This window comes from Shewanella sp. KT0246, assembly GCF_019654955.1.
GTDB classification, from domain to species: domain Bacteria; phylum Pseudomonadota; class Gammaproteobacteria; order Enterobacterales; family Shewanellaceae; genus Shewanella; species Shewanella goraebulensis.
Genome location: NZ_BPEV01000019.1, coordinates 57,672 through 108,940, shown reverse-complemented (window position 1 = coordinate 108,940; position 51,269 = coordinate 57,672). Strand labels below are relative to the sequence as shown.

Sequence of the window (51,269 nt, the reverse complement as noted above, 5' to 3'; positions counted from 1 at the left end):
TACATATTGCTATGAACACTCATCGTTACATTGATAATAATTTTGATTGCCACCTAAGTGACAATTTCGATTAACTCAACACCTGTGAGTGTCCACACAGATTACTTGATAAATTGTTAAAGAGCGTTAGCGCATCTCGGTAAGCCCGAGTGGCTAGGGATGCGTATTTTACGCAATTCCCGTTTCGCGTCAAGTCATTTTTAAACTAATTTAAAAACTCTTTTCAGCGTCACTTTACAGTGAACCGATTTAGCGTGTACACCATGCTACTGCGTGGTTTGCCGTGTCAGTGGATGCGCATTATAGGCAGATTCTGAAACACCGCAAGGGCTTTTTATAATAAATAGAATCGACAGGAGATCTTTTGCTCAGATCGCTTTATTTTTGACTGCTATGGGTATTTTTGAAGCGATTTTATTCTACTTTAATATAGTGCTACGGAGTTTTTATTGTGTTTTGAGCTCATTTTTTCATCATAGTATGGTGAAAGCGCTAATAATTCATTACCATAGCAATGCTTTTTAACAGTTATTTATCATTTTTCATTTTTATTAGAGATAAACTTATGCAGAAGTCATTTGTTATTACCTTAGTTGTGGCGCTAATTGGCGCAGTCATCATTTACGCTCTTTCTAACAATGTTCAACTTGTTGTGTCTTTTATTGCAGGTGTAATGTTAGCTAGTCTTATTTTCACTTTCGCACCTTCTTCATCTGCTGCAGGTTCAAATGAACCTTATGTCGGCCCAACAATGACTTTATATGTTGGTAACCTTCCGTATCGTGTTCACGAAGGTGAAGTAAAATCACTTTTTGGTGAGTATGGTCCAGTAAATTCAGTGCGTTTAGTTCGTGACAGAAAAACAGGTCGTCGTAAGGGTTTCGGTTTCGTAGAAATGTCAGAAGCTGGTGCAAAGAAAGCGATGAACAAATTGAATGATTACAGCTTCCAAGAGCGTACCTTAAAAGTACGTGAAGCCAAATCTCAAGAATCAGATCCAGCGGATCAAAATAAAGAAAGTTAGTAAGACCCTATTAGTTGGCTGCGGTAATGCACTCTAACTGTGTAAACCCGTAGTCAGCTAATGTCATTTTAAGCCCTTCATCAACCCCTTTTGTAAAACCTGCTTTCAACTTCCCTTTCGCTATATCATTATCTTTTATCAGTGACATGACTCTAGTGGCAATTGCATCACCAGAATCCAGTAATTGCACAGGATGAGTTAATGCTCGCTTGATTTCTTGCTGTAATAGCGGGAAGTGAGTGCAGCCCAATACCAGTGTATCTATATTGCTGTTATTAATAGGGGATAGTATCTCTGCGATTTGACCAAAATTGATATCTTGTTTTTTTGCCTTAGTTTCTGCGATTAACACCAACTCCGATGAACCTATCAAAGTGACTTCACAGCCACCAGCAAAAGACTTGATCAAATCTTGTGTGTACTGTCTTGTAACAGTACCAGGTGTTGCCAGTAAACCAATATGTCGAGTCTTTGATATTAGCGCTGCAGGCTTAATTGCAGGTACGACACCTACAACAGGAATAGATAATTGATTTCTTAGTTCTGGTAATACTAATGTACTTGCACTATTACACGCTACTACTACTACAGAAGCCTTAATTTTTTCTACCTGATTTATGATTAACGCAACACAGCCTCTAATCAACTCTTGCTCTTCGAGATCGCCATACGGGAGGCGGGCATTATCAAACAAATAGTAAATATCATGGTTGGGTAATCGACTGTGAATATGCTCAAACACAGATAAGCCACCAATGCCTGAATCAAAAATGAGTATAGGACCGACCAAGATATTCTCCGATAAGAGTATTTATTAATAGGAATTCAAGGATATTTTGCTTTAATCAACCAAGAACACGCCAATCCGCTGGACATCAGCGGTGTGTAGTATAATATTTGCGCCCTTAATTTACAGCCTATGGTGGAACAAAATGAATTTAGCTGCAATGGATCCTAAAAACTATGATGCGCAACTCGAAGAAAAGCGTATCAAGCTTGAACAGACCTTTGCCGAGTTTACTCCGCCTAGTTTAGAGGTTTTTGCTTCGGAACCTGCAAATTACCGCATGCGTGCAGAATTTCGAGTTTGGCATGACGGTGATGACTTATTCTATTACATGTTTGATAAAGCACTGAATGAAAAAGTGCGTTGCGAACAATATCTTCCTGCTGGCAAACTTATTAATGAAGTGATGACAGCCTTAATGGAAGAGCTTCGTCCAAATAATGACTTGCGCTTTAAGCTTTTCCAAGTTGATTTTTTATCAACCCTTAGCGGTGAAATTCTAGTATCTCTGCTTTACCACCGTCAACTTAATGATGAGTGGCGCGAACAAGCTGAGCAAATGAAACAACGTTTATCTGAAAAATTTAACGTTAACTTTATCGGCCGTGCGCGTAAGCAAAAAATCGACTTAGATAAAGACTTCGTGGTTGAAACGCTAACTGTAGATGGCAACGAACTTAAGTATAAGCAAATAGAAAACAGCTTTACTCAGCCAAACGCCAAAGTTTCAGTCAAAATGCTTGAATGGGCGATATCTGCCACTAAAAACAGTACTGGCGACTTACTAGAGCTGTACTGCGGTAATGGTAATTTCACCATAGCTCTCGCACCTAACTTTGATCGTGTACTCGCCACTGAACTGGCTAAACCGTCTGTGGATGCTGCACAGTACAATATTGCAATCAACAACATTGAAAACCTGCAAATCATTCGTATGTCAGCTGAAGACTTCAGTGATGCAATGGCTAAAAAGAGAACTTACCGCCGTTTGGAAGGTATCGATTTAGACAGTTATGACTGTAATACTATTTTTGTTGACCCACCACGTGCAGGTATTGATGATGATACATTATCATTAATGCAAAACTACGATCGCATTCTATATATCTCTTGTAACCCTGACACGTTAAAAGACAACTTAGCAACACTAAGCCAGACTCACGAAATTACTCGTTTCGCTTTATTTGATCAGTTCCCTTATACCCACCATATGGAGTCGGGTGTGTTGCTTGAACGTAAAGCAAAAGTCTAAGAGCTCGAACCTAGTCTAGTAAAGTCCTAAGATCAAAAAGGCGGTGTTGTGATATCACAACACCGCCTTTTATGTTTCTAGAATAAACAAATTCTATAAATTATTTGGTTTCTACTTTATGTTGCAGTGCTTCAGCACCTTTAGCCACCATACGTAATTGCAGCACTAAATGGTCGGCTAACACTTTTCTATCTGCACGTTTCATATCTAATGCCGATGCACCAGCATTAAACACTAAGGTCACCAAAGCTTCTGCCTGAACCCTTGCTAACATAGGCGTTCGACCAGCAGTGGCTTCAGTATAATGTGACAGCTCGGAAATAAAGTGTTCAATTTCTCTAGCAACTGCAGCGCGAAAAGCAGCTGACGTACCTGAACGCTCGTGTAATAGAATACGAAACACGTTTGGGTTTGATTCCAGCACTTCGACAAAAGTATCCACAGAGATACGAATAACACTACCACCAGCTTCAGCACGTTGACGGCCTTTACGCATCATTTGTCTTAGTGTTAACCCGCCTTCATCAACCATAGTAAGACCTAATTCGTTCATGTCTTTAAAATGGCGATAAAAAGATGTCGGTGCAATCCCTGCTTCCCGTGCTACCTCACGTAAACTTAAACTTGAAAAACTACGCTCAGCACTGAGTTGATTAAAAGCGGCATCTACCAATGCACGACGGGTTTTTTCTTTCTGTAATGCTCTTACACCCATGTATAGAATCCATTTAGTAAATGTTAGTGCACAGATAATACCGTTTTTAACCAAGAAACACAGCCCTTCAAAGCTTGACCATGGAATGAGGGTAAGTTAAATTAGCGTACAACTGTACGCCCAATAAGTTTTTTGGATTATTTTAATGAAAAAACCACCGATTATTTGGTTAAATACATCTCTATTTGCACTCACCTTATTGGGTGCTATCACGCTTGTTCCTTGGCGTGGAATGACCCATGGTTTTGAGGCTATTGAATGGATAGCCTTTGTAGTGCTCGCTTTTGCCAGTGGTTTATCAATTACCGCTGGTTACCATAGACTATGGTCACATAAAGCATATAAAGCTCATCCTGTTATGCGTTTCTTATTTGCGCTTGGTGGAGCACTTGCCTTGCAAAATAGTGCATTGCATTGGTCATCCGATCATCGTATTCACCACAAGCATGTGGACAATAACGACAAAGACCCTTATTCAGCCAAAAAAGGCTTCTGGTACAGCCATATTGGTTGGATGTTACGTGAATATCAAGCCAGCCGTTACCATGATTACAACAACGTTCGCGACTTGCAAAAAGATGCCATCGTAATGTGGCAGCATAAGCACTATCTCGCATTAGTGGTATTGATGAACATTGGTTTACCTGCGTTTTTAGGCTGGTTAAACGATGATATCATTTCAATGGTACTGATGGCAGGACTACTTCGCCTTGTTGTTGTGCATCACTGCACCTTCTTTATTAACTCTCTTGCCCATATCTGGGGGAGCCAGCCATACACCAATAAAAATACCGCCCGTGATAATGGTGTGATTGCTTTATTAACCTATGGCGAGGGCTATCATAACTTCCACCATATTTTTGAAAATGATTACCGTAATGGCATTAAATGGTGGCATTACGACCCAACCAAATGGCTAATAAAGTCGATGCATTGGGTAGGATTAGCATCAGATTTACGCGTTGTACCACAAGAACGTATTGAAAGTGCAAAATTACAGATGCAGTTATTAAGAGCTCAAGACAAAGTTGCTCACTTGCCTAACTGTGATGAAATTATTGCTAACTTTCAAGCTGAATACGATCTAATGAAGCAACATCTTGTTGAGTACTATCAAGCAAAGAAGAGCTTGATTGAAGCTAAGCGCAAACAACTTAGCTATCAGCAACTCAGTTTACAAGTTGAAGAGTTAAAAGCACGCCTGTTAGCTCAAAAGAAAAATTGGAATAACATTACAGCGGCTTATTAAAACAAGTGATTGTGATTAATGTGAAACGGCTACCTTGCAAGGTAGCCGTTTGTGTTTATGATGGATAATCGACTTTCCAAACAGGTTATTCATTTCATGGCAGAAACCGATATTAAACTTACCGAATACAGTCATGGCGCAGGCTGCGGTTGTAAGATTTCGCCTCAAGTGCTCAGCACCATTCTAGCCAGTGATATTCCAGCCTTTACCGATCCCAATTTACTTGTAGGTAATCAATCCCGTGATGACGCAGCGGTATACCAATTAAACTCTGAAACCGGCATTATCAGCACCACTGACTTTTTCATGCCGATTGTTGATGATCCTTTTACCTTTGGACGGATTGCAGCAACCAATGCTATAAGCGACATCTACGCCATGGGTGGTACACCTATTATGGCAATTGCGATCCTGGGTTGGCCTGTGAATATCTTGTCTGCTGAAGTGGCTCAAAAAGTCATTGAAGGTGGACGACAAGCCTGTGCTGATGCAGGCATTATGCTAGCAGGTGGTCACAGCATTGATGCACCAGAACCCATTTTTGGTTTAGCAGTAACCGGTCAAATACCATTGGCTAAGCTTAAGCGAAATGATCAAGCGCAGGCTGGAGATAAACTCTATCTCACAAAGCCTATTGGTATAGGAATATTAACTACTGCTCAAAAACAGAAAAAGCTCGCGGATGAAGATAGCCACATTGCCATCAACGCTATGTGCCAACTTAATAAAATAGGCCAGAACATTTCCAACATTGAAGGCATTAATGCATTAACTGACGTAACAGGTTTTGGGTTAGCAGGTCATTTAATCGAAGTCTGCCAAGGAGCCAACTTAGCAGCGACATTATCGTTTGATAAAATTCCATTATTGGATAGCGCAGAACACTATCTCAACTTAGGTTGCATTCCAGGTGGAACCCAGCGCAATTTTGACAGCTACAAACAACATTTAGGCCTGCTAACAGATAAACAAAAAGCCATTTTATGCGACCCGCAAACTAGTGGTGGCTTATTAATATCGGTATCGCCAAGTGCTGAACAGCAACTTGTTGATTGTCTAAATGAGCAAAATATAAAACCAGTTTGCATTGGTCAGTTATCAACAACAAGTGAAAACCTATCGTTACCATTGGTGGCGTTAAACTAATGACCACCAATCTGATTAAAAGCAGTGATTACCGACGCCTATTTCTAGATGATGTGCCTTTACTGGATGTGCGTGCACCGATTGAATTTAACAAAGGGGCATTTTCTCAATCAACCAATATAGGGTTAATGACTGATGAGGAGCGTAAACAAGTCGGCACTTGCTATAAGCAGCAGGGGCAAACTGCAGCCATCAACTTAGGTCATGAACTAGTTAATGGCACAGCTAAGCAACAACGTATAGACGCTTGGCAGCAATACATACAACTTCATCCACAAGCTTATCTGTATTGTTTTCGTGGTGGGCTGCGTTCTAAACTGACTCAGCAATGGATTAAAGAAGCAGGTATCGATATTCCCTTCATTGAAGGTGGATATAAAGCTATGCGCCAATATCTACTTCAGACCATTGAAGCTGCGACGATTGAGCAGCCATTATTGATCCTCAGTGGTATAACTGGCAGCGGTAAAACCGATCTATTAATACAACGTAATGAGGCAATCGACTTAGAAGGCTTGGCCAATCATCGTGGTTCTAGTTTCGGTAAGAATATTGACCCTCAGCCGACTCAAATTAACTTTGAAAACAACTTAGCGGTTCAGTTACTCAAGCAACAAGAGTTATCAAGCAAGTTTACGTTATTAGAAGATGAAAGTTATTTAATTGGTCGCTCTGCTATTCCACAAGATTTTTATCAAACGATGCAGCGTAGCCCAATAATCGTTTTAGAAGAAGATTTTGATAAGCGACTAACTCGATTACACAAAGCCTATGTCGTCGATAAATCCACAGCCTATATTCATCGCTTTGGAACAGAGCAAGGTAAACAAGCCTTTAGTGAATATTTACTTAATAGTATCAACTGTATTAAAAAGCGTTTGGGCGGTAAAACACATGCAGAGCTCACGGTATTAATTGAGCAAGCCATCAATAGTCAGTTTAATAGAAACGACTTATCTGCTCACTTCGATTGGATAGCAGCCTTACTTAGTCATTACTACGACCCAATGTATCAATACCAACTTAGCAAAAAACAACAACGGGTTATTTTCACTGGCGATCATCAGGCTATAAATGAATGGCTATCAAGTAACTGTTCAAAATAAAAAAGCGCACTCAACGTAAGTGCGCTATTTAATAAAGCTAGTATTACCGCTAGATAAACCTAAAGGCTATTCTCAGCCGCTTGTTTCTCAAATATTTCACTAACACTTTTATGTAAGCCATGACGTCCTAGTGCAACACCATCAACAGCTTCAGCAATATTCACTTCTACTTTTGACCAGAAACGTTTCGGACGAGTGGTCAGTGCGTGCCCACCCTTATGGCTAAAATAAGACCCCCACAGGCCACTTAATGCCATAGGGATGACAGTAACAGGGTCACGCTTTAATATACGCTCAATCCCAGGTCTAAACTCAGCAATATCACCATCGACTGATAATCTGCCCTCAGGAAAAATACACACAAGCTCATCATTGTTCAGTGCGTGATGAATTTGCTCAAAAGCTTGCTCATAGGTTTGCTCACATTGCTTAGGCGAACAAATAGGAATAACGCCCGCATGACGAAACAAATACTTAAGCAAAGGGATTTCACTAATAGACTTATCCATAACAAAGCGAATTGGTCTTGTTGAAGCGCCCATAATAATCAATGCATCGACATAACTGACATGATTACACACAATCACCCCAGCACCTTGAGCGGGGATCCGCTCTCGGCCATTTACCTTTACCCGATACATGAAGTGACTTAATAAGTAACTGATAAAGCGCTGCGCAAATTCAGGTACTTGCGAGTACACATACACTGCTACCACGGTATTCATTGCAGCCAACAACAAGAACAAATCAGGGATACTCCATTCAAGCACCCCAAGTAATATTATCGATAGAATTGCCGCCACCACCATAAACAAAGCATTAATAATATTGTTAGCTGCAATCGCTTGAGCACATTCATCCTTTGCTGCGCGGGATTGAATAAAGGCGTATAGCGGCACAATGAATAAACCACCACTGAGACCAACCATAAATAAGTCGGCCATCACTCGAAAATGCTGCGGATCGCTAATAAAACTGCTGAAGCCATAAACAAAACTTAAATCTGCTGATGCAGGTGGAATAGCAAAAATTAAATCGACGCCAAATACCGTTAAACCTAGAACACCGAAAGGTAAAACACCTAACTCAACATGACCATATGACACGCGCTCACAAATCCACGAACCTACCGCAATACCAATAGAAAATAGTGCTAATAATAAAGACACCACAGTAGCATCGGCATGTAAGTGTAATTTGGCAAAGTTAGGAAACTGCGTTAGGTATGTCGCACCTAAAAACCAAAACCAGCTGATAGCTAGAATAGCCATCCAAATACCCGGTGTTTTTCTAACTTTAGCAATACTGCGCCACGTACCAGAAAACGGAGTGAAACGAATCTTGTCAATTTTTCCTTGAGGCGGCAACGCAGGTATCGCACGACTCGACAGGTAACCAATTGCCGACAACGTCACTACAATCGTCGCAGCGCCAACTAAACTGTGGTCACTTGCTACGATCAATCCGGCAGATAATGTGCCGACTAAAATTGAGATAAAGGTCCCCATTTCTACCCAAGCATTACCAGTGACTAGCTCACTCTCTTTAAGTGTTTGCGGTAATAACGAATATTTTACTGGGCCAAAATAAGCAGACTGACTACCCATCATAAATAACAGCAATAACATCACTAAGTAGCTCTGGGATAAAATTGCGACTGCTGCGCAGGACATAATAATCAGTTCAAGTAATTTTAGCCTGCGGATCAGCATTGCTTTATCCATGTTATCGGCAACCATTCCTGCATGAGCTGAAAACAAAAAGAACGGCAGAATAAATACTCCAGCTGCGAGGTTTACAAACATGTTCACGCTAATCGGTAGTTCACTGACTTGGCTATAAGTCACTAGCAGTAGTAATACATTTTTATAGATATTGTCGTTCAATGCCCCTAAGCACTGAGTGACGAAATAAGGTAAAAATCGCTTAGTTAACAACATGAAGAATCCTTTTCTTGTGCCATGCCTAATAAATATCCATGAACATGACTACTGAGCATGGCGGGTAACGCTGCTTGTTCAGTAAATAATTTTCCATCTATAGCAAGACAGGTTAAACCGTGGATCCCGCCCCACAACACTCTACTCATCAAAATAATATCCGCTTGATTGGCTGAAACAAAAAGCAGCTTTAACTGCTCAGCAATTAAATTAAATAGCCTATCAATAGCAAGCTGATGATTTGATGACAGTTCTATTCCTTCAGGCGCAGACAGTTCAAAAACAAGTTTAAAACATGCAGGATGCTCATGAGCAAACTGAAAGTACTGATGCGCCATCAGCTCAATTAACTTTTGAGGCTGAACGTTGTCGATTGAGCTAATTGTGAGTTCACTAGCTGAATGACTATTATTCACCGAAGCAGATAAATAGTGATATAAATTCGTCAGTACTTGTTCTGATACTGATAACAACAATTGTTGATAGCTACCAAAAATATTTATCAAGGTGCTAGGTGCATAACCTATTTGTGCCGCGACCTTACGAAGGCTTAAGCTTTCAAGCTTGGCGGTTTGTAAGTATTCCATTACTGATTTAATGGCCATACCATGAATCTCACCATGGGTATGCTCTTTCCTTCTTGCCATCAGATTGCCCTATTGCATGTTTAAGTGTGTCTAACCTAACAACAAACAAAATAAAAAACAATGTTCACAATAAGTTTATTTTTCGTCAGTAACTCAATATATCCAAAATGGAGATACAAAAAAGCCCTCAACAGAGGGCTTAGTGTTATTAGCGAATTAATCAGCTAATCAATTAATTAGTAAGAATGTCATCCCAGGCTAAACTTGGACTACCTACAACAATAAAGTTAGGGTTTTCTAATGTTTCTCGCTCGTTATAGCTCATTGGCTGCAGGTTAATATCCATCAGTGAGCCTCCAGCTTCTTCTAAAATAATCTGTGCAGCACCAGTATCCCATTCTCCTGTCGGCCCAAGGCGAACATAACAATCAGCTCTTCCTTCTGCCACTAAACAGCTTTTCAAAGCCGCGCCACCTAAAACAACTAACTCACAGCTCTTAGGATGACTTAATAATTTCAGTACCGATTGAGGATCTTGTCGACGACTTACCGCCAACTTCAAGCCGGACTCTTCAATATTCTCAATCTGTCTACTGGTAATACGCACTTCATTTTTACTGTCACGCTTATATGCACCTAAACCTGCTATGGCGTAGTAACACACTTTAGTCATTGGCACATATACCACCCCCATTAAAGGTCGGTTGTGTTCAACCAATGCAATAATGACAGAGAAGTCACCACTACCGGCAATAAATTCACCAGTGCCATCTAGCGGATCTACTAGCCAATATCGTTGCCATTCGGCACGCTCAGAAAAAGGGATATCAGCAGCTTCTTCACTCAGAATTGGAATATCAGGGGTCAATGCAGCAAGGCCTGCACAAATGATCTCATTGGCAGCCAGATCTGCAGAAGTCACCGGCGTATTATCTGATTTAATTTCTCGATCAAAATCGCCTTTGACATAAATGTCACGAATTTTTTGACCTGCCTCAATGGCAATTGTGATGACTTGTTCAATAACTTCTTCTGGCTTCATAACGACTCCAATCGCCAAATAATACGCTGAATACTGTCAAGTTAGACCAAATTAAGGCTTTTTTGTAGTTAACTTAGGCTAATATTTTGTTTTTATTTTAATTTATAACGACTATTTTGCTAAAAACTGCTGTGCAAGAAATAATGCACTAACACTTCTCGACTCCGAAAAATCATCATTATCGAGTAAAGTTTGCCATTGTTCTAACGGATAAGGGATAACTTCTATTGGCTCAGGTTCATCGCCTTCAAGCGTGCTTTCATACAAATCTTCTGCGATGAAGATCTGCATTTTACTGGCAAAATAACCCGGGGCTAGACTCAGCTCTTTTAATAAAGTCAGCTTATTACTGGCAAAACCGATTTCTTCTTGAAGTTCACGATTAGCCGCTTCAATGGCTTCTTCCCCAGGGTCAATTAAGCCTTTAGGAAAACCCAGTTCGTAATTATCTGTGCCTGCCGCATACTCTTTGGCTAACAACAACTTGCCTTTATGCACCGGAACAATCATTACCGCACCACGACTGGCACCACTCATTCGTTCGTATTGACGTTCAACACCATTTGAAAACTTAAGGTGAAGTTGTTCAACTTGAAACAAGCGACTTTTCGCAACAATCTCACGATGTAATATTTCAGGCTTTTTGTGCCGAGTTGTCATTAAGACCTCATATATGACGAATTTCGTTAGACAAGTTACAATCTTACTACCCTAGCTATATTCTACAACTGGAATTTTCATGTTTCCTTGGCATAAGATAGACACGGTTTTACTCGATATGGATGGCACTTTGCTTGATTTGCACTTCGATAACCATTTTTGGTTAACTTTAGTGCCACAGCAACTTAGTCAACAAAGACAGATTTCAGTGGCTGAAGCACAGCAACTAGTCGAGCAGTCATACCATAAAGTGGAAGGGACGCTAGATTGGTATTGCATTGACTATTGGCAACAGCAACTTGGATTAGACATTTTAACCCTGCACTACTCCCTTGTTGAGCGGATTCAAATGCGTCAAGACAGTATGCCTTTTTTACAGGCACTTCATCGTGCAGGTAAACAGCGGATCTTATTGACCAACGCACATCCTAAAAGCCTGGAGTTAAAACTCGCCCATACCGATTTAGGTCATGGCTTAGATGCCACCTTCTCAAGTCATGAAACAGGTTACCCTAAAGAACACCCGTTATTTTGGCAGCAGGCGATTAAACAATTTAATTTAGATCCAAGCCGCTGCTTATTTGTTGATGATAATGAGCATATTCTTGAGGCTTCAAAAAAGGCAGGGATTGGTTTTCAGTTGGGTATTTCAAACCCCGATAGCCGAAAGCCCCATAAGGACTTTTTTGACTTCCCAGCCATTCACGATTATCAAATGCTACATCAGGATTTATTGGGTGGTTAACCCCGAAGCTAAGACATACTTTCAACGCTTAAGATCAAAAAAGGGCATGTTATCAACATGCCCTTTTCATTAAATTACAACTTAAGCTGATTCAGTTATAACCCTGGGATCACCCCATTATAATTAATTGGGTAATAGCCTTGGCTATCTTGTTTACCCAAAAATGATAATGCTTGAGTCAAATCTTCTGGTTGTTCTGGTGTTGGCTTAATTTTAGCACTAACTGAAAAACGATTATTCTCGCCAAGAGATGCCGTGCCTTCAATGCCCATCGTGTTCATTGAGTCATCGGTATTCAATTGCACCATGCCATCAATACAACTTAGCCCTAAAGCAATATCGCCAAGTGGATATTCACCAAACTGATTTTTTACATCAATACTATTTAAAAATAGTTTGCCAGAGAGTTGCTCACACCAAGGTTCACCTTGCTCAAGACGCTCAACTATCAAACTCACATCACCACCGACTTTCGTTCTGAATGGTAAGCGAGCATTACCTAATAAAAATTGATTAGGCGCTTCAAAACGTAAATTGTCTGCCGAAATACCTGACAGTGACCAACTAATATCACCTTGGCCACTAACTGCAGTCGCGCGGCTACCTATTTGCAAATCGACATTAGCGGTACCGATGAGTAACGCCCACGGGTTTAAATCCCATTTAACTTGCTCAATCAGGCGGCGATCAATAGATACAAGATCCGCACTGCCTTGCCACAAAGTCCCCGTAACACCACTTATTTTGATGTTATTTGGTAATGGCGCAATGCCCACTACCCAATTTGCAGGAATATAAACCACCATGAAAATAAGGTAGATAAATACGCCAATGATAATTTTCTTAATCAAACTCACTACAATACCTGCTTACTTAGACAGTTGAATACGACGTACTTTGACGAAACCTGCGATATCCGACTCAGATAAATCGACACTTTCCAGTGTTAAGCCTTTCTCTTCTACAAGTTCGTGTAAATAATTTAATAAACTGTCAAACGGTACATCATCCATCCACAATTGAATTTTATCTCCTTGTGGCTGCATACGAGTAATTTCTAACTTATATTGACCCGCTAACTGATTCACAACAGAACTCAAACTACCACTCGATGTAGGTCTTGAGCCTGACTGTTTCAAACCTGCAATTTTATTCGCCGTTTGCTTTACATAGTTTAGCGTTTGTAATTCTGATTGGTGTCTCATCTCAGCATCTTCAGCGGCTTGAGAAATTGGACTCCAAATGCCCCAATATAAAATACCGATAATCACAAACACACCACAACTGGCAACCAATTGTTGCTCACGTAGGGCTAAGCCTTTCCACCAGGTCTGCAAATTTTCCATCTTATTTGCCTCTCAATGTCAGGGTAGTGTTCACTTCATCTTCACCGCTATTAATCGCACCCATGTCTAAGTCATAACGTGCTTCAACTAACTCTTTAAACTTATCGACTTGATCATAAGTCTTAGCAGTCACCTGCATACGAAGTTCGTTACGGTTGGCATCAAAACGCAAAGAGTTAGGTTTTAAATCTGGGACTTGTTCAAATGAACCGCGTAAGCCATCTAGCATTTCAAAAAATGCAGCTCCACCGCCTTGACCTTGCATACTCCGCAGTTGCGAGTCCATTTGACTTCGAATATTGACGATACGATTCACGCTAGGAATAACCCGCTTAAAGATAGCTTCACTTTGTTGTTTAACTTCAGCAGTCTGATTTTCCAATTGATGTATAGTCAGCCCTTTATTAACCAAAGAAAGCACAATCGCGACAGCAGCAATAATCGCGACATTTTTCCAAAGCATTAAATGCTTACTGTATTCCCGCTTAGGTAAATACACACCACTTAATAAGTTAATTGGCGCTTGTAAGATACCTTTAGCTAAAACCATCATAGGTAAATCGAGTGGTTTAGGCTCGACTTCAGCATCCATAAAGACTAAGTCTTCACTGTAGGCTGCAATATTTAAAGGCGCTTCATCTTGTTGCTTTTCAGGCATCAATTGCGGCAACGCAAAGTCTAACCATGTTTTTGGTAAGCTAACGCCACTTCCTTCGCCAGTTCTTAGCAGTAGTTCATCACCCATATCGAGGGCAGCCCAACGGCACTGCTCTAATGGCAAGGCTAAGCAGTCTGGCACAATACGTTTGACCTTAATGCCAGCATCCATCAACCATGACATCCAATCTTGCATTTGCTCATGAGCTACAGCAACAACATTAAGATGCTCTCCCTCTCTTGGGCCAACGACAAAATGCATATCTTCAACATTAGATGCGATAGTTTCTTCCAGCATAAATGGCAAAGCCTTTAATGCTTGGCGCTGATTCTTTTCAGGCAATTCAATTTGCGTCAATGTCATACTAGATGCAGGAACTAAAACATCAACCGGACGGTTGCCGGCACGCTCAGTTAAACTGGTTAAGCTTGCAGCATCACTTAACTCACCTGAGGCAATAATTTCTTGCTCCTGTTCTGACCACACTAGCCAAGAACAAGGGCTTTCTGATGTTTTTCCTAATCGGATAAAAAGCCGTTCAGACACTGTTATTCTCCACAAGCTGCAACAGCTGTATTGCTAATTGCAGCGGGTTGTTTCGCTTATTCATTATTGTTGCCCGCCATATTGACGAGTCAGTACTTCGAAATTGGTACCGCTTCGCTGTAATACGCTGTCCATTCTAAAGGTTGCGTTATCGACTCTAGCTCCAGCTTTCAGTAAAAAGAAATTACTGTCGACGACTATGCTCGATTTCATATTGCTTTCAGTCGCTATGCTAGCAAGGGTATTATTTTCCCAAAACTCAGCAGCGGTTTCGAAACCATCTGCAGGCCTTTGGTTAATTAAACTTTCAGCATCACTTTGGCTGATTTTATTGTCTAACATGCCAACTAATAATGCAGCTTGTTCAACCTCAATGGTATTCACATTGAGCACTTGCTGATTATCACCAGGGATTGCACAAATATACGGTAATAATGTCATGTACACTTGCTGGTTGTATCCCATCACCGCTCTGAGTTCACTGCGATGATTCATCAATGTATTGGCTGTACGATACGGCACATTGCGTGATTCGTACTCAGCATCTTCGGCGCCATAAGGCATTGATGTTGTATCGTCATCAAGATAGTCAATTAAGGTATGGGTCAGTCTTTCTGCGCCAAAATCATCCATACCTAAAGCGACTAGCAAAGCTTTATATTGGCTCGCGGCAAGCGTTAACTTGGGCTGCCCATTTTCTACTTCTGATGATGTCACCGATAAAGCGTTAATGTTAAAACAAGAACGCATATCCATAATTTCACCGCCGATTTCACCATACTCGGCAGGGAAAATAACATCGGCAAGAGCCCAGTATTGTTGAAGATGCACCGTACCGTCGCTATCTTCCATATCTTGTTTTAAGGTCTTTTTCGACAACTCTTCTGCCGACATCGCATACCAATAAGCTTGATCATATTGGGCTAAGTTCAATGTTCGACGCATCGACAGTTGATTACGGCTAGTAATATTAGTCGCGATGATCACGACCAAAGCAACAATAAGCAATACCACTAACAACGCCACCCCGCGCTGCTTGCGAATCCCGGGTAATTGATGTTTCATCATTTGTGATTACCCATCTTCTTTAGCTTCATCTGTTTCGTCGGTATTACCGCTGTCACCACTTCCACCTGAATTGTCTTCATCAGAGCTACTGTTAGTACTGCCGCCTTTTGGTAATAAGAAACGACGTTCAATAGTCCCTAAGCCTTCAATCTCAAGTTCCATCGCAATACCTAGTGGTAACGAAGAAGCATCCACTTTACGCTCCCACTTATCACCGACAAAGAAGGAATATTTAATATCAATCACATCTTCAATAATTAAACTTTTTAATGGTTCAGCACCGACTACTGGTTCAGGATAAGGATAATACCAACGCTCTAATCGGCCATCTTGAACAATATAAGCCACAGACTGTAGGCTGCCTCTGGGCAACATTCCATCAGGATTAAGCCAACCTAAGCGAAAAAACACCAATGCTTCGGTTTCTGAATCCAGCATATTATCACCAGTTTGAAATACTGAACTGGTTCGCTCTCCATCAAGTCCGCGTTGGGTTCTTGCTACGATTTGACCAAGGTCTCGCTCAATTACACCAAATCCCTGTTGCAAAGCTTTTAACCTTACAGAGAACTCTTTAGTGGCTTCATCATTTTTCATTACCGTTGACAGCACAGCATTAGCAGCCAGACCTATCATGGCAAAAATTGCAATTGAAATAAGCATTTCAAGCAAGGTAAAACCTGCTTGTTTACGTTGATTTAGGTCAGCCTGCGTTGTGAACATAACTACTCACTTGGGCAACAGTTCGGTTAAACCGATCTTCATCGCTGACTAAGACTCTAATCATTCTAAAATTGTCGTCGGTGGTTTTAACCACTTCCTGACGCCAATACCAATCTTTTCCCGCGAGCTCTACCTGACCATTTTTAGTGCCAAGTTCTGGGAATGTCTCTATTAATCTCGCTTCAACCATTTGATTACTTGCAACCCACTGGGCTAAGGTGCGCTCTTCCAATATAGGAAGATTAGCCATTTGGTCGCCTATACTTTTTGTGACTGCAACGGCTGCTATTGAAAACACCGCTAATGCAACGATGACTTCAAGCAAGGTCATGCCTTTACTGATCTTCATCGAAGCTTCCTATTGCTAGACGGCCCATGGCATCACCAACCACCAATACTTCAACTTCTTTACCGTTTTGGTCATCGGTTAAAAAGCTCAGTTCGAATGTCGTCATTTCGCCACTTGGGAACAAAAGTATTTGTGGTTCAGGGTTTTTCTTCTTGTCTTCTTTTGACTCATCAATCAATGGCTCATCGAACCATGATTCATCGTCTTCATCTTCTTGAACTAACGGCAAGCCATCGAGCAATAAGCTCAAACTGACGTCTTGTTCCATTTGTTGCGGAGCAAGTTGTCGGTCGCCAGTTAGTGGCTCCCACTTACCGTCTTTGTAGTAGACGAATTCGTACTCATCTTCTTCAACGACAATACCTAAAAATTGACCACTAAGAATGGTTTCTTCGATGACCAATTCGGTAGTTGCAATGAACTTTCTTGCCGTCTTTGTTAACGCTTGCTCAGGTCCCGATGTACCAGAAGTCATTGTGACTGCTGCGGCAGTTAAGCCCATCAGCAATGCCACAAGTAATACTTCTAATAGGGTGAACCCAGCTTGGCGTTTAAAGTTCATGATGCGTTTCAGCTAAACGACCATTACTGGAAGTTTTGAAGATTCCAGTTACCAATATCGTCTTCAGTACCCACTTGACCATCAGGACCCGCACTGAAAATATCAATACGGCCATTTTCACCAGGGCTTAATAGGTAGTAATCATTGCGCCAAGGATCCTGAGGCAAACGTTTTAGGTAACCATCTGGACGGTAGTTACGTGGCTCAGGAGACGATGTTGGTTTTTGCACTAATGCATCTAAACCTTGATCAGTTGTTGGATACACACTGTTATCAAGGCGGTACATGTCTAGCGCATTTTCTAAAGCAACAATGTCTGATACCGCTTTCTGTAAATCAGCTTTATCTTTGTTTCCCATAAGGTTAGGTACAACCATTGACGCTAAAATACCTAGAATCACGATAACAACCATGACTTCTAATAGGGTAAAACCACGTTGTTTACGATTGACTTGCATTGACGACTTCCTCCGGTGCACACCACTTAGTGCGTGACAAAAAATAATATCTACAACTCGTTGCGTTACCCGCTAATCAAGTTATTCAATTCTAAAATAGGTTGTAAAATAGCCATTACAATGAACAGTACGACTGATGCCATGCTCACAACCAGCATAGGCTCAAACACACCTAAGGCAATATTCACATTCGACTCAAATTCACTGTCTTGGTTATCAGCAGCACGTTCTAGCATTTGTTCTAACTGGCCACTTTTTTCACCTGATGCAATCATATAGAGCATCATTGGCGGGAAAAGTTTAGTATTTGTGAGAGCCGCGCCCAAACTCGTACCCTCACGTACTCTTGCTGTTGCATCATCAACGGCTGCACGTACCTTTACATTGAGTAGTACTTCACTTGCGATGCGCATGCCTTCTAGTAACGGCACCGAACTGGCAGATAAGATACTTAAAGTTCGTGCAAATCGAGCAGTATTAATCCCTTTACTTACCTTACCAATCACTGGTGCTTTTAACAGCCAAGTATCAAATAGCATTCTAAAGTTAGGCTTTTTCAGCATTTGCTTAAACAACACAAATGAGGCAAACAAGACACCTAGCACGACTAAACCATATGACTGCACAAAGTCTGACGCAAGAATCAAAAACTGGGTGGTACCGGGTAACTCTTGGCCCATATGTTCAAACTGGCCGACAACTTTTGGTACCACGGCAGCAAGCAAAACAGCAATAACGCCAATCGCAACCACTGTCAGTACGATTGGATAGATCATGGCTTGGGTGAGCTTTGACTTAAGTTGTTGACGACGTTCGGTGTAGTCAGCAAGACGATTTAATACCACTTCTAAATGGCCAGACTTTTCACCCGATGCCACCATTGCACGATATAAATCGTCAAAAACATGGGGATATTCAGCGAGTGAATCAGCGAAACTGTAACCTTCAACAACACGCGAACGTACCGCCATCACTAAGCTTGCAAGCCTGTCCTTTTCACACTGTTGACCGACAGCTTTTAACGACTCTTCAATCGGCAAGCCCGCTGCGACAAGTGTCGCTATCTGGCGAGTGATCAGCGCAAGTTCTGCGACCGAAATACCGCGTTGGAATAATTTTAAACCACCGCTTTTTGCTTTAGCTTCTTTTTCTGCAACAGGTTGCAGCTCAAGTGGCATTAGGCGCTGTTCGCGTAGTTGGCTGCGAGCGTGACGAGCAGTGTCTGCTTCTATGACACCTTTTTGCTGTTTGCCATTGGTATCAAGGGCTTTATATTCAAACGCTGCCATTGATTATTCCTCGCGTGTCACGCGCAGTACTTCTTCTAGGGTTGTAACGCCATCAAGTACTTTACTCATACCATCATGACGAATACTTGGGATTGTTTGACGCACGTATTTTTCAATCGCGAGTTCACCACGACCACCGTGGATCAATTCACGAACATTATCATCAACCACTAACAGTTCATGAATACCGGTACGGCCTCTATAGCCGTTATTACCACATTCTTTACAACCATTAGCGCGGTAAATTACTCGCGTATCATTGGCTGTAACACCAAGTAGTTCACGCTCACGTTCATCAGGTTCATGTGGGATCTTACACTCATTACATAAAGTACGAATAAGACGCTGCGCCAAAACCCCTAATAAACTTGAAGAAACAAGGAAAGGCTCAACACCCATATCTTGTAAACGTGTAATAGCACCTGAGGCGGTGTTGGTATGCAAGGTAGATATTACCAAGTGACCTGTTAACGAGGCTTGAACCGCAATTTGTGCGGTTTCTAAGTCACGGATTTCACCAATCATGACCACATCAGGATCTTGACGTAGAATCGCGCGTAAACCACGAGCAAAGCTCATATCGGCTTTCATGTTCACTTGCGTTTGACCGATACCTTCAAGTTCATACTCAATAGGATCTTCTACAGTCAAAATGTTAGTGTCTTTTGAGTTAATCTCAGTTAAGCCAGCATACAAGGTGGTACTTTTACCAGAACCTGTAGGACCTGTTACCAAGATAATACCGTGAGGCTTACGGATAATGGCATCAAACTGTTCACGGATAGCTAAGGTCATACCCAGCAATTTCAAATCGAGGTTACCGGTATTCTTATCCAGTAGACGCAACACAACACGTTCGCCATGACTTGATGGCATGGTTGATACACGCACATCGACTGCGCGACCTGCAATACGTAATGAAATACGGCCATCTTGAGGAACACGTTTTTCAGCAATATCCAAACGCGCCATCACTTTGATACGTGAAACAAGTAATGAAGACAGTTTACGATTCGGTTTTAAAACCTCTTTGAGTACACCATCAATACGGAAACGAACAATTAGTTGCTTCTCATAAGTCTCGATGTGAATATCAGAGGCTTCTTCTTTAATCGCTTCAGACAATAATGCATTAATTAATTTAATAATTGGTGCATCATCATCGCCTTCTAACAAGTCTTCAGTTTGCGGTAGTTCTTCAGCAAGAGTGAATAAATCCATCTCGTTGCCAATATCTTCCATCAACTGCTGTGCTTCTGAAGAATTGGCTTGGAAAGTTTGCGTTAGCTTTGCTTCAAACTCTTCAACAGGCAACTTACTCAGCACCAACTCTTCACCAGCATAACGACGAACTTCTAGCATCGCATCCAATGGCGTTTCACTGGTGTAATACAATTTTAGCGCGTCAGTTTCTTTAGCCAGAGCCAAATTAAAACGGTGGGAAAAAGCAAAAGGTAAGCGCTCACGACTGTTGGAATGGAAAACCTCATCATTGAGCTCTTCCGCTTCCAAACCTAAATCAGTGGACACTTGTGCCAATTGCTCAGTCATCTCTGCTTCACTCATTGGCATCGTCTTCTTGTTCAGCTTCTGCCGCTTTTTCAACGTCTTCTGCTGGTTGCTTATCTTTATCTTTACTCTCAGTAATGTGTCTTAGTGCTGGATCTGTTTCACGCATCTTAGTTTCTAAGTTTTTACCTTCTTTGTAACGATTAAGCACTTCGTTCACTTCATCAGGTAAATATGCATCTTGATCCCACTCTTCAAGAACAGGTACTTCACTGTCTGGCATTAGGTTAACGCCGCGTTCTTGCTGTTCTATTTGCAGTGCACGGAAGTAGTTATATTTACGCCCTGCAATACCTTCCATCGTAATGCCATCGCGAATAATCGTCGGCTTGATGAAAATCATTAGGTTTTTCTTTTTCACACCACTTGAAGATGACTTAAATAAATGACCAATAATTGGTAAGTCGCCTAGGAATGGAACTTTCTGAACCGACTCTTGAGTCTCTTCACTAATCAAACCACCTAGCACCACAATTTGACCTGAATCAGCCATTACTGTTGTAGTCAGTCGACGTGTAGCAAAGGTTACATCAACGCCCGTTTTACCATTAATGCCAGAGGTTTCTTGTTCAATGGTCAGTTTAACTGCGTTACCTTCGTTAACTTGTGGAACAACTTTTAGCTTCACGCCCACTTCTTTACGTTCAACCGTTTGGAATGGGTTGCTGTTACCATTACTTGAGTTTTGGCTACCAGTTAGAATTGGCACTTCATCACCTACGATGAATGAAGCTTCTTGGTTATCTAACGTTGTGATAGAAGGTGTAGCAAGTACATTTGATTTAGTATCGCTTGATACTGCTTGTACCAATGCGCCGAAGTCACCAGCAGCAATACCCCATGCCATACCATTCACTTTACCTAGCGCTGTAGCTAGTAGCGTGATATCACCATCAGTATCTGGGTTTTCTGTACAAGTACCATTCTCGGTACAAACAGTTGTCCCTTCTTGCCCTTGAGCTTCCCATACACCTGCGCCAATCTCACCAATGGTTGGGCCTAAGTTATTAAACTGGGTACCACCACCTGAAGCCGATGCCCATTGCACACCAAAGCCAACGTCATCACCTTCGGCGACTTCAACAATAATCGCTTCGACTAATACTTGTGCACGACGAATATCGAGCTGATTGACCACACTTTCAATTGTGCGCATTTGATCGGGTTCAGCACTAATCACTAAGGCATTAGTATCAAGATGCGCCATTATATTAATTTCTTTACGGCGTTTACTGCTACTTTGACCTGAATCTTGATCTGACTGTAATTGCTCAGCAAAACCGGTGAGCACTTCAACTAAATCTTCCGCTTTTGCGTAACGTAAATACCTTACTTTTGTATTACCTGTAGATGCTTGTTCAGCATCTAAACGTCTTACTAATTCAACCACACGTTGACGACTTTTTTCATCGCCACTCACAACCACAGAGTTAGTACGCTCATCAGCAACCACTTTAGGCGCTTGACCAGGCATCTGCGCTTGGTTAGCCGTTGAGCGATATAGAGTATCGATAATACGAACAATCTCACCGGCTGAGGCGTATTCAAGAGAAACAACCTGAACTTCAGTATCACCTTGTTTATCAACTCGGCGTACAATTTCTACTAATTTATTTACAACGGCTGCACGGCCAGAAATCATCAATACATTTGACGGGTCATAGTTAACAACATTACCGCCACCAGCATTATCATTTAGCTGACGCAATAGAGGCGCAAGCTGCTTAGCTTCAGTGTTATATAGGGCAACAATACGTGTAACCATCTCATCGCCTAAGCCCGGGCTACCATCATCAGCAACACGGATAGCAGCAGTTTTTGCATCTTTATCCTTAATCACTTTAATGACACGGTTTTCCATTTCGACAACGGCGTAGCCATACACTTGCAATACATTGAGGAAGAATTGGTAATACTGCTCATCGTCTAATAAATCGTAACTACGTACATTGATTTTTCCGCGTACAGTCGGATCCACGATGATAGTCTTATTGAGGTTTTTACCTACAATATTGATGAATTCTTGAATATCGGTGCCTTTAAAATTGGCAGCATATTGCTCCGACCAAGCTGCTTGAGATGCAAGCATTGCTATACCAGCAACCATCCCTGCTAATAACTTGCGTCGAATTCCATAACTCTTCATTATTTTCAATCCTCTACTGCCGGTACTATTCTGGCAAACTAAAAATTATTTCTACTAACTGTCCATCACGTTCAACCATGACGCCGATTTCTGTTAATTCTGGTAATTGCGCCATAACCTCTAATGATTGTCCCATGTCGGTTAAATCATATCCGTTAATGGATTTGGCTAAATCATTTGCTTTAAAACCTGCAGCCGCAAATAAAGTTCTATCTTTACCTGGGTTGAGGCGGTAGCCGCTGACACCTTCTGGCCCGCGAACTGGAGAGATGGCTAAGTAGTCGGTGAGTTTACTCGGATCTGCAAGCAGCTCATCACGAGAATCACTTAACTCTTGAGCAATTTGGGCATTCTGACGACGATCATCGCGCTGTACTGCGCGATCTTTCTTTGCCTGTTGCAAAGACTCGTTTGCTTGACTTTGAGTGGTATAGCTTAACCCGTCTAACATCAGGGTTTCATAGCGGCCAGCGTTAGTAATAATAATTCGGTCGGCATACACTTCTTTAAGTGATGCTGAAGTGCCCTTAATTTTGTCACCTAACCCATAAGTTTCTTGATTGCCTTTGGATTCAATGACAGCAAGACCATTAGTATCGGAAGTCGACGCCACTACACCCGTTAATAAAATCGACAGGTTGGTTTTAGGTGCATCGGTAATTTGTTCTACTGGAGCTGGTTTATTTGGTCGACCTTCAGCATTCGCGTCTTTTTCACCAAATAACGACAATTTCTGGACACTACTTAGCTCTACCCGCTTAGCACTTGCTACCGAAGTTGGCGAAGGTTGCCATGCAACCGCCTGAGAATTTACTGGCATTAACTTCCACGAAATCTGCGCAGTTAGTAAAAGCACAATCACTAATCCTAACCAAAATACAGCTGTGCTTAATGGCTTTTGGGGGATTCCCGCTGCCTTAGTTATAATTTTATCTAATACATCCATATTCGGCTTTGACCCTCTAGCAGGTCGCTGTTCTAATTCTGTTAATTTAGGAAATACTGCATCATGCTAACTCACCCAGCTTATTGCAACAAGCCCGCAGCATATGGATTGGCGAAATTGCACTAAATATGCTACATTTGCGCGCCTAAAAAGGCTGTGAGAAACGCCACGATATTAGGCTCTTTCCACCAATTTACATGTTAAAAATGTCAACGGTGTGAAGTCATACCACTTTTGGGGGTGTTAGATGAGCCAGACTCCATCTAAAACAGTCACAGTTAGACTCGATAAATGGTTATGGGCGGCACGTTTTTATAAAACACGCTCAATAGCTAAAGAGATGATCAATGGTGGAAAGGTGCATTATAACGGTCAACGGGCTAAATCTAGCAAACAAGCTGAGATTGGTGCCAAGATTCGTTTACGCCAAGGCCATGATGATAGGGAAATAATTATTGCTCAGTTGTCGGAACACCGACAAGGAGCTGCTGTAGCGCAAACGCTATATGAAGAAACAGCCGAAAGCATTAGCAAGAGAGCGTTTAATGCAGAAGCTAGACGTTTGAATATTTTGAATAATCCCGCCCCAGAAAATAAGCCGGATAAAAAACAACGTCGCCAACTCATTCGCTTTAAAGATCTATAACGATATTTACGGCACAACAAACGAGATTAAACATGAGCAAAGATATTTTACATCGCTACTTATTCGATAATGCCGATGTCCGTGGTGAAATGGTTCAACTTGATAAAAGCTATCAAGAAATTCTTTCAGCGCATGAATACCCAAAGGCGCTGCAATTGATTATGGGTCAGCTAATGGCTGCGACTTCATTATTAACTGCAACCATCAAGTTTACTGGTGATATCAGTGTGCAATTACAAGGTGACGGACCGGTTTCTGTTGCTGTGATTAATGGTACCAACTTACAAGCACTCCGCGGTGTAGCTCGCTGGAATGGTGAGTTTGCTGATGGTGCATCACTAACTGATTTATTCGGCAAAGGTGTCATGGTAATTACTTTGACTCCTGATGAAGGTGAGCGATACCAAGGTATCGTGTCATTAGATCATGAAAACTTAGCAGCCTGCTTAGAAGAGTACTTTAATCAGTCAGAACAATTGCCGACACATATTTCGTTATTTGCTGATGGTAAGCAAGCAGCGGGAATGCTACTGCAAGTGTTGCCAACTAAAACTGAAGAAAATGAAGACTTCAATCACTTATTGGCACTAACTGAAACCATTAAACAAGAAGAGTTGTTCACGTTATCTGCCGAAGATATTTTGCACCGCCTTTATCATCAAGAAGATGTACGTCTATTTGACCCTGTAGAGGTTAGCTTCAAATGTACTTGCTCAAGAGAGCGAAGCGCCAAAGCACTTACAACAATTGACCAGAGTGAAGTTGAAGAAATTCTTGCAGAAGAAGGTAAGATTGAAATGGGCTGTGAATACTGCCCTAAAATGTATACCTTCGACAGTATCGATATTGCCGCAATTTATGCCGGTAACTTAGACGCTGGCCAACAGCAGTAACTGATCGATATAACATACAAACTTTCATAAAAAAGCGCCTTTGGCGCTTTTTTTATGTAAAAAATCTATCTTAAAACTAAAAAATTGGGTTAACTTACAAAAAAGTTACCAAACTGTTAGTTACCTGTATTGTTTATTACGTTACAATCACTGAACACAGGCATTGCTAATTTAGCGTTAACCTAAGCATATGTCTCTGAGCAAGCGATAACGTAAGTCATCCCAAACTATAAATCGGCAATATAGACCGATAAACGACCTATTAAAACGGAGAAGCACCCGATGACAGATGGAACAAACAGCGTACACTTCAACCTTACTAGCGCTGAGTTAATTGAACTTGCTTTACAACGTAATGAAGGGCAGTTAACCGCAAATGGCGCATTAGTCGCGAAAACTGGCGAGCGTACAGGACGCTCTCCCAATGACCGTTTTATTGTTCAAGAAGCTAATACCCAAGATGAAATTGATTGGGGTTCGGTCAACAAAGGCATTGCGGCAGATACCTTTGATGCTCTTTGGGGGCGTGTTGAAGCCTATCTATCTGAAAAGGATATATTTGTTTCTGAACTTGAAGTCGGTGCTGACGATGCGCACTACCTTCCTGTACGTGTTACAACTGAATATGCTTGGCATCAAGTGTTTGCTCGCAACTTATTTATCACCCCTGAACAATTTAACCGTGGTGATAAAGACGTTTGGCAAATCATGAATGCCCCAGAGTTTGTCTGTGACCCTGCCCGTGATGGCACACACTCTGATGCTGTCGTAATGATCAACTTCGAAGCTAAAAAAGTCCTACTTGCGGGACTTAAATATGCTGGCGAAATGAAAAAATCGATGTTCTCTGTACAAAACTTTTTGTTGCCAGCCAAAGGCGTACTGCCGATGCATTGTTCTGCAAACGTAGGCAATGACGGCGATACCACTCTATTCTTCGGCTTATCAGGCACTGGTAAAACAACTTTATCTGCTGACCCAAAACGTTTTCTAATTGGCGATGATGAGCATGGCTGGGCACCTGGCGGCGTATTTAATATCGAAGGCGGCTGTTATGCAAAATGTATCGACTTAAGCCAAAAGAACGAACCAGTTATCTGGGATGCAATTCGTTTTGGTACTGTGCTTGAGAATGTCATGCTTGATGAAAGGCGCGTTCCTGATTACAGCAATACCACATTGACAGAAAACAGCCGAGCAGCTTACCCACTTGAGCATATTGCCCAGCGTAAAGAAGAAAACCGTGGCGCTGAACCCAACTCAGTAGTGTTTTTAACTTGTGATGTATCTGGTGTTTTACCGCCGGTTTCTGTCCTCACAAAAGAACAAGCTGCTTACCATTTCTTATCTGGCTACACTGCAAAAGTGGGTTCGACAGAAATGGGCTCAACTTCAGCGATTCAATCAACCTTCTCTACTTGTTTTGGTGCGCCGTTCTTCCCTCGCCCAGCAGGTGTATATGCTGAGCTATTAATGAAGCGTATTGAGTCATTTGGTAGCCGAGTTTATTTAGTCAACACAGGTTGGACTGGTGGCCCTCACGGAGTCGGTAAGCGTTTTGATATTCCTACTACTCGTGCAATTGTCGATGCGATTGTTAGCGGTGAACTAAAAGATGTTGAAACACAACATATTGATAAACTTAACTTAGCAGTACCCGTTGCGGTTTCAGGTGTTGATACTCAACTTCTTAACCCAGTAAATACTTGGGCTGATAAAAATGAGTATGCCAAATACGCCCAGCAATTAGCTGAAGAGTTCACTGCAAACTTTGCTAAGTATCAGGTGTCTGATGCAATCAAAGCTGCGGGTCCAAACAGCTAAGTTTGTAATACTACATTCAGCGTAAATATATTGCTGCTTACCTTAAAAGCCTCAAACGACATTGAGGCTTTTTTTATTACCAGTCAAAAAATTAGCTTTGTTACATTTTAAAACGCCATATCCTCAATTACTTAACGCTAAGCTCTTGTCACACTGCCTATTTGATTTAAGATAAAACAACATTCTATTTGCTCATACCATAGGGATATCTATGCGCCGCGCCATACTCGCCAGTTTCATTATCAATTCACTATTTTCATTTGCTAGTGTGGCCGAAATACCTAAACAGGAAGTAAATGAGCAAATCGAAAAGCCTCACAGTACTAGTTTGGCTGCAGACACTTTTATTAACGATGTTATTTTACCGCCGATTCATCCATGGCAAGGTCAAAGTGAGGCTCTTATTTTAGACGCTTCCGCCCCATGGTCTACGCCATTTGAACAAAATGGCTTAACCAATAGCCCTAATTATCATGACACCCACCAATGGCTAACTAAACTCGTTGAAAATAGTGATTCATTGTCACAAGTATCTATAGGTAAAAGCCCTCAAGGTCGAGATATTTGGATGGTGGTAGCTTCAGAATCTGGCGCAGCTACTCCTGAAGCCCTTCAGGAAAGCAACAAGCCTACCGTTTTAGTGCAAGCAGGTATTCACTCTGGTGAGATAGACGGTAAAGATGCAGGCATGATGCTACTCAGAGATATAACCCAAGGCGATAAACAAGCACTACTCGATAAAGTAAATCTGTTATTTGTACCTATATTGAGTGTCGACGGCCATGAACGTAGTAATGAATTTAATCGAGTCAATCAACGTGGACCTGTTGATATGGGCTGGCGAACGAATGCAAGAAATCTTAATTTAAACCGAGACTATGCCAAGTTAGACACCCTTGAATTACAGCACATGATCAGAGCCATCAATGTTTGGCAACCTGACCTATATATTGATGTGCATGTTACTGATGGCATTGATTACCAATACGATGTGACCTTTGGCTATAACGTTAAACAAGGATATAGCCCAGCAAGTTTTGAGTGGTTAGAAAAATACTATCGCCCTGAAGTTGAGGCAGCCCTTTCCGACAATGGTCATGTACCGGGTCCATTAGTATTTGCTATAGACAATACTGACCTTTCAAAAGGCTTGTCTTACTGGAACCCAAGTCCACGATTTTCAAATGGATACGGTGACGCTCGCCACCTACCAACAATTTTAATTGAAAACCATAGTCTAAAACCGTTTAGACAACGTGTTTTAGGTACATATGTGATGCTGGAGCAAACCTTAAAAACAGTGGCAACACATGGTACTAAATTAAAAGCAGCAATATACGAGGATAAATACCAGCGCCAACAACAAATCCCATTAACCTGGAATACTGTTGAGCAAGCGGGTTGGGATTTCAAAGGCATAGGTTATTCACTCGAAACCAGTGAGATTAGTGGTACAGAAGTAGTGCGCTGGAATGGTCAGCCAATGCTATATCCAAACTTACCTGTGATGGGGAATACTGAAGCGAATATCAAAACTCAGCGACCAAAGTTCTACTATATCCCTGCGCAGTGGCATCAAGTAATAGATCGTCTGTCGATTCATGGGGTACGTATGGCTCCATTAACTGAAGCCAAAACGGTTAAAGTCAGTCAGTATCAATTTACTGAGCCAAAATTTAACGCTAAAGACTATGAAGGCAGACAGCGTGTCACTGCCACCAGTGAAAAGGTTAAAATCGAAACCACCTTGCCTGTTGGCACCATCCAAATCTCCACTAATCAACCTTTAGGTGATTTAGCAATTTTATTGCTTGAACCTCAATCTGCTGATTCATTTTTCCAGTGGGGCTTTTTTAATAGCATCTTTACTCGTACTGAGTACATCGAAGATTATGCAGTCGAACCACTGGCAGCAAAAATGTTGGCTGAAGATGAAACCTTAGCGGCAGAGTTTAGACTCGCTTTAGAGGATGAAAGCTTTGCAAATGATTCAAAAGCAAGACTGCGCTGGTTTTATGAAAGAAGTCCGTATTTCGATGAGCAATATATGAAATATCCAGTATTACGCTCCCAATAAGCAATTGTAAAAAAGCCACCTTATGAAGTGGCTTTTTTTAGTTTTGTAGATGGTACTCGTCAAACTATTCGTGCTGATAAGAGGCGATTAAGTCTAACTTATTGCTGCGATTTAACTTTTTCACAGCGAGCTCGCGTTTTGTAGCAGCGCTTCTATCAACTGCATTTTCTTGGTAAACCAAGGTTAGCGGTCCTTTGCCTTTTAAATATTTAGCCCCTTTGGCGCCGCCCGCTTGATGCTCAGCAAAACGTCTATTCACGTCTGTCGTAATACCGGTATATAAATGACCGTTATGACATTTTACTATATAGAGAAACCACTCTACCTGTTTTGATGAAAGTCCAATGGGTTTCTCTGTTGTATCGCTACTCTTGCTGGACATAGATATAAAAAACCTTTGGTCTGATCATAGTTATCTGTGGCTATCATGGCATAATGCGGTATCAAAAATGAATCTTATTATCTAAGTCCGTCTTAGACGAACCACAACATGGCAAATGCCATGTGAGGAGCAACGATGTCAACAAAATCTGATGCCTGCGCACAGCCAGGATTAATGCACCCAACAGACGCTATTAAAGCTTTACTTGATCAAGTTAATGTCATCGATCACAGTGAAATGGTGAGCTTAAATGAAGCCGTTGGCCGCATACTATCTGAAGATTTGGCATCTTGTATCGACCTACCACCATTTGATAATTCATCTATGGACGGTTACGCGTTTAAATTCGACGAGCTTACTGGCGATACAGCAACGACCTTAACTTTAGTCGGTACTTCTTTTGCAGGTCACCCTTACAAGGGTAAGTTCCCAGCCAATAGCTGTATCCGCATAATGACTGGAGCACCCGTCCCAGCTGGTTACGACACGGTTCAAATGCAAGAGAAGACTTCGGCAGATGGCGACAACATCACCATCGAGCACCCTAAAGCAAAAGGTAATAGCATTCGTTACCGCGGAGAAGAATTGGTCGCAGGAACCAATGTGCTTAAAAGTGGCACCCAAATTCGCGCAGCTGAAATGGGCGTATTAGCCACCATCGGTATCAGTCAAGTTCGCGTTAAAGCGCGCCTTAAAGTGGCTTTTTTCTCCACTGGTGATGAATTACGCCCTGTGGGAAGCGACCTTGCACCTGGACAAATATATGATTCAAACCGCTACTCCATCAAAGGCCTGCTTACCCAAGCCAATGTTGAATGGATTGACTTAGGTGTTATCGAAGATGACAAAGAAGCTATTCGCGGCGCATTTAAAGAAGCCGCGAGTAAAGCAGATATGGTACTGACATCGGGCGGCGTTTCAGTCGGTGATGCGGATTACACCAAGCAAATACTGTCAGAAGAAGGTGAAATCACCTTTTGGCGCTTAGCGATTAAACCAGGTAAACCATTTGCCTTTGGTAAGTTAGGCAAAGCGGTATTTTGCGGACTGCCGGGTAACCCAGTTTCATCTATGGTGACCTTTTACAAACTTGTTTGGCCAATCGTCAATAAGATGCAAGGCTTATCGGTGAAAGAGCCGTTAATTGTAAAAGCGACACTGACAACTCCAATTCGCAAACAACCGGGACGTGCGGAATACCAACGCGGTATTTTAAGTCGTGATGAAAATGGTGAGCTTGTGGTTGCCTCAACCGGTGGTCAAGGTTCAGGTATGTTGACTTCAATGAGCTTAGCAAATTGCTTTATTAACCTAGAGCAAGAGCAAGGCGATGTCGCATCGGGTACTACCGTTAATGTTGAACCATTCAACAGCGTATTGTGTTAATCGCGAAGGAAATTTAATGAGTAATTTACCTAAAAATGCTGATGATGTTGATATTTTGTCAGATAACGAAATGCTTCGTTATAGTCGCCAAATATCGATTAAAGCGATGGATATCGAAGGCCAAGAAAAACTTAAACAAGCTAAAGTACTGGTAATAGGCGCAGGAGGTTTAGGTTGTACCGTTACGCAATACCTTGCTGTTGCTGGCATAGGTGAAATGACCATTGTTGATTTCGACACAGTTGAACTGTCGAACTTACAACGCCAAGTATTGCATCATGATGAAAATGTTGGTCAAGCCAAAGTTGATTCAGCAAAGCAAACTTTAGCTCAATTGAATCCGCTTATCACCATCAATACCATCAACGAATTCCTTGATGAAGCGCGTATTGAACAGTTGGTATCTGAGCACATGTTAGTACTAGACTGCACTGATAATGTTCAAGTCAGAGAACAACTTAACCAAAGCTGTTTTAACCACAAAGTCAGTTTTATTTCTGCTGCGGCAATTCGTATGGAAGGCACGGTAACGGTATTTGATTATCAAGCATCATCACCTTGTTATCACTGCTACAGCAGTTTATTTGGCGAGCAACAACTCACCTGTGTCGAGTCAGGCATTTTAGCACCTGTTGTTGGTTTAGTAGGTTGTATTCAAGCGACTGAAGCCATTAAAGCCATTAGTCATATGGGTGAAGGATTAAATGGTCGTATTCTGATGATTGATGCTATGACGATGGAGTTTCGTGAAATGAAACTTCCAAAACAAGCTAACTGCTCTGTGTGCTCGGCATCTGAGTAACGGTTTTCAACCAGCAAGTTTCAATAATCAAAGTTTTACTAAAAGTTGTAATCTTGGCTATAGTTGATAAAAGAAAAATCGCTGTGTTATCAGCATTCTTTTATAAGGCTCTTTCATAGATCTTGTTAACGGAACCCTGTTATAGGAACACACTATGTTTGCTCAATCGACTATAGCCAATTTTAGTAAAGCGATATTCAGTACAGCACTTATCATCAGTTTAACTGCCTGTTCGGGTGATGACATTAAGCCACTCAATATGACCAATCCTGCTGCTGATTACTGTATTGATAACGGCGGTACACGAGAAACGGTTGAACATATTAATGGCGATGTTTCTCTGTGTACATTACCTGATGGTGAAGTGATTGAAGAGTGGGAATTGTTTAGGCGAGACCATCAAAAAAGTTAGCTCTTTCTGCTAAATGCTTTTTATTTAAAAGCTTTCAATTTAAATGCTTTCAATAACTATTACGATTAAACGGCTTGCTCTGTGGTAGGTTCCGCTCCGATAAGCACATCTTGACTCTCTTCTTTAGCCACATCAGCAATACCTTCACTTGCCACAGAAGCTACAACGCGATCTGCTTTAGCGATATATTTAGGCTTATTGCTACCCGCTTTTTTTGCATTGGCCTTTTTGGCTTTACCTTTGAGAGTTTGGTTAATCTTTTTACGTCTATTCATATCAATGTCACCTTAAACTCTCTGATACTGTACTCATGGAATGCAAGCGGGATAAATCGGAGTGCGATTTTACAATTGTAGGCATAAAAATACCAACTCCAAATTGGCAGAGTTGGTATTTATCACTGAGCTCATAACAACTTTATTTAGTTAAATAAGCCTATTCCATTACTTGCTAATCGCTAAAGGGTAGCGATTAATCTTGCACTACCACCCAAATGGCGTGGATCAAGCCCGGAACAAAAAAGAGTAAACACAAAATAATATTTATCAGTAAGTCTTTTCCCATGCCTTTTTTCAAAAACACAGCCACAGGCGGTAAGAGGATTGCGATGACAATGAGCAGTAGTTTATTTGTATCCATAATTCTTTTTTATCCTTTTAATTTTCAAAAATTAATCAACCAAACTGGACATAAATGCAACAATTTGTGAAACAGATCAAATATTATTATGATGTTATATTAAATCAACTTATCCTTAATTTTTAATCATTTAATACAGGCTCAATGATAGAAAATAGTAGCAGTCTCATTTTAATTCAAATGATTTGTATCTTGTGCTTCGCAGGAACAATCGCATGGACAGTAATGGTTATCCCTATGCGGGTAGCACCCAGTGCTAGCCGGCGTTTTGCGTTAGCCAACCTTTGCGTTTTACTCGGCATGCTGCTTTACACTCAACGAACCCAAGAACCAAGTTATCTGCATTGGCTAGTAGCTGACAATATAATTCTAGTCGGTTTTTGCTTTTTACGCTGGGGAGCACAACGACTTTACCATTTAACATCAAGCCATCGATTTGATCTTACACTCATTCTTAGCTCAATCGGCTTGATGCTAATAGTAAAACCACAAGCCACTAGTTCTGCATATTTAATGATTATCCTATCTCTGGCTGCTGCAGTTTGCTTTATCATGTTGGCCAAAGATCATTACGTTGCATTTAAAGACAATTTTACAGCTTATGCCACTTATTGGCTGGTAGTCCCGATTGCGCTTATTGGCATGATGTTTTTGGTCAGAGCATTAATCCTAATAATCTATCCAGAAAAAGTCGCCACTTATGCTGCATTTAATACTGAAGAATCGATACCAATTTTGTGGGTTTATATTGTATTAATCCTGTTGATGAATATTCTGATTATTGGCAACACTATCAATCGTCTTGTGGTAAAAATTATGACCCTGGCGAACAAAGATGCCTTAACGGGGCTTTGGAACCGCAATGCTTTACAAACAAAGCTCACCTTAGAGCACGCTCGCTGGTTAAGAGATAAAGTCAGTTACAGTATAATTTTGATTGATTTAGACCACTTTAAACAAATTAACGATGCCCATGGCCACACAGCGGGTGATGAAGTATTAAAACTTGCAGCTAAACAACTTAATAGCGTTACCCGTAAGATTGATTACTTATGCCGATATGGCGGCGAAGAGTTTGTATTGATATTACCACTAACAACAGAACGAAAAGCCCTTTGCGTTGCTGAAAAGCTACAACAAACCTTAGCGGAAATAAACTTTACATGGCGTGGTACGCCTATTGCTATTCAAGCCAGTATTGGTTGCGCTACGATTCAAAAAGACTTGCCAGTGGAAGCATTATTACATTTGGCGGATAAAGCGATGTACCAAGCAAAAGCCAGTGGTCGTAATTGCATTAAAGTAGCTAATACAGCAAAGCCAAATTACAACTAAAAGAGGTTATTTAGGCCAAGGTAAATTTGCTGGGGTTTGCCAAGCATCTAGCAGTTGTTGTTCCACTAATTGATTTAAAAAAGCTATGCCAATTTGTGGTACTTGCTTGAACTGAAAACGCTCACCTTGATACTCAAAATCTAGCGCCATTGCATGCAAATAGCATCTGTCAGCCGCTTCACCGCCGTAAAGTTCATCACCTAAAATTGGCACACCGATACTGCTTAACGCTACACGAAGTTGATGGGTTTTACCGCTCAAAGGTTTAAGTAGATATAATCTTAACCCATTGTCGATAGACTGGGAGAAAAACTGGGTGATTGCAGGGTTTGTTTTAGTGCGTAGCAGCTTGTACATACTGCGACGGGACTTAGCCATATCACCAATAATTCCACCCTGTTTCTTTTTAGGTTTACCTTTAGCTATCGCCACATAAAACTTTTGAATTTTATGCTCGCTAAACAGCGCAGTGAATATCGCAGCCACTTGAGAAGATTTAGCCAAAATGAGTAAGCCTGATGTGGGAGTATCAAGACGATGAACAGCAAACAACTTAATCTTTAAGTCAGCCTCAACCTGCGCCACCACACCAGCGGTGCCATCTTGGCTATGAAAGTGCACATTAGGTAACTTATTAATAACGATGAAGTCTGGATGCTGCTGTATGATTTGGTACATAGTCTCGACTCTAGAGCCTGTTGAGGTCACTTAACTGCATTAAGCAACAAGGACTAGAATCGAATATCGACTATCAGTCCAGGATGGTTATCTTTCAATTCGATTTTAGCATGGTGACGAGATAAAATCGCTTTCACCATAGATAACCCAAGGCCAGTGCCTTTGTGATGACGGCTCGGATCTAATCGCACTAAGCGCTCGAATACCCTTTCTTTGTCTTCATCGCTAATACCTGGGCCATTATCAATAATTTGAATCTTTCTGCCCGACTGCACAATCTGAATCTTTGCATCTTCTGGCGCATATTTAATCGCATTATCGACCAAGTTAAACAGTGCTTGGAATAATAAGTATTTATCACCCGATATGGTCACATCTTTATCAACGTCCAAGGTTAATACTTGCTGTTTTGACTCAGCAACCACTTCAGCCATTTCAAACAAATCTTCACATAAAAGCTGCAAACTCACTGGCTGCATATCTAATGTTTGCTGGCCTTCTTCAATTCGCGTTAACGATAGCATCGCATCGAAAGTTGCCAGACAATGATCTAGCTCTTCAAGCAACATAGCAGTGAGCTCTGGGACTTGCTCAGTAGGCTTATTAGGGAGTTGTTCAATGCCTATTCGTAAATGCGATAAAGGCGTTCTTAAATCGTGGGCGATATTATCGGTCACCCCTCGAACAGACATTAAGTTGTGTTCTAGGGTATCGAGCACCCGATTAAATTGCCCTGCAAGCATATCAAACTCATCTTGATTATGACTGACAGGTAAGCGGGTATTGTACTCACCTTGTTCTATCTTTTCACAGAGTAAATTGTATTGTACTAAGCGTCTTAAAATCGCTTTAGAAAATACAAAACCAACCGCTAAGGTTATCCCTAAGGTAAAAGCTACTGCCCAAAAAGCGGCATTAATAAATTTATCGATTAATGCAGCTAAGTTATCGGTACGAGTTGCTATCAATACTGGCCCATAATGGGTCATAACTATGCCACCGGTGAGAATATGAAGCTTATCTGGGCCACCGGTTAATATGGGAAAGTCTCGAGTTTTAGGCAACACGGGCATGTTGTCGGGCACAAAACTTAATGCACCCACCATATCGACGCTATTTCGCCATGCAATAAGCGCTGTTTTCGGATCTGCTGCGCGAATTTGTGCAGCAAAGCTTCGACGGTCAACCGTTAAAGCAAGCTGTTGATAACGCTGCATTTCAGTAGCAAGATGCTGCTCAACCTGATTCTCTTGTTCAATCACAAGCTGGCGGTATAAACCAAATACCAGCATTACAATCAACAAGGTCACTAAGGTTGAGAAGATCAGCGTTATCCGCCAAGCACTACTTTGGTAGGGTTTAATTCCCTTTGCAAAGGCGATATCCAGCCCCTCGAACGGTTTCGATAATTTCAGGGTGGCCTAGTTCTTCAAATTTACGGCGAAGTTTAGCAATATGTACATCAATCACATTGGTGCGAGGATCGAAGTGATAATCCCATACTGCTTCAAATAACAAGGTACGACTAATCACTTGATTAGGGTGTTCCATTAGATATTTAAGTAACTGAAACTCTTTAGGTTGCAGCATTAATTCATGCTCATCTAATGTGACTTTACGTGTCAGCAATTCCATTCTTAAATTGCCCACTTCAAGGTCGGTATTGGCCGCAGAAGGGGCATTACGTTGAATAAGCTTTTCTGCGCGAACTTGCAGTTCGGCAAAGGCAAAAGGCTTAGTCATGTAATCATCACCGCCAGCACGTAAGCCTTTTACGCGCTCATCAACATGACTTAGCGCAGATAGGATTAATACCGGAGTTTGATTGCCATTATTACGCAGTGCCGTCAGCAAAGTCAGTCCGTCTAGCTGGGGGAGCATGCGGTCTAAAATAATGATGTCGTATTGATTATGTTTTGCTTGGTGCAAGCCATCATGGCCATTGGTCGCTGTATCAACTTGATATTGCTGCGCGGTAAAACCTTCAGCAACATATTGTAGTGTTGTCGCATCGTCTTCAACGATTAATACTCGCATAGTGCTATTCCTTAGTTTTACAGCTTGTCACTGTAAAAATACTTATTGCCAAGTCACATTAGTCCCACTGCAACAAAGGCAGCGGACGTAAATCTTCAATATCAAAAGCAATCGTGTGTTTGCTTGAGACATTGAGTAATTTTAATTCTAGGTAACTGATTGCTAAGTCGTGATCTAACTCAGCTTCGATTAAATAACCTGTCTGGCCTTGTTGCGCCATTCTGACTAATTCAGTGAAGGTCATTTGCTTCTTGATTAATACACGTGCAGCTTTGATTTGGTCTAAATCATCAGATTCAAACGCAGATAATTTTTTAGTAATTAAACTGCCGTCGGTCGCATCAAAGGAGAATTCAGTAATTTCACTATCATCGAGGTTCAGTAAGTCAATTTCGTAAATTAACTGACCGTTTTCAACATCCATATCGAACGATGAAATAATACCGCTATATTCAGTTTCTATTTGTTCAATCACGATAAGCGGTTGTACGTATTCCCCCTTAGAGAGCAAGGTATGCATACTCGGGGTTGCCATCACCATAGATGGAAATACGACTAACAACGACAGAACGATTCGGAACATGAAAGCCTCAAGATGAGAATTGGAATAGTGTTACTTTACCTAAGCCCAGCAAAAGACCCAAGCATTGTAAGATTAATAATTGATCATGATTCTAGAATATGAACTTGCTCAGATTTAAGCGCTATCGTGGTCGCAAGCCCTGCTTTTAAAGAGAGCTTTTCAGCCAAATGAGATGGGATATCCATGTTAAACACTTCATCCACATCTGCCATTCTAGCCTTAACACGCACAGACTCCCCCATGACTAACATCGACTCAATAACAATATCGAGTTTATTGATACTACGACATAAACGACCACTAGAAATCGCGTTAAAACGAATACCTTGATTAGGAATAACCCAACGTACTTGCTGGCCTATCGTTAACTCGGGCGCACTGTCACTGGCAATAATTTGCTCGCCCATTTTAAGCCAAGTAATATTGGCATTAGAGTCTCGACCACTGACTTCGGCATTAAAGATGTTTCTAAGCCCCATCTGCCTTGCAACGGTTTCATTGCGAGGGTGAGATAACACTTCAAATGGCTCACCTTGCTGCAACATATTACCTTGGCTAATTAAAATCATTTTATCAGCAAGCAACAACGCTTCGTTCATATCATGAGTCACCATAATCACCGGTATCGATAACTGCGATTTTAATCTGGCTAACTCTATGTATAAGCGCTCACGGGTTTCTCTATCAACCGCAGAAAACGGTTCATCAAGTAATAACACCGAAGGTTCACGGGCTAATGCCCTCGCTAAAGCCACACGTTGACGCTGACCACCAGATAATTGCCCAGGCAACCTAGCAGGCAGTCCATGTAAGTTAACGCGCTCAAGCCAGTCTAGGGCCCTTGCCTTGCGTTCGCTTTTGGGAATGTGGTCCAACCCTGAAATGACATTTTCAAGCGCTGTAAGATGTGGAAATAAGCCAAAATGTTGCGGCACATAACCAATATGTCGCTGCTGAGGTGATAGATGAACATTATTTTTATCATCAAACCATCGCTGTTCACCACATTCAATTCGTCCTTTTTCTGGTGAGCTTAACCCTGAAATCATACGTAACAAGGTTGTTTTACCACCACCTGATGGCCCAACGACAGCCAACACCTCACCCGCTTTACAACTAAATTTTGCCGTTAAAGGGATCGGTGACAATTGTGATATTTCACAGTACAAATCAGCGTTGTTGGTTGGCATTGTGGCCTCCTAAACGCTTTGAAAGGCTGGTAGTAATGGCAAGTACACTCACTGCGAACACCAATAACACTAGCGACATCGTGCCAGCTGATTCGAAATCAAATGCCTGCACACTGTCGTATATGGCAATCGAAATGGTTTTAGTCTCACCAGCAATGTTACCGCCAAGCATTAATACCACGCCAAACTCACCTAATACATGAGAAAAGCACAACACCACGGCAGTCAATATTCCAGGCCAAATCATCGGCAATTCAATTTTGGCAAAAATGCGCCACCAGCTCATGCCACAACATGCTGCTGCATCAGGGATATCGTGAGGGATGGTTTCAAAGGCGCGTTGTATCGGCTGCACGGCAAAGGGAATATTAACTAGGATAGAAGCTATCACTAAACCTGAAAAATTAAACACAAGTTGAGCACCAAAAAGTTGCTCAACCCATTGTCCTACCCAGCTCTGACTGCCTAAACCAACGAGTAAGTAGTAGCCAATAACGGTTGGCGGCAATACCAATGGCACCATGATCAGTGCTTCAACCCACGACTTGCCACGAAATTGTTTGTACGCTAAAAAGCGGCCAACAAAAATAGCCATTGGAATCAAAATTAACACTGTAACTGTACTTAACTTGGCGGAGAGCCACAGTGACTGCCAGTCCATAACTTACTGCTCCGCTACTTGCTGTCTTGGCCTTGGGGCTCGAAGTTTAGGTTGGTGTAAATGATGCTTATCGCTGATGCTGGCGGGAAAACCAAAACCATACTGTTTTAGTACTTGTTGAGCAGCAGTGGATTGCATGTACTGATAAAACTGTTTAGTGGTTTCACCCGCTTTAGGGGTCATGACCATGCGCTGATTAATCGGTTGATATAAAGCCTGAGGGATCTCAACATAGCGCCCCATCTTGGTAAATTGCGGCGCAGATGCTAAAGATAACGCCACAATGCCGCCTTGTGCTGAACCACTTAAAGAAAATTGTGCGGCTTGGGAAACATTTTCTCCCATAATGATGGTGGCCTGTAACTCTGACCAAAGGCCTTTGCTTTCAAGCAAAGCTTGAGCACGTTCACCATAAGGTGCATGGGCAGGATTAGCAATAACAAAGCGCTTTATCTCACCATTCGAGACAGCCTGAGCAAGCCCTGTTAATTCGGAATCGAGTTGTAGTGAAGAATTATTTGGCGCGACTATAGCGAGTTTGCCAACGGCATAAATATCGCCATCAGAATCGGTTTTACCCGCTTTATGCAATTGCTGTACATAAAACTCGTCTGCACTAAGCAGCATTTCAAAAGGCGCACCATGCTGAATTTGTGCAACAAAGTTACCTGAAGAACCGTAGGAAACTCGTACTTTCAATCCTGTCTCAGCGGTAAAGTTTGTCACTATTTCATCTAATGCAAACTTCACATTTGCTGCAGCGGCGATTGCAGGAGGCTTAGCAGCGAGCGCTGAAAACGAAACGAGGCTCACCACCCCAATTAGGCTAGTTAGCAATATTCGCTGAACACCAAGTAACAAACGGCGATGAGCCTTCATAAATCCAGCATCCTTAATTTACTTAGCGTCGTCATTCCACATTGATGCAGCTTGTTCATCTGAATCACGGGCTTCAACCCAGTTATTACCTTCTTCGCCCGCTTCTAACTTCCAAAAAGGCGCTTTGGTTTTCAAGAAATCTATCAGGAATTCACACGCTGCGAAAGCCGCTTTACGGTGCATACTGGTCACGCCAATAAACACAATTTGCTCGCCTAACTCCATACGGCCAACACGGTGAATAATGGTGACGTAATTTAACGGCCAGCGCTCATATGCTTGTTCAGCCAATTGCACTAACACCGCCTCTGTCATACCCGGATAATGCTCAAGGGTCAGATCGGTCACTGCGCTACCGTCATTAAAGTCGCGCACTTTACCCGCAAACGTCACTACTGCGCCGTCGCTGTTATCGTTAGCTATCGCTGCATATTCATCAGCAACACTGAAATCAGCCGTTTGCACACGAACCACTTGTCTTGGGTTACTATTAGCCGTTACCGTCATATTATCCACCTGTTACTGGTGGGAAAAAGGCAACCTCATCGCCATCAACAACAGTTGCATCCCATGCACTCATGGTTTGATTCACGGCCACCAGTAGTTTGTCCGATGACAACACTTTGGCCCATTTGTCATCTTTAGCAGCTAATGCTTCACGTAGTTGCTCAGTATTGGTGATACCTTCTGCTGCAACTTCAACTTTAGCTGTGCCGAGTAACTCTCTAACTTGTGCAAAAAATAGAACTTGGATCATGTCAATGTCTCGTATTGAGTTGGTCTTACAATTAACGTTTTACGCTGCTGGCTTGTGCTCAATTACCAGCAAAAATTAATCTTCTGCTTGGAAATGACCTGACTTTCCACCACGTTTTTCAAGTAAACGGACTTGGGAAATAATCATGTCTTTTTGAACCGCTTTACACATGTCGTAAATGGTTAACGCGGCAGTTGATGCAGCGGTTAATGCTTCCATTTCCACACCAGTTTTACCAGAAAGTTTACACAAACTCGTGATACGAACGCGGTTAAGTTCTGGCTGAGCTTCAAGATTAACCTCTACTTTGGTCAACATTAAAGGATGACATAAAGGAATTAAGTCAGAGGTTTTTTTAGCGGCTTGAATACCTGCAATTCGAGCGGTAGCAAAAACATCACCTTTGTGATGACTGCCACTCATGATCATTTCAAGTGTACTAGGTGCCATTTCAATGAATGCTTCCGCGCGGGCTTCACGTTCAGTGACATTCTTTTCAGTCACATCGACCATGTGGGCATTGCCATCGGCATTGATATGGGTAAAACAATTGCTCATGCTAACTTGCCTTCTTAAGTCTTAAATTCTGTCGGAGAAAGGAATACTGTTTAGCAGCGTCACTGCTAACACCTTAAGCCGCCAAACTTAGCGCTAGGCTATCCACCAATCGACGCTAAATGCTTGGTCACGCCTGTGATCCCTTGATGTAAATAATGGGTTTCTTCTTTCTGTGCCAATTGGCTATGCAAACGTTCAATTAATTCAGCGCGTTGAGATTCATGCTGTAATAAGTCACGTAAATCAAGACCATTTTCAGTAAACAAACACAAATGCAGTTTACCTTTCGCTGATACCCGCAAACGGTTACAGCTGGCACAGAAGTTTTTGGCATACGGCATAATTAAGCCAATACGACCTTGATAATCTGGGTGGCTAAAGTTTTGAGCAGGGCCATCATCAACACTCGGTAAATCATATAACCAGCCTTCAGACTCAAGCTTTAACTTGATATCTAAGCCCGCTAAATGATGTGCATTAAAGTAATCATGACCTAAGCCTGTTTCCATCAATTCAATAAAACGCAAATCTATCGGCGTGCTTTTGATCCAATGTAAAAAACGTGGCAAATCTTTGTCATTTAAGCCTTTAAGCAGTACAGCGTTGATTTTAATCCGCTCAAACCCAGCCTCAAGCGCTGCATCGATACCTCGCATCACTTGATCAAATTTATTCTCGCCAGTGATTTGATAGAACATTTTAGGGTCTAAGCTATCAACAGAGACGTTAATGCGTCGCAGACCTGCGTCATACCATTCTTTGGCGTGCTTCTCGAGACGATATCCATTGGTTGTTGTAGCAACGGTATTAATGTTGTCATTATCTGCAACAACACGAATGATATCGGTGAAATCTTTGCGAAGGCTTGGCTCACCACCGGTAATACGGATTTTTTGAGTACCGACTTCGCCAAAAGCTGACACTAAATTTTCAATCTCATTTAGTGCTAGAAACTTAGGCTTACCATCAGGTCTATAACCGTCAGGAAGGCAATAGGTACATTTGAAATTACAAACGTCAGTGACTGACATCCGCAGATAGTGAAATCTTCGACCAAAACTGTCTTGTAGTTGGGACATGTTAACCTTTCCAAGTGTGGGAGGTAAGCGCATTTCTTTGCTCACCCCGGTGGCATTATTACCACGGCTAAATACCCGTATCTGTGGACGTAGGGAATAAAGCTCGGAGAACCGTCAACCTTGATTATAGGCCTAAATTCGCTCTAATCAGTACCTTTTTATGACATTTTGTCCCAGTTTGTACAAAATCTGTAAAGAATTGCGAGCTAGCTCACGAGCTCAAAATCACACTTGCTACTGTGACCTAGGTCATTTTTAAGGTAAGGTGAGTAAAACAAAAAAAACAACAAACCCGCCAAAAACCGGGATACGAAGATCAAAGGTGAGATGATGGAACGCGAATCTATGGAATTCGATGTAGTAATAGTCGGTGCAGGACCTGCCGGACTCGCTACTGCATGTCGATTAATGCAAATATCACAAGATGCAGACAAAGAAATGACTGTCTGTGTTGTCGAAAAAGGCTCTGAGGTTGGAGCGCACATATTATCTGGTGCGGTGTTTGAACCTAAAGTATTGGATGAATTATTCTCCGATTGGCGTGATTCCGATATCCCACTGAATACTAAAGTGACTCACGATGAGATTTACCTGCTAAGTTCTGAATCTAAATCTCAATTAATGTCTAACAGCTTAGTCCCCAAAACCATGCATAACGATGGTAACTACATTATTAGTGTAGGTAACTTAACCCGCTGGTTAGCTGAAAAAGCTGAAGGGTTAGGCGTCGAAATTTTCCCAGGGTTTGCTGCAAGCGAAGTGCTATTTAACCAAGATAATAGTGTTAAAGGCATTTTGATTGGTGACATGGGCGTGGGCGCAAATGGCGAAGAAAAAGACAGCTATATGCCGGGTATGGAGCTGCATGCCAAATACACCGTATTCTCAGAAGGTTGTCGCGGTCACTTAGGTAAAGAGTTAATTGCTAAATACCATCTTGATAATGGAAAGACCCCGCAGCATTATGGTTTAGGTTTTAAAGAAATCTGGAAGATTCCCGCTGAGCAACATCAAGAAGGTAAAGTTGTTCATACTGGTGGCTGGCCATTAAACCAAGGTACTTCAGGTGGCGGATTCCTATACCACATGGAAGACAACCAAGTAGCTGTTGGTTTAATCATCGACTTAAACTACAAGAACCCTCACGTCAGTCCATTTGACGAGTTCCAACGTTATAAGCAGCACCCTGTTATTAGTCAAACATTAACTGGCGGCGAGCGCTTAACATATGGCGCCCGCGCTATTGCTAAAGGCGGCTTAAACTCATTACCTAAAATGAGTTTCCCTGGCGGCCTGTTAATTGGTTGTGATGCAGGTACCTTAAACTTTGCCAAAATTAAAGGAACCCACACCGCAATGAAGAGCGGTATTGTGGCAGCCGAAACCTTAGGTGAAGCATTAATGGCTGGTGTTGAAGCGGGTAAGGATCTTGATTGTTTTCAAACTCGTATCGAACAAAGCTGGTTACACGAAGAGTTATTCCAATCACGTAATTTTGGTCCAGCTTTACATAAGTTTGGTACTTATTTAGGCGGTGCATTTAACTTTATCGACCAAAACTGGTTTGGCGGCAAGTTCCCAATCACATTGCGAGATGAAGCACCTGATCATGCTGAAATGGGACTGGCTAAAGACTTCACACCAATCGAATACCCTAAACCTGACGGCAAGTTAAGTTTTGATAAATTGTCATCGGTGTATTTATCAAATACGTTCCACGAAGAAGATCAAAAGTGTCACCTACAGTTAAAAGATGCTTCTATTCCAATCGCGGTTAACTTAATCAAATATAATGAACCTGCACAACGTTATTGCCCTGCAGGCGTGTATGAAGTCGTCGCAGAAGGTGCTGAGAATAAGTTTGTGATTAATGCACAAAACTGCATTCACTGTAAGACATGTGATATTAAAGACCCAAGTCAAAACATTACTTGGGTAACCCCAGAAGGCGGCGGTGGACCAAACTACCCTAATATGTAATCAGCAGAAATTAATCCAATAAAAAACGCACTAATCAGTGCGTTTTTTTATGGTTTAAATCTATGTATAGAAGAGCCTTATTTAATGAAGTTAATCGTCATCGGGTAACGATAAGCAACACCCTCTCCCGCTTTAATTATTGCGATAATAGTGCAAATGATATCCGCTAAGGCTAATGCCATAAGCAGTATAAAACCGATACCAACAATCGCTAAAATGCTGCTGATAATCACATATATAAGTAGGCTCAATTTAAAGTTAATGCAATTTTTGCCACATTCATTAACGAACTCAAAATCATCACGCTTCATTAGCCATACGATAAGCGGGCCAATAATGCTGCCAAGTGGAATGATATAACCTGCAAAGCTCGCTGCATAAACCAGTAACCCCATATCTCTGGCTTCTTTCTCAATCACTTCACTCATTCTTGTTCCTTGTCGTTATTAATTTTTATCTATCAAATGCGCTTAAGCAGGATCGCCTTCTGGGCCATATAACCGGTATTGCCAATTCTCTATTTTCTGAGTATCGATACGGTTTTGCATGCTCGCTACCCAGTTTTTAGCCAAACCTTCACATTGCATTAATTGCTGATACTGCTCAGGGTCTATTTCGGCTAAAAAATAGATCTTCATGGCTTGAGCAATACTGATATCTGTTTTTCTCTCGATCAATATCACACTGTCGCCTGCCTTAATCACACCTTCTCGCAAGACTTTATAGAACCAGCCACACATTCGGCTCTCTTGCATTGCTAACGCAAATTTAGGGTGGCCAAATTGCACATTAAGTTTAAAGCATGGCGAGCGCGGTTGTGTCACTTGCAAAAGTACATCACCAATTTGAATAATATCGCCAATATTCACCTGAGATTCATCTAAACCTACCGTACTGATGTTCTCGCCCATGGCTGGCACATCTTTAAAGTTAGTGATTAAATCCCAGCGACGGTATTGGCCATAATGCTCTCGCGGAAAGTGATGTAATACACGCTCCTCACCGCCGTGATGAACAGGATCTGCTTGAGTATCGCCATCAACGCCAGACTTATTCACCTTAAGGCTTGGCACAGCTAGCTTGTTATCCATGGCCGTTTCAATACCTTTATTGACATCAATTTTATCACCGCGGAATAAACCTGAAATCTTCTTTGCTAACACATGGCCTGCCATTACTACTCTCTCGTCGTTGAATTTGTATTAACGTTTTCGTTTAACCATAAAACAATTAATTAATAGGATAAGACTACCTGATTCCGTCCTTGCTCTTTCGCTTGATATAAGGCGATATCTGCACGGTTAATTAACTCTTCTGGAGTTTCTGTTTTACGGTACTCTGCCACACCGCAGCTGATGGTGATATTAATATCACTGCCATTTACTTTTATGTTTTTCGCTGCAACAGACTCTCGTATTTTATCTGCTAAATCATGTGCTTGACTGGCATTGTTGTTCGGCAACAATATCAAAAACTCTTCGCCGCCCCAGCGACATAGTAAGTCGGCATTACTTAAATGTAACTTGAGCACATTAGCCGCAGACTGAATAACTAAGTCCCCAATATTATGACCATATTTATCATTCACCTGTTTGAAATGATCAATATCGAGTATCAAAACAGCCATGGGAATCGACTCAACCACCGCACGAGATATTGAACGAGTAAAGTACTCTTCAAATGCTTGCCTATTTGCCGCCCCCGTTAATTTATCGGTAGAGGCCATCATCTCAAGTTTTCGTTGATATTTACCTAGAGTCATATTGGCAATAAGTAATATCCCAAAGGTCACCACTAAACTCAGGCCAATGTTCACCCAAAAGGTGGTCAGTAACTTTTTCTCAGCTAACACTTCATCTTGCTCTACCATCAAATACCATTGGAATTCTTCCACTAATCGGCTGTTGAGGTATATCGTGCGATTATCCCGTAGATAAGAAAAAGAAGCACTTGGACTCGTTAAAATACGTGTGGCTAACTTTTCTAAACCTTGGGTAGACTGCAATGTTGAAGCGCCATCAAACCCTTCACTACGTAGAGTAATGTTGCCTTGTCTATCAGAAAAGTACACTTTACGGTTATAGCGAGTTTGATAAAGCTCAATCATCTTTTTAACGCTTTCAACTGCTAAGCCAACTCCGGTGACACCAATAAAGTTTCCATCAAAGTCATACACTTTATAGTTCACATAAATAACCGTACGATTTTTATTTGCTGTATCGGTATCAATATTGATTTCATAGTCTTCAGATGTTGGTAATGAGCGCACTCTAAAGTACCAAGCATCATCAACAGACACGTCTTCTATTTTTCGTAATACACCCGTGGAATGATAATAATTTCGGCTAGCTTCTGACACAAAAAAACTGGTGACAGTATTGTACTTTTCTTGAATTTCTTTGAGGTATCGAACTAATTTTTCAGGTTCTTGTTCATCATTAATGGTCCAGTCTCTGACAAAAGTGTCTTGTGCCATTAAGGAGGATATAAAGATAGGTCGTAGTAGGTCTTGTTGAATTTCTGAATAGATATTGTCACTGGTGAGTGGCAATGTATTGTCTTCAATTTGTTCGCTTAATGACTCATGAGCGACTTGATAACTAATACCGCTGGTGACAATAAATGCGGCTAACAGCAATATAGATAGCATCCATATAAAACGCTTCTTATCGTTCCAAACTTTATTTCCCATAACGCCCCTACTAAATCTTAGTTCTTCAAAGCCTCAAACGATGATGGCATCTAAAAGAACTGGTATATGCGAACATGTTAAACCAATGTAAATACTAACTGAAAAGCATTAAAGACGCATCGACTTTTATCGCTAGAGTTGAGTATGGATCAGGCTGAGTGATTAGGTAGTTTGTTTATTAGATAAAAAAGGCCCTGCAAATGGGGGAATACAGGGCCATAAATTCAAACAAAATAAATAGGATTGCAATTAACTTCCAGGAAGTAGGAAGGATTATTTAAAACTAATCTTTAGCGGAAAAGATTGCCTTTCAACAAATTACGGCAAAATTATAAATGCAGTTCATGACAGAACAGAGACAGTTATATGACGGAAGAATGAACTTGTCATTATGACTCGTTTTACTATGTTTCTAGGTAGGTTTTTAAGCCATCTCCTGGTACAGAACTTGGTGTAGCAACAGCAAATGCAGCCCATCTCGCCCCTTCTTCCATTGCTTCACCAATGGTTTTTTGCTCACACAGGTAATGAATCAAGCCTGCGGCATAGGCATCACCAGCACCTGTAGTATCCACCACCTCTGATAAAACCGCAGGCACATGAACTTGTTCATGCTCACTGTAGGCAATGGCTCCATTCTCACCATCTGTGACCACAAAGTAACGTAAAGACTCACCAGCAATGCTTGCAGCAAAGCCCCACTTATCACCATTACAACGCCCTTCCATATCAGTGATTGAAGCAATCAAAATATGACACGGACGCACTCGCTCGTCTTTAGCTAATTGAGATACAACCAAGCAAGAATCCAGTGCAGACTCTGTCCAGCGACTAATACCTTTAGCTGAAGAGTTAGAGTATAAAGCATCAAATTGTTGCCACTTTGGCGGCGAAGATAGCTCAAAAATAGGTCTTTCAGGACGGATTATCGTGCGTTCGCCATCAGGTGTCATTACCAATAACATTTCACAGGTATTACCTTGAAAGCGTTCTACTAAGCGACAATCTAAACCTTGGGTGCTTGCTTGAGCTAAAATCCAGTTGCCAATTTTATCATTTCCCACTTGGCTTACTAACGAAACAGAATGACCAGCCCACACAAGGCCAATACCTGTATTAGCTCCGCCACCACCTAACCTTAAGCCTCCGTCTTGATAATGGAAGCGTCCACCTGTTTGCAGGGGTTTATCAAGTTCAAGTAGTCGGTCACAATTAATATTGGCAAGCAGTAAAATGTTGGCCATAGCAGTCTCTATATTCAGCGTTTAATCTCAAATTGAAGGTCTTAAAAAAGCGCTTTAAATGAATAGCACCTTCGGTCGATATCAAAATCAGTATACTGCAAAAAACAAAAAAGGCAGTGATGATTATCACTGCCTTTATTCTAGCTATTTAGAAACAACTGGTGTCAGAATTACATATCTTCAGGTGTCAGTGGCTTACGCAGTTGTGCGCGCACGTTATCCATACCTGAGTAGAATTCTTTCATCATCAATAAGCCCATCATTTTACCGTTATCGGTCCAAATAATTTTATCAGGGTCATTCGGGTCATTTTTAATGGCGCCCATTAATTTCATTGATGCCATTTCTTTAAATAACGCAGTATCTAAGTTTACACCGAACGTATCGCGGAAGTATTTGCGAGAAAGGCGACCAGAGAACATGCCTAACAAGAAGCGGTATTGCATAACTTCTTTTTTGCCATATTGCTTTTGTTGCTCAACCCCCATCAAACCGTTTTCAATACGCTGTTGGTATTTTTTGAGCGAGAAGGTATTTACGTACAAGGTGTCATCCAAAAAGCTGAATGAACCAGAACCGACACCTAAATACTCATCGAAATCGATAACGTATTCGTCGAAGCCTTCATTATTGGCTTTACCAAATGCCCAACCTGAAAGCTGCGTGTATTGACCATTTAAGCTATTCAAAATCTGACGATACTGACGGGCCATATCACCGTGCGGCGCAGCCAATTTCCCCTTAACACTCTTACGAGTTTGGTGGGTAATCATTAATGGGTAAGTGGTGATTTGGCGTGGGTCTAATTTTGATGCCATATCCAAATCATGTTGAATAATCTCATCTGTTTGACCACGGAAACCGAAAATCAAATCAACATTAATAATTGGGAATAACTCTTTTGCCGCCATGATGCGGTCAAAAGTTTGCTGGCCATTACCAAACTTCTCAATTCGGTCTGTCATGGTCAAAATGTCATCATTAAAACTTTGAACACCGATAGACATACGATCCACTAAGCCTTTTAATTGCTTAAAGCCATCGCTATCTAAGTGTTGTGGATCAGATTCACACGACACTTCTTTAATATTTGGGAATAAAGTTTTAGCATGTTCAATTGTGCGTGCTAGTTCGTCTTCGAGTACCGTAGTCGTCCCGCCACCAATGTACATAGATTCGAAGTCGTAACCTAAATTTTTAACCATATCCATTTCTTTACGCAGCGAAACAAAATAGCGACGCGCTTTTTCTTCCTTAAATAGGAAGCGATGGAAAGTACAATATGAACATAAGGTATGACAAAAAGGCACATGCGCATATAGCATGTACTTTTTACCTTCAACAGGCTTTGGCATCATTTCAGCTGAAACAGTATCTAATCGTAAGTTACGATCAACATAAAACTGCATCACTTTTTCCATCCCGCTAATCATCCAATCTGGGGTGGTAATATTCGCTTCATAAGGCGATTGGATAATTTTATCTGATGGCTTAATTATCGATGACATAGCACTTCCTATCTAAAAATTTGTACACACTAGCAACGCTACTTGGTTGCAGATTGAGCAGAGTACTCTCAATCGAGTAACCATTATGTGAACTATCTATAACTTAGGGGTTAATCACAACTATATCTGTTGATTTTTACCATGAAGATCACAGATTAGTACTCATTAATTAATCAGAATCTAATATACACTATCCATATGTTAAATATAATAAAGATTGATGTTGCCAGGTTGGGTTTAAAGTTTCAGATATAAAAACACCCTCAAAAGCGATGCTGTTGAGGGTGTTTACGACTTAATATTAAGACTAATTAGTCTTTATATTTAAGCTCGCCTTTTTCTTTGATTTCGTCATACCAAAGGTTGTGATGCTGCTTAGCCCACTGCTCATCACAGTAGCCAGACACCATACAATCCATACCACCTTCTGACATAGCTGTTGCCATGAAGATATGTACGATAGAGAAAGCACAGATAACGATAGCACTTACTGAGTGAACAATAAGAGCAAGTAAGCTTAGGTTACGGCTTGGTTCAAATAAGTTCGGGAATAGTAATAACATTCCTGATACTGAGATGAATAGACCGAATAGAGCGAAAGCCCAGAACCATAGTTTTTCACCTGCGTTAGCAAAGCCAGCGTCAGGGTGCTTACCTTTAAATGGACCGAAGTTAATGTAACCACCAACAACCATCATCCATTTAATGTCGTACATTTTTGGCATTTGGTTTTTAGCCCAAAGTACTACCATTAACGCCCAACCCAACATGAATGGGATAGCCATATAATCATGGATAACTTTAGAAGCATTTACCATACCAGCCCACATTCCTTCACCGATATACGGTTGGAAGAAGAAACGACCAGCAAGTAGTACTAAACCTGTCAGAATCAATAACAAGCAAGGAATCGCACCTAACCAGTGAATTGATACATCAAATTTAGACCAGCGATACACCATCTTACCGGTGAAACCACCGTGTAATTTTGAAATACCGTTTATTTTAATAAACAGTAAGAAGATGATGATCATGCCAAATAACGCAGCCATTAAAGCTGGCGCTAATAAGTCACTACGAAGTTCGAATACACGTAAATCATAAGTATTGATTG

Annotated in this window: 53 protein-coding genes and 1 riboswitch (1 of these 54 only partly in view); of the genes, 15 read left to right on the top strand and 38 right to left on the bottom strand. The window is 41.4% G+C overall.

Annotated features, from left to right (window positions below):
• Nucleotides 1–565 precede the first annotated feature (565 nt).
• Nucleotides 566–1,024, top strand: a complete 459-nt coding sequence (locus tag K5Q58_RS11410) for an RNA-binding protein (protein ID WP_220754052.1) — start codon at nt 566–568, stop codon at nt 1,022–1,024.
• A gap of 10 nt (nt 1,025–1,034) precedes the next feature.
• On the opposite strand, the gene murI is transcribed toward K5Q58_RS11410, so the two are convergent.
• Complete coding sequence (murI, locus tag K5Q58_RS11405) at nt 1,035–1,814, bottom strand: glutamate racemase (protein ID WP_220754051.1); 780 nt, start codon at nt 1,812–1,814, stop codon at nt 1,035–1,037.
• A gap of 142 nt (nt 1,815–1,956) precedes the next feature.
• Here murI and trmA point away from each other — a divergent pair, with 142 nt between their 5' ends.
• The gene (gene trmA, locus K5Q58_RS11400; RefSeq protein ID WP_220754050.1) at nt 1,957–3,063 is read left to right on the top strand and encodes a tRNA (uridine(54)-C5)-methyltransferase TrmA; all 1,107 of its coding nucleotides are present in this window, start codon (nt 1,957–1,959) and stop codon (nt 3,061–3,063) included.
• A gap of 100 nt (nt 3,064–3,163) precedes the next feature.
• On the opposite strand, the gene fabR is transcribed toward trmA, so the two are convergent.
• Nucleotides 3,164–3,778 (bottom strand): HTH-type transcriptional repressor FabR, encoded by a 615-nt coding sequence (fabR, locus tag K5Q58_RS11395; protein ID WP_102527639.1) that lies wholly within the window; start codon nt 3,776–3,778, stop codon nt 3,164–3,166.
• Between the two features lie 145 nt (nt 3,779–3,923).
• On the opposite strand from fabR, the gene K5Q58_RS11390 reads away from it, so the two are divergent.
• The 3 genes from K5Q58_RS11390 (at nt 3,924) to mnmH (ending at nt 7,279) form a co-directional block, all read left to right on the top strand.
• The gene (locus tag K5Q58_RS11390; RefSeq protein ID WP_220754049.1) at nt 3,924–5,027 is read left to right on the top strand and encodes a fatty acid desaturase; all 1,104 of its coding nucleotides are present in this window, start codon (nt 3,924–3,926) and stop codon (nt 5,025–5,027) included.
• Between the two features lie 96 nt (nt 5,028–5,123).
• On the top strand, nt 5,124–6,173 hold the full coding sequence (gene selD / locus K5Q58_RS11385; protein ID WP_220754048.1) for a selenide, water dikinase SelD: 1,050 nt from the start codon (nt 5,124–5,126) through the stop codon (nt 6,171–6,173).
• Nucleotides 6,173–7,279 (top strand): tRNA 2-selenouridine(34) synthase MnmH, encoded by a 1,107-nt coding sequence (mnmH, locus tag K5Q58_RS11380; RefSeq protein ID WP_220754047.1) that lies wholly within the window; start codon nt 6,173–6,175, stop codon nt 7,277–7,279. The genes selD and mnmH overlap by 1 nt, the downstream gene beginning before the upstream one ends.
• Nucleotides 7,280–7,338: 59 nt before the next feature.
• Here the strand turns inward: mnmH and K5Q58_RS11375 are convergent, their stop codons facing one another.
• From K5Q58_RS11375 to nudE, 4 genes are all read right to left on the bottom strand, one after another.
• Nucleotides 7,339–9,219 carry an MFS transporter gene (locus K5Q58_RS11375; protein WP_220754046.1) on the bottom strand — a complete coding sequence of 627 codons (1,881 nt, stop codon included), beginning with the start codon at nt 9,217–9,219 and terminating at the stop codon, nt 7,339–7,341.
• A complete protein-coding gene (locus tag K5Q58_RS11370) occupies nt 9,210–9,866 on the bottom strand; it encodes a TetR/AcrR family transcriptional regulator (protein WP_220754045.1) in 657 nt (218 codons plus the stop codon). The genes K5Q58_RS11375 and K5Q58_RS11370 overlap by 10 nt, the downstream gene beginning before the upstream one ends.
• A 172-nt stretch (nt 9,867–10,038) precedes the next feature.
• Nucleotides 10,039–10,848, bottom strand: coding sequence for a 3'(2'),5'-bisphosphate nucleotidase CysQ (cysQ, locus tag K5Q58_RS11365; RefSeq protein WP_220754044.1), 810 nt, complete (start codon nt 10,846–10,848; stop codon nt 10,039–10,041).
• Between the two features lie 111 nt (nt 10,849–10,959).
• On the bottom strand, nt 10,960–11,508 hold the full coding sequence (gene nudE / locus K5Q58_RS11360) for an ADP compounds hydrolase NudE (protein ID WP_220754043.1): 549 nt from the start codon (nt 11,506–11,508) through the stop codon (nt 10,960–10,962).
• Nucleotides 11,509–11,587: 79 nt separating this feature from the next.
• Here nudE and yrfG point away from each other — a divergent pair, with 79 nt between their 5' ends.
• Nucleotides 11,588–12,253 (top strand): GMP/IMP nucleotidase, encoded by a 666-nt coding sequence (gene yrfG, locus K5Q58_RS11355; protein ID WP_220754042.1) that lies wholly within the window; start codon nt 11,588–11,590, stop codon nt 12,251–12,253.
• A 95-nt stretch (nt 12,254–12,348) separates the two neighbouring features.
• Here the strand turns inward: yrfG and K5Q58_RS11350 are convergent, their stop codons facing one another.
• From K5Q58_RS11350 to gspC, 12 genes are all read right to left on the bottom strand, one after another.
• Nucleotides 12,349–13,110 carry a type II secretion system protein N gene (locus tag K5Q58_RS11350; protein ID WP_220754041.1) on the bottom strand — a complete coding sequence of 254 codons (762 nt, stop codon included), beginning with the start codon at nt 13,108–13,110 and terminating at the stop codon, nt 12,349–12,351.
• Nucleotides 13,111–13,122: 12 nt separating this feature from the next.
• Nucleotides 13,123–13,599, bottom strand: a complete 477-nt coding sequence (locus tag K5Q58_RS11345) for a type II secretion system protein M (RefSeq protein ID WP_220754040.1) — start codon at nt 13,597–13,599, stop codon at nt 13,123–13,125.
• A gap of 1 nt (nt 13,600) precedes the next feature.
• Nucleotides 13,601–14,803: a type II secretion system protein GspL gene (gspL, locus tag K5Q58_RS11340; protein WP_220754039.1), complete on the bottom strand. Its 1,203-nt coding sequence runs from the start codon at nt 14,801–14,803 to the stop codon at nt 13,601–13,603.
• 63 nt (nt 14,804–14,866) lie between these two features.
• Entirely contained in the window at nt 14,867–15,868 is a 1,002-nt protein-coding gene (gene gspK / locus K5Q58_RS11335; RefSeq protein ID WP_220754058.1) for a type II secretion system minor pseudopilin GspK, read from the bottom strand.
• Nucleotides 15,869–15,877: 9 nt separating this feature from the next.
• Entirely contained in the window at nt 15,878–16,594 is a 717-nt protein-coding gene (gene gspJ / locus K5Q58_RS11330; RefSeq protein ID WP_220754038.1) for a type II secretion system minor pseudopilin GspJ, read from the bottom strand.
• The gene (gspI, locus tag K5Q58_RS11325; RefSeq protein ID WP_220754037.1) at nt 16,575–16,943 is read right to left on the bottom strand and encodes a type II secretion system minor pseudopilin GspI; all 369 of its coding nucleotides are present in this window, start codon (nt 16,941–16,943) and stop codon (nt 16,575–16,577) included. The genes gspJ and gspI overlap by 20 nt, the downstream gene beginning before the upstream one ends.
• Nucleotides 16,930–17,505, bottom strand: coding sequence for a type II secretion system minor pseudopilin GspH (gene gspH / locus K5Q58_RS11320; RefSeq protein WP_220754036.1), 576 nt, complete (start codon nt 17,503–17,505; stop codon nt 16,930–16,932). The genes gspI and gspH overlap by 14 nt, the downstream gene beginning before the upstream one ends.
• Before the next feature lie 23 nt (nt 17,506–17,528).
• Nucleotides 17,529–17,963, bottom strand: a complete 435-nt coding sequence (gene gspG, locus K5Q58_RS11315) for a type II secretion system major pseudopilin GspG (protein ID WP_055024201.1) — start codon at nt 17,961–17,963, stop codon at nt 17,529–17,531.
• Between the two features lie 65 nt (nt 17,964–18,028).
• Nucleotides 18,029–19,252, bottom strand: a complete 1,224-nt coding sequence (gene gspF / locus K5Q58_RS11310; RefSeq protein WP_220754035.1) for a type II secretion system inner membrane protein GspF — start codon at nt 19,250–19,252, stop codon at nt 18,029–18,031.
• A 3-nt stretch (nt 19,253–19,255) separates the two neighbouring features.
• Nucleotides 19,256–20,818: a type II secretion system ATPase GspE gene (gene gspE / locus K5Q58_RS11305; protein WP_220754034.1), complete on the bottom strand. Its 1,563-nt coding sequence runs from the start codon at nt 20,816–20,818 to the stop codon at nt 19,256–19,258.
• On the bottom strand, nt 20,811–22,967 hold the full coding sequence (gene gspD / locus K5Q58_RS11300; RefSeq protein ID WP_220754033.1) for a type II secretion system secretin GspD: 2,157 nt from the start codon (nt 22,965–22,967) through the stop codon (nt 20,811–20,813). Before gspD ends, gspE begins: the two co-directional genes overlap by 8 nt.
• Before the next feature lie 25 nt (nt 22,968–22,992).
• Nucleotides 22,993–23,913, bottom strand: a complete 921-nt coding sequence (gene gspC / locus K5Q58_RS11295; RefSeq protein WP_220754032.1) for a type II secretion system protein GspC — start codon at nt 23,911–23,913, stop codon at nt 22,993–22,995.
• A 247-nt stretch (nt 23,914–24,160) separates the two neighbouring features.
• Between gspC and hslR the strand changes: the two genes are divergently transcribed.
• The 4 genes from hslR to K5Q58_RS11275 all read left to right on the top strand — a co-directional run bounded on the left by hslR (nt 24,161) and on the right by K5Q58_RS11275 (nt 29,353).
• Nucleotides 24,161–24,559, top strand: coding sequence for a ribosome-associated heat shock protein Hsp15 (gene hslR / locus K5Q58_RS11290; RefSeq protein ID WP_220754031.1), 399 nt, complete (start codon nt 24,161–24,163; stop codon nt 24,557–24,559).
• A gap of 32 nt (nt 24,560–24,591) precedes the next feature.
• Nucleotides 24,592–25,452, top strand: coding sequence for an Hsp33 family molecular chaperone HslO (hslO, locus tag K5Q58_RS11285; RefSeq protein WP_220754030.1), 861 nt, complete (start codon nt 24,592–24,594; stop codon nt 25,450–25,452).
• Nucleotides 25,453–25,734: 282 nt separating this feature from the next.
• Nucleotides 25,735–27,276, top strand: a complete 1,542-nt coding sequence (locus K5Q58_RS11280) for a phosphoenolpyruvate carboxykinase (protein WP_220754029.1) — start codon at nt 25,735–25,737, stop codon at nt 27,274–27,276.
• Between the two features lie 211 nt (nt 27,277–27,487).
• On the top strand, nt 27,488–29,353 hold the full coding sequence (locus K5Q58_RS11275; protein WP_220754028.1) for a M14 family metallopeptidase: 1,866 nt from the start codon (nt 27,488–27,490) through the stop codon (nt 29,351–29,353).
• 64 nt (nt 29,354–29,417) lie between these two features.
• On the opposite strand, the gene K5Q58_RS11270 is transcribed toward K5Q58_RS11275, so the two are convergent.
• Nucleotides 29,418–29,735: a GIY-YIG nuclease family protein gene (locus tag K5Q58_RS11270; RefSeq protein WP_220754027.1), complete on the bottom strand. Its 318-nt coding sequence runs from the start codon at nt 29,733–29,735 to the stop codon at nt 29,418–29,420.
• A gap of 135 nt (nt 29,736–29,870) precedes the next feature.
• On the opposite strand from K5Q58_RS11270, the gene moeA reads away from it, so the two are divergent.
• The 3 genes from moeA to K5Q58_RS11255 all read left to right on the top strand — a co-directional run bounded on the left by moeA (nt 29,871) and on the right by K5Q58_RS11255 (nt 32,335).
• Entirely contained in the window at nt 29,871–31,121 is a 1,251-nt protein-coding gene (moeA, locus tag K5Q58_RS11265; RefSeq protein ID WP_220754026.1) for a molybdopterin molybdotransferase MoeA, read from the top strand.
• A 16-nt stretch (nt 31,122–31,137) separates the two neighbouring features.
• On the top strand, nt 31,138–31,923 hold the full coding sequence (gene moeB / locus K5Q58_RS11260; protein WP_220754025.1) for a molybdopterin-synthase adenylyltransferase MoeB: 786 nt from the start codon (nt 31,138–31,140) through the stop codon (nt 31,921–31,923).
• A gap of 154 nt (nt 31,924–32,077) precedes the next feature.
• Nucleotides 32,078–32,335: a DUF333 domain-containing protein gene (locus K5Q58_RS11255; RefSeq protein ID WP_220754024.1), complete on the top strand. Its 258-nt coding sequence runs from the start codon at nt 32,078–32,080 to the stop codon at nt 32,333–32,335.
• A gap of 65 nt (nt 32,336–32,400) precedes the next feature.
• Here K5Q58_RS11255 and K5Q58_RS11250 read toward each other — a convergent pair whose 3' ends face one another.
• Nucleotides 32,401–32,610: a DUF2986 domain-containing protein gene (locus tag K5Q58_RS11250; RefSeq protein WP_220754023.1), complete on the bottom strand. Its 210-nt coding sequence runs from the start codon at nt 32,608–32,610 to the stop codon at nt 32,401–32,403.
• A gap of 196 nt (nt 32,611–32,806) precedes the next feature.
• A complete protein-coding gene (locus tag K5Q58_RS11245; protein ID WP_220754022.1) occupies nt 32,807–32,974 on the bottom strand; it encodes a YqaE/Pmp3 family membrane protein in 168 nt (55 codons plus the stop codon).
• Between the two features lie 237 nt (nt 32,975–33,211).
• Between K5Q58_RS11245 and K5Q58_RS11240 the strand changes: the two genes are divergently transcribed.
• Nucleotides 33,212–34,309: a GGDEF domain-containing protein gene (locus tag K5Q58_RS11240; RefSeq protein WP_220754021.1), complete on the top strand. Its 1,098-nt coding sequence runs from the start codon at nt 33,212–33,214 to the stop codon at nt 34,307–34,309.
• 6 nt (nt 34,310–34,315) lie between these two features.
• Here K5Q58_RS11240 and K5Q58_RS11235 read toward each other — a convergent pair whose 3' ends face one another.
• The 11 genes from K5Q58_RS11235 to moaA form a co-directional block, all read right to left on the bottom strand.
• A complete protein-coding gene (locus K5Q58_RS11235; RefSeq protein WP_220754020.1) occupies nt 34,316–34,987 on the bottom strand; it encodes a TIGR01621 family pseudouridine synthase in 672 nt (223 codons plus the stop codon).
• Nucleotides 34,988–35,040: 53 nt separating this feature from the next.
• Nucleotides 35,041–36,279, bottom strand: a complete 1,239-nt coding sequence (locus tag K5Q58_RS11230) for a sensor histidine kinase (RefSeq protein ID WP_374758498.1) — start codon at nt 36,277–36,279, stop codon at nt 35,041–35,043.
• Between the two features lie 67 nt (nt 36,280–36,346).
• A complete protein-coding gene (locus tag K5Q58_RS11225) occupies nt 36,347–37,024 on the bottom strand; it encodes a response regulator transcription factor (RefSeq protein ID WP_220754018.1) in 678 nt (225 codons plus the stop codon).
• Nucleotides 37,025–37,082: 58 nt separating this feature from the next.
• Nucleotides 37,083–37,607, bottom strand: a complete 525-nt coding sequence (locus K5Q58_RS11220; RefSeq protein ID WP_220754017.1) for a PepSY domain-containing protein — start codon at nt 37,605–37,607, stop codon at nt 37,083–37,085.
• 83 nt (nt 37,608–37,690) lie between these two features.
• Complete coding sequence (locus K5Q58_RS11215; protein WP_220754016.1) at nt 37,691–38,797, bottom strand: ABC transporter ATP-binding protein; 1,107 nt, start codon at nt 38,795–38,797, stop codon at nt 37,691–37,693.
• On the bottom strand, nt 38,778–39,458 hold the full coding sequence (modB, locus tag K5Q58_RS11210) for a molybdate ABC transporter permease subunit (protein WP_220754015.1): 681 nt from the start codon (nt 39,456–39,458) through the stop codon (nt 38,778–38,780). The genes K5Q58_RS11215 and modB overlap by 20 nt, the downstream gene beginning before the upstream one ends.
• Nucleotides 39,459–39,461: 3 nt before the next feature.
• Entirely contained in the window at nt 39,462–40,337 is an 876-nt protein-coding gene (gene modA, locus K5Q58_RS11205) for a molybdate ABC transporter substrate-binding protein (RefSeq protein ID WP_220754014.1), read from the bottom strand.
• An 18-nt stretch (nt 40,338–40,355) separates the two neighbouring features.
• Nucleotides 40,356–40,844, bottom strand: coding sequence for a molybdopterin synthase catalytic subunit MoaE (moaE, locus tag K5Q58_RS11200; RefSeq protein WP_220754013.1), 489 nt, complete (start codon nt 40,842–40,844; stop codon nt 40,356–40,358).
• Nucleotide 40,845: 1 nt separating this feature from the next.
• Nucleotides 40,846–41,094: a molybdopterin synthase sulfur carrier subunit gene (moaD, locus tag K5Q58_RS11195; RefSeq protein ID WP_220754012.1), complete on the bottom strand. Its 249-nt coding sequence runs from the start codon at nt 41,092–41,094 to the stop codon at nt 40,846–40,848.
• Between the two features lie 75 nt (nt 41,095–41,169).
• A complete protein-coding gene (gene moaC / locus K5Q58_RS11190) occupies nt 41,170–41,652 on the bottom strand; it encodes a cyclic pyranopterin monophosphate synthase MoaC (protein WP_220754011.1) in 483 nt (160 codons plus the stop codon).
• A 98-nt stretch (nt 41,653–41,750) separates the two neighbouring features.
• On the bottom strand, nt 41,751–42,731 hold the full coding sequence (gene moaA / locus K5Q58_RS11185) for a GTP 3',8-cyclase MoaA (protein ID WP_220754010.1): 981 nt from the start codon (nt 42,729–42,731) through the stop codon (nt 41,751–41,753).
• Nucleotides 42,719–42,852: riboswitch (molybdenum cofactor riboswitch) on the bottom strand. Its footprint overlaps the gene before it by 13 nt.
• Before the next feature lie 209 nt (nt 42,853–43,061).
• Between moaA and K5Q58_RS11180 the strand changes: the two genes are divergently transcribed.
• On the top strand, nt 43,062–44,711 hold the full coding sequence (locus K5Q58_RS11180; RefSeq protein WP_220754009.1) for an electron transfer flavoprotein-ubiquinone oxidoreductase: 1,650 nt from the start codon (nt 43,062–43,064) through the stop codon (nt 44,709–44,711).
• Nucleotides 44,712–44,788: 77 nt separating this feature from the next.
• Here the strand turns inward: K5Q58_RS11180 and K5Q58_RS11175 are convergent, their stop codons facing one another.
• From K5Q58_RS11175 to K5Q58_RS11150, 6 genes are all read right to left on the bottom strand, one after another.
• Nucleotides 44,789–45,139: a DUF4870 domain-containing protein gene (locus K5Q58_RS11175; RefSeq protein ID WP_220754008.1), complete on the bottom strand. Its 351-nt coding sequence runs from the start codon at nt 45,137–45,139 to the stop codon at nt 44,789–44,791.
• Nucleotides 45,140–45,181: 42 nt separating this feature from the next.
• A complete protein-coding gene (locus K5Q58_RS11170; RefSeq protein ID WP_220754007.1) occupies nt 45,182–45,886 on the bottom strand; it encodes an MOSC domain-containing protein in 705 nt (234 codons plus the stop codon).
• A 59-nt stretch (nt 45,887–45,945) separates the two neighbouring features.
• The gene (locus K5Q58_RS11165) at nt 45,946–47,403 is read right to left on the bottom strand and encodes a sensor domain-containing diguanylate cyclase (protein ID WP_220754006.1); all 1,458 of its coding nucleotides are present in this window, start codon (nt 47,401–47,403) and stop codon (nt 45,946–45,948) included.
• A gap of 404 nt (nt 47,404–47,807) precedes the next feature.
• A complete protein-coding gene (locus K5Q58_RS11160) occupies nt 47,808–48,647 on the bottom strand; it encodes a PfkB family carbohydrate kinase (RefSeq protein ID WP_220754005.1) in 840 nt (279 codons plus the stop codon).
• Between the two features lie 170 nt (nt 48,648–48,817).
• A complete protein-coding gene (locus K5Q58_RS11155) occupies nt 48,818–50,155 on the bottom strand; it encodes a coproporphyrinogen III oxidase family protein (protein ID WP_220754004.1) in 1,338 nt (445 codons plus the stop codon).
• A 311-nt stretch (nt 50,156–50,466) separates the two neighbouring features.
• A protein-coding gene (locus K5Q58_RS11150; RefSeq protein WP_220754003.1) for a formate dehydrogenase subunit gamma crosses the window boundary here: on the bottom strand, nt 50,467–51,269 show its 3' portion. Its footprint extends 187 nt past the window's final position; only the last 803 of its 990 coding nucleotides appear in the window; the start codon falls outside the window, past its right edge — the gene reads right to left on this strand; its stop codon occupies nt 50,467–50,469.

Excerpts from the sequence above, each read along its gene's own strand:
- moaC (WP_220754011.1), bottom strand. The coding sequence starts at position 41,652 with ATGAGCAATTGTTTTACCCATATCAATGCCGATGGCAATGCCCACATG.
- K5Q58_RS11275 (WP_220754028.1), top strand. The coding sequence starts at position 27,488 with ATGCGCCGCGCCATACTCGCCAGTTTCATTATCAATTCACTATTTTCA.
- K5Q58_RS11410 (WP_220754052.1), top strand. The coding sequence starts at position 566 with ATGCAGAAGTCATTTGTTATTACCTTAGTTGTGGCGCTAATTGGCGCA.
- gspH (WP_220754036.1), bottom strand. The coding sequence starts at position 17,505 with ATGAACTTTAAACGCCAAGCTGGGTTCACCCTATTAGAAGTATTACTT.
- K5Q58_RS11160 (WP_220754005.1), bottom strand. The coding sequence starts at position 48,647 with ATGGCCAACATTTTACTGCTTGCCAATATTAATTGTGACCGACTACTT.
- cysQ (WP_220754044.1), bottom strand. The coding sequence starts at position 10,848 with ATGAAGCCAGAAGAAGTTATTGAACAAGTCATCACAATTGCCATTGAG.
- yrfG (WP_220754042.1), top strand. The coding sequence starts at position 11,588 with ATGTTTCCTTGGCATAAGATAGACACGGTTTTACTCGATATGGATGGC.
- K5Q58_RS11270 (WP_220754027.1), bottom strand. The coding sequence starts at position 29,735 with ATGTCCAGCAAGAGTAGCGATACAACAGAGAAACCCATTGGACTTTCA.
- gspF (WP_220754035.1), bottom strand. The coding sequence starts at position 19,252 with ATGGCAGCGTTTGAATATAAAGCCCTTGATACCAATGGCAAACAGCAA.
- modB (WP_220754015.1), bottom strand. The coding sequence starts at position 39,458 with ATGGACTGGCAGTCACTGTGGCTCTCCGCCAAGTTAAGTACAGTTACA.
- selD (WP_220754048.1), top strand. The coding sequence starts at position 5,124 with ATGGCAGAAACCGATATTAAACTTACCGAATACAGTCATGGCGCAGGC.
- K5Q58_RS11230 (WP_374758498.1), bottom strand. The coding sequence starts at position 36,279 with ATGCTGGTATTTGGTTTATACCGCCAGCTTGTGATTGAACAAGAGAAT.
- nudE (WP_220754043.1), bottom strand. The coding sequence starts at position 11,508 with ATGACAACTCGGCACAAAAAGCCTGAAATATTACATCGTGAGATTGTT.
- K5Q58_RS11165 (WP_220754006.1), bottom strand. The coding sequence starts at position 47,403 with ATGGGAAATAAAGTTTGGAACGATAAGAAGCGTTTTATATGGATGCTA.
- gspE (WP_220754034.1), bottom strand. The coding sequence starts at position 20,818 with ATGAGTGAAGCAGAGATGACTGAGCAATTGGCACAAGTGTCCACTGAT.
- trmA (WP_220754050.1), top strand. The coding sequence starts at position 1,957 with ATGAATTTAGCTGCAATGGATCCTAAAAACTATGATGCGCAACTCGAA.
- K5Q58_RS11255 (WP_220754024.1), top strand. The coding sequence starts at position 32,078 with ATGTTTGCTCAATCGACTATAGCCAATTTTAGTAAAGCGATATTCAGT.
- gspC (WP_220754032.1), bottom strand. The coding sequence starts at position 23,913 with ATGGATGTATTAGATAAAATTATAACTAAGGCAGCGGGAATCCCCCAA.
- gspI (WP_220754037.1), bottom strand. The coding sequence starts at position 16,943 with ATGAAGATCAGTAAAGGCATGACCTTGCTTGAAGTCATCGTTGCATTA.
- moaA (WP_220754010.1), bottom strand. The coding sequence starts at position 42,731 with ATGTCCCAACTACAAGACAGTTTTGGTCGAAGATTTCACTATCTGCGG.
- moeB (WP_220754025.1), top strand. The coding sequence starts at position 31,138 with ATGAGTAATTTACCTAAAAATGCTGATGATGTTGATATTTTGTCAGAT.
- moeA (WP_220754026.1), top strand. The coding sequence starts at position 29,871 with ATGTCAACAAAATCTGATGCCTGCGCACAGCCAGGATTAATGCACCCA.
- K5Q58_RS11180 (WP_220754009.1), top strand. The coding sequence starts at position 43,062 with ATGGAACGCGAATCTATGGAATTCGATGTAGTAATAGTCGGTGCAGGA.
- K5Q58_RS11245 (WP_220754022.1), bottom strand. The coding sequence starts at position 32,974 with ATGGATACAAATAAACTACTGCTCATTGTCATCGCAATCCTCTTACCG.
- K5Q58_RS11375 (WP_220754046.1), bottom strand. The coding sequence starts at position 9,219 with ATGTTGTTAACTAAGCGATTTTTACCTTATTTCGTCACTCAGTGCTTA.
- modA (WP_220754014.1), bottom strand. The coding sequence starts at position 40,337 with ATGAAGGCTCATCGCCGTTTGTTACTTGGTGTTCAGCGAATATTGCTA.
- K5Q58_RS11215 (WP_220754016.1), bottom strand. The coding sequence starts at position 38,797 with ATGCCAACCAACAACGCTGATTTGTACTGTGAAATATCACAATTGTCA.
- moaE (WP_220754013.1), bottom strand. The coding sequence starts at position 40,844 with ATGACGGTAACGGCTAATAGTAACCCAAGACAAGTGGTTCGTGTGCAA.
- hslO (WP_220754030.1), top strand. The coding sequence starts at position 24,592 with ATGAGCAAAGATATTTTACATCGCTACTTATTCGATAATGCCGATGTC.
- mnmH (WP_220754047.1), top strand. The coding sequence starts at position 6,173 with ATGACCACCAATCTGATTAAAAGCAGTGATTACCGACGCCTATTTCTA.
- K5Q58_RS11170 (WP_220754007.1), bottom strand. The coding sequence starts at position 45,886 with ATGGCAGGCCATGTGTTAGCAAAGAAGATTTCAGGTTTATTCCGCGGT.
- K5Q58_RS11240 (WP_220754021.1), top strand. The coding sequence starts at position 33,212 with ATGCGGGTAGCACCCAGTGCTAGCCGGCGTTTTGCGTTAGCCAACCTT.
- K5Q58_RS11280 (WP_220754029.1), top strand. The coding sequence starts at position 25,735 with ATGACAGATGGAACAAACAGCGTACACTTCAACCTTACTAGCGCTGAG.
- hslR (WP_220754031.1), top strand. The coding sequence starts at position 24,161 with ATGAGCCAGACTCCATCTAAAACAGTCACAGTTAGACTCGATAAATGG.
- K5Q58_RS11370 (WP_220754045.1), bottom strand. The coding sequence starts at position 9,866 with ATGGCAAGAAGGAAAGAGCATACCCATGGTGAGATTCATGGTATGGCC.
- gspG (WP_055024201.1), bottom strand. The coding sequence starts at position 17,963 with ATGCAAGTCAATCGTAAACAACGTGGTTTTACCCTATTAGAAGTCATG.
- K5Q58_RS11225 (WP_220754018.1), bottom strand. The coding sequence starts at position 37,024 with ATGCGAGTATTAATCGTTGAAGACGATGCGACAACACTACAATATGTT.
- fabR (WP_102527639.1), bottom strand. The coding sequence starts at position 3,778 with ATGGGTGTAAGAGCATTACAGAAAGAAAAAACCCGTCGTGCATTGGTA.
- gspD (WP_220754033.1), bottom strand. The coding sequence starts at position 22,967 with ATGAAGAGTTATGGAATTCGACGCAAGTTATTAGCAGGGATGGTTGCT.
- gspJ (WP_220754038.1), bottom strand. The coding sequence starts at position 16,594 with ATGTTCACAACGCAGGCTGACCTAAATCAACGTAAACAAGCAGGTTTT.
- moaD (WP_220754012.1), bottom strand. The coding sequence starts at position 41,094 with ATGATCCAAGTTCTATTTTTTGCACAAGTTAGAGAGTTACTCGGCACA.
- K5Q58_RS11390 (WP_220754049.1), top strand. The coding sequence starts at position 3,924 with ATGAAAAAACCACCGATTATTTGGTTAAATACATCTCTATTTGCACTC.
- K5Q58_RS11250 (WP_220754023.1), bottom strand. The coding sequence starts at position 32,610 with ATGAATAGACGTAAAAAGATTAACCAAACTCTCAAAGGTAAAGCCAAA.
- K5Q58_RS11220 (WP_220754017.1), bottom strand. The coding sequence starts at position 37,607 with ATGTTCCGAATCGTTCTGTCGTTGTTAGTCGTATTTCCATCTATGGTG.
- K5Q58_RS11345 (WP_220754040.1), bottom strand. The coding sequence starts at position 13,599 with ATGGAAAATTTGCAGACCTGGTGGAAAGGCTTAGCCCTACGTGAGCAA.
- K5Q58_RS11155 (WP_220754004.1), bottom strand. The coding sequence starts at position 50,155 with ATGTCATCGATAATTAAGCCATCAGATAAAATTATCCAATCGCCTTAT.
- K5Q58_RS11175 (WP_220754008.1), bottom strand. The coding sequence starts at position 45,139 with ATGAGTGAAGTGATTGAGAAAGAAGCCAGAGATATGGGGTTACTGGTT.
- gspK (WP_220754058.1), bottom strand. The coding sequence starts at position 15,868 with ATGAAACATCAATTACCCGGGATTCGCAAGCAGCGCGGGGTGGCGTTG.
- K5Q58_RS11235 (WP_220754020.1), bottom strand. The coding sequence starts at position 34,987 with ATGTACCAAATCATACAGCAGCATCCAGACTTCATCGTTATTAATAAG.